The 54,597-nt window shown below is 63.9% G+C and carries 59 protein-coding genes and 1 pseudogene (1 of these 60 only partly in view); 32 read left to right on the top strand and 28 right to left on the bottom strand.

Annotated elements, in window-relative coordinates; all coding sequences use genetic code 11:
- Positions 1–324, top strand: a 324-nt coding sequence (locus AC2FNA_RS19985; protein WP_496829562.1) for an Lrp/AsnC ligand binding domain-containing protein, incomplete at its 5' end; no start/stop codon positions are given.
- A 98-nt stretch (positions 325–422) separates the two neighbouring features.
- Here AC2FNA_RS19985 and AC2FNA_RS19990 read toward each other — a convergent pair.
- From AC2FNA_RS19990 to lgt, 5 genes are all read right to left on the bottom strand, one after another.
- A complete protein-coding gene (locus AC2FNA_RS19990) occupies positions 423–1,208 on the bottom strand; it encodes a Hint domain-containing protein (protein ID WP_496829564.1) in 786 nt (261 codons plus the stop codon).
- 343 nt (positions 1,209–1,551) lie between these two features.
- Entirely contained in the window at positions 1,552–1,692 is a 141-nt protein-coding gene (locus AC2FNA_RS19995; RefSeq protein WP_234143166.1) for a hypothetical protein, read from the bottom strand.
- A gap of 271 nt (positions 1,693–1,963) precedes the next feature.
- A complete protein-coding gene (pgeF, locus tag AC2FNA_RS20000) occupies positions 1,964–2,719 on the bottom strand; it encodes a peptidoglycan editing factor PgeF (protein ID WP_496829566.1) in 756 nt (251 codons plus the stop codon).
- A complete protein-coding gene (locus AC2FNA_RS20005; RefSeq protein ID WP_496829568.1) occupies positions 2,716–3,783 on the bottom strand; it encodes a class I SAM-dependent methyltransferase in 1,068 nt (355 codons plus the stop codon). Before AC2FNA_RS20005 ends, pgeF begins: the two co-directional genes overlap by 4 nt.
- A complete protein-coding gene (gene lgt / locus AC2FNA_RS20010; protein WP_496829570.1) occupies positions 3,780–4,667 on the bottom strand; it encodes a prolipoprotein diacylglyceryl transferase in 888 nt (295 codons plus the stop codon). The genes AC2FNA_RS20005 and lgt overlap by 4 nt, the downstream gene beginning before the upstream one ends.
- A gap of 96 nt (positions 4,668–4,763) precedes the next feature.
- Here lgt and AC2FNA_RS20015 point away from each other — a divergent pair, with 96 nt between their 5' ends.
- The 5 genes from AC2FNA_RS20015 (at position 4,764) to AC2FNA_RS20035 (ending at position 7,973) form a co-directional block, all read left to right on the top strand.
- Positions 4,764–5,012 (top strand): accessory factor UbiK family protein, encoded by a 249-nt coding sequence (locus tag AC2FNA_RS20015; RefSeq protein ID WP_011046658.1) that lies wholly within the window; start codon positions 4,764–4,766, stop codon positions 5,010–5,012.
- A 321-nt stretch (positions 5,013–5,333) separates the two neighbouring features.
- Positions 5,334–5,834 carry a type III secretion system chaperone family protein gene (locus AC2FNA_RS20020; RefSeq protein WP_496829572.1) on the top strand — a complete coding sequence of 167 codons (501 nt, stop codon included), beginning with the start codon at positions 5,334–5,336 and terminating at the stop codon, positions 5,832–5,834.
- A gap of 39 nt (positions 5,835–5,873) precedes the next feature.
- Positions 5,874–6,689, top strand: a complete 816-nt coding sequence (proC, locus tag AC2FNA_RS20025; protein WP_496829574.1) for a pyrroline-5-carboxylate reductase — start codon at positions 5,874–5,876, stop codon at positions 6,687–6,689.
- Positions 6,682–7,020, top strand: a complete 339-nt coding sequence (locus tag AC2FNA_RS20030) for a tRNA-binding protein (protein WP_234139343.1) — start codon at positions 6,682–6,684, stop codon at positions 7,018–7,020. Before proC ends, AC2FNA_RS20030 begins: the two co-directional genes overlap by 8 nt.
- Positions 7,020–7,973, top strand: a complete 954-nt coding sequence (locus AC2FNA_RS20035; RefSeq protein ID WP_496829576.1) for a 2-hydroxyacid dehydrogenase — start codon at positions 7,020–7,022, stop codon at positions 7,971–7,973. The genes AC2FNA_RS20030 and AC2FNA_RS20035 overlap by 1 nt, the downstream gene beginning before the upstream one ends.
- Positions 7,974–8,100: 127 nt before the next feature.
- On the opposite strand, the gene AC2FNA_RS20040 is transcribed toward AC2FNA_RS20035, so the two are convergent.
- Positions 8,101–8,697 carry a thymidine kinase gene (locus AC2FNA_RS20040; RefSeq protein ID WP_496829578.1) on the bottom strand — a complete coding sequence of 199 codons (597 nt, stop codon included), beginning with the start codon at positions 8,695–8,697 and terminating at the stop codon, positions 8,101–8,103.
- A gap of 370 nt (positions 8,698–9,067) precedes the next feature.
- On the opposite strand from AC2FNA_RS20040, the gene AC2FNA_RS20045 reads away from it, so the two are divergent.
- Positions 9,068–9,532, top strand: a complete 465-nt coding sequence (locus AC2FNA_RS20045; protein ID WP_496829580.1) for a hypothetical protein — start codon at positions 9,068–9,070, stop codon at positions 9,530–9,532.
- A 179-nt stretch (positions 9,533–9,711) separates the two neighbouring features.
- On the opposite strand, the gene AC2FNA_RS20050 is transcribed toward AC2FNA_RS20045, so the two are convergent.
- Positions 9,712–10,341, bottom strand: a complete 630-nt coding sequence (locus AC2FNA_RS20050) for an MSMEG_1061 family FMN-dependent PPOX-type flavoprotein (protein WP_496829582.1) — start codon at positions 10,339–10,341, stop codon at positions 9,712–9,714.
- 166 nt (positions 10,342–10,507) lie between these two features.
- Positions 10,508–11,635 (bottom strand): beta-ketoacyl-ACP synthase III, encoded by a 1,128-nt coding sequence (locus AC2FNA_RS20055; RefSeq protein ID WP_496829584.1) that lies wholly within the window; start codon positions 11,633–11,635, stop codon positions 10,508–10,510.
- A gap of 163 nt (positions 11,636–11,798) precedes the next feature.
- Between AC2FNA_RS20055 and AC2FNA_RS20060 the strand changes: the two genes are divergently transcribed.
- From AC2FNA_RS20060 to AC2FNA_RS20070, 3 genes are read left to right on the top strand one after another with little or no spacing between them, the layout of a single operon-like run.
- Positions 11,799–12,272: a MarR family winged helix-turn-helix transcriptional regulator gene (locus tag AC2FNA_RS20060; protein ID WP_496829586.1), complete on the top strand. Its 474-nt coding sequence runs from the start codon at positions 11,799–11,801 to the stop codon at positions 12,270–12,272.
- On the top strand, positions 12,269–13,306 hold the full coding sequence (locus tag AC2FNA_RS20065) for an efflux RND transporter periplasmic adaptor subunit (protein WP_496829588.1): 1,038 nt from the start codon (positions 12,269–12,271) through the stop codon (positions 13,304–13,306). The genes AC2FNA_RS20060 and AC2FNA_RS20065 overlap by 4 nt, the downstream gene beginning before the upstream one ends.
- An 11-nt stretch (positions 13,307–13,317) precedes the next feature.
- Positions 13,318–16,344, top strand: a complete 3,027-nt coding sequence (locus AC2FNA_RS20070; protein ID WP_496829590.1) for an efflux RND transporter permease subunit — start codon at positions 13,318–13,320, stop codon at positions 16,342–16,344.
- 18 nt (positions 16,345–16,362) lie between these two features.
- On the opposite strand, the gene AC2FNA_RS20075 is transcribed toward AC2FNA_RS20070, so the two are convergent.
- Both AC2FNA_RS20075 and carB read right to left on the bottom strand, forming a co-directional pair.
- Positions 16,363–16,773 carry a VOC family protein gene (locus tag AC2FNA_RS20075; protein ID WP_496829592.1) on the bottom strand — a complete coding sequence of 137 codons (411 nt, stop codon included), beginning with the start codon at positions 16,771–16,773 and terminating at the stop codon, positions 16,363–16,365.
- 190 nt (positions 16,774–16,963) lie between these two features.
- Complete coding sequence (carB, locus tag AC2FNA_RS20080; protein ID WP_496829594.1) at positions 16,964–20,317, bottom strand: carbamoyl-phosphate synthase large subunit; 3,354 nt, start codon at positions 20,315–20,317, stop codon at positions 16,964–16,966.
- A gap of 194 nt (positions 20,318–20,511) precedes the next feature.
- Here carB and AC2FNA_RS20085 point away from each other — a divergent pair, with 194 nt between their 5' ends.
- The 3 genes from AC2FNA_RS20085 to aspS all read left to right on the top strand — a co-directional run bounded on the left by AC2FNA_RS20085 (position 20,512) and on the right by aspS (position 24,213).
- Complete coding sequence (locus tag AC2FNA_RS20085) at positions 20,512–21,633, top strand: aminodeoxychorismate synthase component I (protein ID WP_496829596.1); 1,122 nt, start codon at positions 20,512–20,514, stop codon at positions 21,631–21,633.
- Positions 21,588–22,235 (top strand): aminotransferase class IV family protein, encoded by a 648-nt coding sequence (locus AC2FNA_RS20090; protein ID WP_496829598.1) that lies wholly within the window; start codon positions 21,588–21,590, stop codon positions 22,233–22,235. Before AC2FNA_RS20085 ends, AC2FNA_RS20090 begins: the two co-directional genes overlap by 46 nt.
- A 196-nt stretch (positions 22,236–22,431) precedes the next feature.
- Positions 22,432–24,213 (top strand): aspartate--tRNA ligase, encoded by a 1,782-nt coding sequence (aspS, locus tag AC2FNA_RS20095; protein ID WP_496829600.1) that lies wholly within the window; start codon positions 22,432–22,434, stop codon positions 24,211–24,213.
- Between the two features lie 7 nt (positions 24,214–24,220).
- Here the strand turns inward: aspS and AC2FNA_RS20100 are convergent, their stop codons facing one another.
- The 3 genes from AC2FNA_RS20100 to AC2FNA_RS20110 form a co-directional block, all read right to left on the bottom strand.
- Positions 24,221–24,934 carry a BglII/BstYI family type II restriction endonuclease gene (locus tag AC2FNA_RS20100; protein WP_496829602.1) on the bottom strand — a complete coding sequence of 238 codons (714 nt, stop codon included), beginning with the start codon at positions 24,932–24,934 and terminating at the stop codon, positions 24,221–24,223.
- A gap of 1 nt (position 24,935) precedes the next feature.
- On the bottom strand, positions 24,936–25,568 hold the full coding sequence (locus AC2FNA_RS20105; RefSeq protein ID WP_234170268.1) for an MT-A70 family methyltransferase: 633 nt from the start codon (positions 25,566–25,568) through the stop codon (positions 24,936–24,938).
- Between the two features lie 305 nt (positions 25,569–25,873).
- A complete protein-coding gene (locus AC2FNA_RS20110) occupies positions 25,874–26,593 on the bottom strand; it encodes a response regulator (protein ID WP_496829604.1) in 720 nt (239 codons plus the stop codon).
- A 137-nt stretch (positions 26,594–26,730) separates the two neighbouring features.
- Here AC2FNA_RS20110 and mce point away from each other — a divergent pair, with 137 nt between their 5' ends.
- Together mce and AC2FNA_RS20120 are read left to right on the top strand one after the other, a co-directional pair.
- Positions 26,731–27,135 (top strand): methylmalonyl-CoA epimerase, encoded by a 405-nt coding sequence (mce, locus tag AC2FNA_RS20115; protein ID WP_044029028.1) that lies wholly within the window; start codon positions 26,731–26,733, stop codon positions 27,133–27,135.
- A 33-nt stretch (positions 27,136–27,168) separates the two neighbouring features.
- On the top strand, positions 27,169–27,444 hold the full coding sequence (locus tag AC2FNA_RS20120) for a DUF1467 family protein (RefSeq protein ID WP_234139361.1): 276 nt from the start codon (positions 27,169–27,171) through the stop codon (positions 27,442–27,444).
- Positions 27,445–27,476: 32 nt separating this feature from the next.
- Here the strand turns inward: AC2FNA_RS20120 and AC2FNA_RS20125 are convergent, their stop codons facing one another.
- Entirely contained in the window at positions 27,477–28,172 is a 696-nt protein-coding gene (locus AC2FNA_RS20125) for an EI24 domain-containing protein (RefSeq protein WP_496829607.1), read from the bottom strand.
- Positions 28,169–28,747 carry a nitroreductase family protein gene (locus AC2FNA_RS20130; protein WP_496829609.1) on the bottom strand — a complete coding sequence of 193 codons (579 nt, stop codon included), beginning with the start codon at positions 28,745–28,747 and terminating at the stop codon, positions 28,169–28,171. Before AC2FNA_RS20130 ends, AC2FNA_RS20125 begins: the two co-directional genes overlap by 4 nt.
- Before the next feature lie 124 nt (positions 28,748–28,871).
- On the opposite strand from AC2FNA_RS20130, the gene AC2FNA_RS20135 reads away from it, so the two are divergent.
- On the top strand, positions 28,872–29,078 hold the full coding sequence (locus tag AC2FNA_RS20135) for a hypothetical protein (protein ID WP_496829611.1): 207 nt from the start codon (positions 28,872–28,874) through the stop codon (positions 29,076–29,078).
- A gap of 43 nt (positions 29,079–29,121) precedes the next feature.
- On the top strand, positions 29,122–29,400 hold the full coding sequence (locus AC2FNA_RS20140; protein ID WP_496829613.1) for a DUF167 domain-containing protein: 279 nt from the start codon (positions 29,122–29,124) through the stop codon (positions 29,398–29,400).
- A 3-nt stretch (positions 29,401–29,403) separates the two neighbouring features.
- On the opposite strand, the gene AC2FNA_RS20145 is transcribed toward AC2FNA_RS20140, so the two are convergent.
- Positions 29,404–29,643, bottom strand: coding sequence for a DUF8831 family protein (locus AC2FNA_RS20145; RefSeq protein WP_234139366.1), 240 nt, complete (start codon positions 29,641–29,643; stop codon positions 29,404–29,406).
- A 120-nt stretch (positions 29,644–29,763) separates the two neighbouring features.
- Between AC2FNA_RS20145 and AC2FNA_RS20150 the strand changes: the two genes are divergently transcribed.
- From AC2FNA_RS20150 to AC2FNA_RS20165, 4 genes are all read left to right on the top strand, one after another.
- Positions 29,764–30,480, top strand: coding sequence for a M48 family metallopeptidase (locus tag AC2FNA_RS20150; RefSeq protein WP_496829615.1), 717 nt, complete (start codon positions 29,764–29,766; stop codon positions 30,478–30,480).
- Positions 30,477–30,845 (top strand): YigZ family protein, encoded by a 369-nt coding sequence (locus AC2FNA_RS20155; RefSeq protein WP_496829617.1) that lies wholly within the window; start codon positions 30,477–30,479, stop codon positions 30,843–30,845. The genes AC2FNA_RS20150 and AC2FNA_RS20155 overlap by 4 nt, the downstream gene beginning before the upstream one ends.
- 71 nt (positions 30,846–30,916) lie before the next feature.
- On the top strand, positions 30,917–31,168 hold the full coding sequence (locus AC2FNA_RS20160) for a DUF6455 family protein (RefSeq protein WP_234170262.1): 252 nt from the start codon (positions 30,917–30,919) through the stop codon (positions 31,166–31,168).
- 29 nt (positions 31,169–31,197) lie between these two features.
- A complete protein-coding gene (locus tag AC2FNA_RS20165; RefSeq protein WP_496829619.1) occupies positions 31,198–31,455 on the top strand; it encodes a DUF6455 family protein in 258 nt (85 codons plus the stop codon).
- Here the strand turns inward: AC2FNA_RS20165 and AC2FNA_RS20170 are convergent, their stop codons facing one another.
- Positions 31,456–31,698, bottom strand: a complete 243-nt coding sequence (locus AC2FNA_RS20170) for a CDGSH iron-sulfur domain-containing protein (protein WP_496829621.1) — start codon at positions 31,696–31,698, stop codon at positions 31,456–31,458. It abuts the gene before it with no gap.
- Positions 31,699–31,772: 74 nt separating this feature from the next.
- Here AC2FNA_RS20170 and AC2FNA_RS20175 point away from each other — a divergent pair, with 74 nt between their 5' ends.
- Entirely contained in the window at positions 31,773–32,270 is a 498-nt protein-coding gene (locus tag AC2FNA_RS20175) for a diacylglycerol kinase (protein WP_496829623.1), read from the top strand.
- A gap of 61 nt (positions 32,271–32,331) precedes the next feature.
- Here the strand turns inward: AC2FNA_RS20175 and AC2FNA_RS20180 are convergent.
- Together AC2FNA_RS20180 and rimO are read right to left on the bottom strand one after the other, a co-directional pair.
- A pseudogene (locus tag AC2FNA_RS20180) lies at positions 32,332–32,844 on the bottom strand (DUF5677 domain-containing protein); the annotation flags it as partial.
- The gene (gene rimO, locus AC2FNA_RS20185; protein ID WP_496829625.1) at positions 32,823–34,217 is read right to left on the bottom strand and encodes a 30S ribosomal protein S12 methylthiotransferase RimO; all 1,395 of its coding nucleotides are present in this window, start codon (positions 34,215–34,217) and stop codon (positions 32,823–32,825) included. The pseudogene AC2FNA_RS20180 and the gene rimO, both read right to left, overlap by 22 nt.
- 97 nt (positions 34,218–34,314) lie before the next feature.
- On the opposite strand from rimO, the gene AC2FNA_RS20190 reads away from it, so the two are divergent.
- Positions 34,315–36,252 (top strand): AsmA family protein, encoded by a 1,938-nt coding sequence (locus AC2FNA_RS20190; protein WP_496829627.1) that lies wholly within the window; start codon positions 34,315–34,317, stop codon positions 36,250–36,252.
- Positions 36,253–36,476: 224 nt separating this feature from the next.
- On the opposite strand, the gene AC2FNA_RS20195 is transcribed toward AC2FNA_RS20190, so the two are convergent.
- From AC2FNA_RS20195 to AC2FNA_RS20210, 4 genes are read right to left on the bottom strand one after another with little or no spacing between them, the layout of a single operon-like run.
- Entirely contained in the window at positions 36,477–37,973 is a 1,497-nt protein-coding gene (locus AC2FNA_RS20195; protein ID WP_496829628.1) for a phosphomannomutase/phosphoglucomutase, read from the bottom strand.
- Positions 37,974–37,993: 20 nt separating this feature from the next.
- Positions 37,994–38,827 (bottom strand): 3-deoxy-8-phosphooctulonate synthase, encoded by an 834-nt coding sequence (gene kdsA / locus AC2FNA_RS20200; RefSeq protein WP_496829630.1) that lies wholly within the window; start codon positions 38,825–38,827, stop codon positions 37,994–37,996.
- Between the two features lie 4 nt (positions 38,828–38,831).
- On the bottom strand, positions 38,832–40,547 hold the full coding sequence (locus AC2FNA_RS20205) for a KpsE/RkpR family capsule polysaccharide export protein (protein WP_496829632.1): 1,716 nt from the start codon (positions 40,545–40,547) through the stop codon (positions 38,832–38,834).
- Positions 40,525–41,184 carry an ABC transporter ATP-binding protein gene (locus AC2FNA_RS20210; protein ID WP_234143197.1) on the bottom strand — a complete coding sequence of 220 codons (660 nt, stop codon included), beginning with the start codon at positions 41,182–41,184 and terminating at the stop codon, positions 40,525–40,527. The genes AC2FNA_RS20205 and AC2FNA_RS20210 overlap by 23 nt, the downstream gene beginning before the upstream one ends.
- Positions 41,185–41,445: 261 nt before the next feature.
- Here AC2FNA_RS20210 and AC2FNA_RS20215 point away from each other — a divergent pair, with 261 nt between their 5' ends.
- Together AC2FNA_RS20215 and AC2FNA_RS20220 are read left to right on the top strand one after the other, a co-directional pair.
- Positions 41,446–42,072: a uracil-DNA glycosylase family protein gene (locus AC2FNA_RS20215; protein WP_496829634.1), complete on the top strand. Its 627-nt coding sequence runs from the start codon at positions 41,446–41,448 to the stop codon at positions 42,070–42,072.
- On the top strand, positions 42,041–42,838 hold the full coding sequence (locus AC2FNA_RS20220) for an SseB family protein (RefSeq protein ID WP_496829636.1): 798 nt from the start codon (positions 42,041–42,043) through the stop codon (positions 42,836–42,838). Before AC2FNA_RS20215 ends, AC2FNA_RS20220 begins: the two co-directional genes overlap by 32 nt.
- Positions 42,839–42,853: 15 nt before the next feature.
- Here the strand turns inward: AC2FNA_RS20220 and AC2FNA_RS20225 are convergent, their stop codons facing one another.
- Both AC2FNA_RS20225 and yghU read right to left on the bottom strand, forming a co-directional pair.
- Positions 42,854–43,861 (bottom strand): hypothetical protein, encoded by a 1,008-nt coding sequence (locus AC2FNA_RS20225; protein WP_496829638.1) that lies wholly within the window; start codon positions 43,859–43,861, stop codon positions 42,854–42,856.
- A gap of 261 nt (positions 43,862–44,122) precedes the next feature.
- Positions 44,123–45,001 (bottom strand): glutathione-dependent disulfide-bond oxidoreductase, encoded by an 879-nt coding sequence (yghU, locus tag AC2FNA_RS20230; RefSeq protein WP_496829639.1) that lies wholly within the window; start codon positions 44,999–45,001, stop codon positions 44,123–44,125.
- Positions 45,002–45,223: 222 nt separating this feature from the next.
- Between yghU and AC2FNA_RS20235 the strand changes: the two genes are divergently transcribed.
- On the top strand, positions 45,224–45,748 hold the full coding sequence (locus AC2FNA_RS20235; protein WP_496829641.1) for a YHS domain-containing (seleno)protein: 525 nt from the start codon (positions 45,224–45,226) through the stop codon (positions 45,746–45,748).
- 108 nt (positions 45,749–45,856) lie between these two features.
- On the opposite strand, the gene AC2FNA_RS20240 is transcribed toward AC2FNA_RS20235, so the two are convergent.
- Complete coding sequence (locus AC2FNA_RS20240; protein WP_496829643.1) at positions 45,857–46,450, bottom strand: GcrA family cell cycle regulator; 594 nt, start codon at positions 46,448–46,450, stop codon at positions 45,857–45,859.
- Between the two features lie 150 nt (positions 46,451–46,600).
- On the opposite strand from AC2FNA_RS20240, the gene AC2FNA_RS20245 reads away from it, so the two are divergent.
- Complete coding sequence (locus tag AC2FNA_RS20245; protein WP_496829645.1) at positions 46,601–47,392, top strand: ABC transporter permease; 792 nt, start codon at positions 46,601–46,603, stop codon at positions 47,390–47,392.
- A 60-nt stretch (positions 47,393–47,452) separates the two neighbouring features.
- Here the strand turns inward: AC2FNA_RS20245 and AC2FNA_RS20250 are convergent, their stop codons facing one another.
- Together AC2FNA_RS20250 and AC2FNA_RS20255 are read right to left on the bottom strand one after the other, a co-directional pair.
- On the bottom strand, positions 47,453–48,685 hold the full coding sequence (locus tag AC2FNA_RS20250; RefSeq protein WP_496829647.1) for an MFS transporter: 1,233 nt from the start codon (positions 48,683–48,685) through the stop codon (positions 47,453–47,455).
- Between the two features lie 194 nt (positions 48,686–48,879).
- Positions 48,880–49,764, bottom strand: a complete 885-nt coding sequence (locus AC2FNA_RS20255; protein ID WP_496829649.1) for a DMT family transporter — start codon at positions 49,762–49,764, stop codon at positions 48,880–48,882.
- A 386-nt stretch (positions 49,765–50,150) separates the two neighbouring features.
- Here AC2FNA_RS20255 and AC2FNA_RS20260 point away from each other — a divergent pair, with 386 nt between their 5' ends.
- The 5 genes from AC2FNA_RS20260 to AC2FNA_RS20280 all read left to right on the top strand — a co-directional run.
- Positions 50,151–51,326, top strand: a complete 1,176-nt coding sequence (locus AC2FNA_RS20260) for an aspartate aminotransferase family protein (RefSeq protein WP_496829651.1) — start codon at positions 50,151–50,153, stop codon at positions 51,324–51,326.
- Between the two features lie 87 nt (positions 51,327–51,413).
- Positions 51,414–52,340, top strand: coding sequence for an ornithine carbamoyltransferase (argF, locus tag AC2FNA_RS20265; RefSeq protein WP_496829653.1), 927 nt, complete (start codon positions 51,414–51,416; stop codon positions 52,338–52,340).
- 117 nt (positions 52,341–52,457) lie between these two features.
- On the top strand, positions 52,458–53,375 hold the full coding sequence (gene argC / locus AC2FNA_RS20270; RefSeq protein WP_496829655.1) for an N-acetyl-gamma-glutamyl-phosphate reductase: 918 nt from the start codon (positions 52,458–52,460) through the stop codon (positions 53,373–53,375).
- Positions 53,372–54,262 carry a GNAT family N-acetyltransferase gene (locus AC2FNA_RS20275; RefSeq protein WP_496829657.1) on the top strand — a complete coding sequence of 297 codons (891 nt, stop codon included), beginning with the start codon at positions 53,372–53,374 and terminating at the stop codon, positions 54,260–54,262. Before argC ends, AC2FNA_RS20275 begins: the two co-directional genes overlap by 4 nt.
- 57 nt (positions 54,263–54,319) lie before the next feature.
- Positions 54,320–54,597: the start of a 2-dehydropantoate 2-reductase gene (locus AC2FNA_RS20280; protein ID WP_496829658.1), read on the top strand. Its footprint extends 739 nt past the window's final position; only the first 278 of its 1,017 coding nucleotides appear in the window; its start codon is at positions 54,320–54,322; its stop codon lies off the right edge, out of view.

Here is a 54,597-nt window from a genome sequence, read left to right on the forward strand (position 1 = left end):
AATGCCCGCGAACTGGGGTTCGAGGTGCAGGTCTTTGCCATGGTGGGGCTGGAAAGTCAGGCCGAGGTAGAGCTGAGCGCGTTTGAGGCGCGCTGCCGCGAGTGGCCGCTTGTGCGTGAATGCCACATGCTGAACGGCGAGGTCGATTTCATGCTGAAATGCGTGGCCCCCGATCTGAGCAGTTTTCAGAGCTTTCTGACCGGTCAGCTGCTGACCACGCCGAACGTGGCCAGCGTCAAGACCTCGCTGGTCATTCGCGGGGCGAAGGACGAGCCGGGCGTTCCCTTCGACGTGCTCGAAGAGCGGTTGAGCCGGACAGCCTGATCCCATCGGGGGGGTGGTTCAGCCCGGACATCGGCGGCAAAAAAATTGTCGCCACGCAGCACAAACTCCAGAAAATCAATAAGCCCATTGTCCTTTCCTCAGGCTGGGATCGCGTCGATTTCACCTTCACCCGCGCGCGGAAATGCCTGCGGGCCGAAATCGGTCAATTGGTCAATGTGGTGGAACAGGTTCAAATAGAGAGACCGGATCGCCTGGCTAAGCACGCGCACGGCCTGAACGCCGGGATGATAGGTTTCGAACTGCAACCCGTCGACATTGATGACCGCATGGCGTCGCAGGCAGATGTGAAACACCTCGACCGGGGTCGGGGGGGCGGTTTCGATGATCCCCATGCCATCGACGAAATGCTGGGCCGGGGTCAGCATGGGTTGATCACCCGCCAATGCCCGCAGGTGGCCCGGTGTCGCCAGCAGACGGGCCGACGGGCCGGCGATGACGCCGGACATTGGGCGCTGCATGCCAAACGCATCGGCCATGATCCGGGTCAGCCGATAGTCACGACCGGTGGCCGAAACGCGGCCAGGCACGATCACGGTCGAGCCTTTCCAGACCACTTCCTGGGCCGATCCGTCCTGAGTGATGACCCGGTCACCGGGCAACAGGTCTTCGATCGCCATCGGGCCGCAATCGGTGTCGATGAGAGAACCGCGCGAAAAGGCGCAAAAGGCATCCTCGAACAGCGGCAGCGCCGGGGCGATATGGCGCGTCTGCACGACATTGCCGTTTTCAAGAAGGGTACTGACCTCGTAGCGGCGCATCTGTGGGCGCGGCTGCGGGCCGCGCAATGCAGCCGGATCCTGTAATAGCGGGCTGGTATGGACAGCATTTCGCGCCGCCCGGGCGAGCGAATGGGGGATAGACATGGCGATATCGGCCCTTTCCTACTTCGGGTCGCATCTGCGTCGGCCCCCACCGACGACGTCAGACGGACAAGATGTCCTTATCTGAATCGGTAGAAACATGCTGCGAAACGGTTCAAATTGTCAAAAAAAGCGACAGGAAAACCTGGTTTCCGTGACTAATGCAGCGTTCCCCTCAGAACTGTTTCCAAATGGGCGCTCAAACGCCCACACTCATTACTTTGCCCCCAAGTCCCGCCCCGCGATCAGGCGGGGCGGGCTCTTGTGCCGGGTCCGTCAGGGGCAGCATCCGGACCCGGGTCCCCGGAGAGGCAGCAAGAGGCCCTCCGCGACTAATCAAAAACCTTCAGGCCGATTTCACCTTGATATGTGGGGCATTGCGGCGGGCGATCATCGCCGTGCGGCGCGCACCACGCGCCCAGGGCATTTGAACTTCGGTCTTCGCGGCGGTTGCGATCACCGATTTGACAAAGCGGGTCTGGGTCATGGTTCATCTCCTGCTTGGGTGCCGACTTGACGGCGTCACGTTCCTGTTACTGTTTTAATTGCCAGCTGTTTGGGGCAGGTCTGCGGCGGTTCCTTGGAAAATGAGCGACATTCCGACATTGCTTAACCAGCGGTAAATTGCGCCGGGAAATCGCGTAAGCGGCTCACAAATATCGGGAAAAAATCGGGCAAGTTTCGGGTGCAACCAGAGGCTGCGCAGGGTGCGGCCAGAATGTGGCAGAACCGGGCTGTCGTTCGGCTCGTGACCGGTCTCAAAGCCGGATGACAGAGATCAGCCGCCCGTAATCGGCTTCGCCCGCGTGGGTCGCTCGCCGATAGGAATAGAAACGATCTGGATCTGAATAGGTGCAATGACGGGTCCATTCCGCGTGGCCGCAGCCCGCCGCGCGCAACCTGTGCAGCCCGTAGGCGGGCAGGTCGAACAGCATCCGGTCGTCGGCGCCATTGGCGAAGAACCGACTGTTGCCCGGGTCTTCGGCCAGGAAATCTTCCACAAACTCCGGGCCGACTTCATAGGCGCGCTGCGAGATCGACGGGCCAATGACGGCGATGGTTCCGGCGCGGGTGGCCCCCAGCGCCTCCATCGCGTCGAGCGTTGCCTCAAGCACCCCATCGCGGGCGCCGCGCCACCCGGCATGGGCGGCGCCGATCACCCCGGCGTCGGGATCGGCAAACAGCACCGGCTGGCAATCGGCGGTCAGGACCGACAGCGCCAGACCGGGCGTCGCAGTCACGATCGCATCGGCACGGGGCTTGGCCTCCAGCGGCCCGCTGATGGTCACAACGTTAGGGGAATGCACCTGGTGCACACCAATCAGGGCGTCGCTTTCGACCTCCATCGCCTGAGCCACGCGTGTGCGGTTCAATGCGACGATTTCGGTCTGGTCGCTCGATCCGTTGCCGCAGTTCAGCCCGGCGAACACGCCTGAGGACGCGCCGCCCCTGCGGGTAAAGAACCCGTGGCGGACAAAGGACAGATTGTCGGCGGTCAGGATTTCCAGCGTCATGATTCCAATCCGGGTGGCGGGGTGGCGTCGGCGGGATAGAGGCCCAGCACCTTGAACAGGTTTCCCATTTCCTCGGGATGCGTCAACCGGCGATGTGCGGCAATCAACTGATCCAGTATAAACTCGTCCGCTTGCTGCGCCAGCGCCTGCGCTCTTTGAGCGATGCCCAGACGTTCCAGAAACATGCCCTGAGTGCTCAGGCGGCTATGGGCACATCCGGTGGCGCGGGCAGCCACCGCCAGCTGTTCAAAATCCACATGGGCGGTCAGATCGGCCTGACCGGGATCCGCCAGCGGATCGGCAGAGGCATGGCCGCGCAATGCTTGAACGGTATCGCCCAGCGAACGCCAGTCGCCGTAATCCACGATCAGCGCGGCGCCGCCATGGGTGGCGATGCGGCTGGCCAGTTCGCTGAGAATGGGGGCGGCGCCGGGGCAAAGTTCGACCATGTCACCCTCGCGGGTATCCTCCAGCCGATGCGTCAGCGCCGGCTGCGGCGCTTCGGCGCCCAGCCCCCAACACAGGGCGCCATTGCGCGCGCCAACCAGACGCTCGCGCCAGCCCGCGCCCGCGCGCAGGAACTGGCGAATGGGGAGCGCATCGAAAAATTCGTTGGCGATCAGAAACAGCGGCTGTGCGGGCAGGGCGTCGACCGTGTCGCACCAATGCGGGTCGTACCCGGCCAGCGATTTCGCCTGCGCCGCGCGCAGCACCGGTGAGGCCTCGACCAGCCAGACCTGTGCCGCGGCATGGAAACCGGGCAGTGCGCGGGTCGCGCGCAGCGCATCGGCCATAAGCGTGCCGCGCCCGGGCCCAAGCTCGGCCAGGGTAAAGGGTGCGGGCCGCCCCTGATCGATCCAGGCCTGGGCCAGCGCCAGCCCGATCAGCTCGCCAAACATCTGGCTGATCTCGGGGGCGGTGGTGAAATCGCCCGCCGCGCCCAGCGGATCGCGGGTGGTGTAATATCCGTATTCGGGATGCAGGAGACAGTCGGCCATGTAATCAGCCAGGCTGAGCGGACCCTGAAGGGCGATCCGTTCCAGCAGCAGGCCGGTCAGGCTCATGCCGGTACCGCGCGGGCGCGAAGTACGAACCACAGCCCCAGTGCGATCATCGGCAGCGACAGCAGCTGGCCCATGGTCAGCCCGTAGTCACCCAACTGCCAGGCCAGGCCCAGCGGGTTGCCGGGGGTGACGAATTGCGCGTCGGGCTGCCGAAAGAACTCGACCACGAAGCGCGACAGACCATAGCCTGCCAGAAACACACCGGTGATCAGACCCGGCCGTTTCAGCGCCCCGCGCCGCCAGACCAGCCACAACAGCAGCGCGCCTAGCAGCAGCCCTTCGAGCGCAGCCTCGTAAAGCTGCGAAGGGTGACGGGCGCAAAGATCTACGATGCCCGGACAGTCTTGCGCCGCCTGCCCCGGAAAGATCACCGCCCAAGGCAGGTCCGAGGGACGCCCCCACAGCTCGGCATTGATGAAGTTTGCCAGCCGCCCCAGCAGCAGGCCCGGCGGCACCGTATGGGTGATCAGGTCGGCCAGGCTCAGTTTCGGGATGTTGTGGCGCAGCGAATAGAGCCATGCCGCGATCACCACGCCCAGAAGGCCGCCATGAAAGGCCATGCCGCCTTGCCAGACCATCAGTATCTCGGCCGGATTGGCCAGGTAATAGGCGGGTTGATAGAACAGGACAAAACCCAGCCGCCCCCCCAGGATGACGCCAAGAATGATCCAGGTCAGCAGATCCTCGATCTGTGCGGGCGCCATCGGCGGGGTGTTTGTGGGCCAGAGCGTCGCGCGCCGGGTCGCCAACACCGCCAGCCGCCAGGCGATGATGATCCCGGCGATATAGGCAAGTGCATACCAGCGCAGCGCGAGCTCCATCCCGAACAGCGAGATCGAGAACAATTCGGGTGAAAGGTCGGGAAAATTCAGTACTGCCTGCATATGCGCCTCAATGCCCGGGGCCTGCGGCAGAAGTCAACCTTGAGCCTTGCCCCTTTGTTGCCCATATAGGGGGCAACTTCGACACGGAGAAGACAGATGCAGACCCGCAACAAGATACTGGACGACATTTCCCAGCTGATGACCAACGCGATGGGCGTGGCCCAGGGCGCGCGGGACGAGGCCGAGACCGCGATGAAATCGCTGATCGACCGCTGGCTGGCCGACCGCGACTTTGTCACGCGCGAGGAATTCGACGCCGTCCGCGCCATGGCGCAGAAAGCGCGCGAAGAGAACGAGGCGCTGGCCGCGCGGATCGCGGCGCTTGAGGCGCGTCTGAAGGACTGAAGCCCCGTTCCGGGAAAAACAAGGCCGCCAGGGTGGGGTCCACCCTGGCGGCCTTGCGTATTCTGAGCAGGGCCGACCGGATCGCAAGCAGAACCTGTCAGCGGCTGCCAATATTTTGCGCTGCGTGCCGCGTTTCCCACAACTTGTCGGAGCTGTCCCCAAATAATGTGGGTTTATCCCCAAATTTCCGGTTGCCAGATTGGTCGTTAGCCTCCACCATATCTAGTATGGACGCAGGGAAATCACCCGGTCTGTAGAAAAGGCGACTAGCGCTGGGGGCGCTGACAGCCCCTTGCAGCTAGACATCAGTGAGGTGGCAGCATGGCCCTTTCCGAGCAGTTCCTGGAAGACGACATCCATCCTATCGACATTGTCGAACATCTGGCCGAACACCATGATTGGGATTTCGACCGGATTGGCGATGACCAGATCGCCATGGCGGTCGAAGGACAGTGGCGGACCTATTCGCTGACGCTGGCCTGGTCGGGCTATGACGAGACGCTGCGCCTGATCTGTACCTTCGAGATGGAGCCGCCATCGGAGAAGCTGCCGCAGCTTTACGAGTTGATCAACGCGATGAACGATCAGTGCTGGGCCGGGACATTCACCTATTGGGCGGCGCAGAACCTGATGGTCTATCGCTATGGCCTCGTGCTGGCGGGCGGTCAGGTGGCGAGTGCCGAGCAGATCGACACGATGATCGGTGCCGCCGTGTTGAGCGCCGAGCGCTATTACCCGGCGATTCAGCTGATGGTCTGGGGCAACCGCAGCCCCGCCGACGCGATGCAGGTCGCCATTGCAGAGGCTTATGGCCGGGCTTAAACCTGTGCCCCGAACCGGATGACAGGAGAGGGGCATATCGTGGACATGTCTGATATCGCGCGCCGCGGGCTGGTATTGCTGGGCTGTGGCAAGATGGGATCGGCGATGCTCGCCGGTTGGCTCGACGGCGGGCTGCCCGCGGGCTCGGTCTGGGTGATCGACCCCTATCCGTCGGATTGGGTCAAGGCGCAGGGCGTGCATGTGAACGCCGAGCTGCCCGTTGATCCGGCCATCGTCCTGATCGCGGTCAAGCCGCAGATGATGGGCGATGCGCTGCCGCAGATGCAGGCGCTGGGCAACGGCACCACGCTCTTTGTCTCGGTCGCTGCCGGAACCTCGATCGCCACCTACGAAGATATCCTCGGGGGCGACACGCCCATCGTGCGCGCCATGCCCAACACGCCTGCCGCCATCGGGCGCGGGATCACCGCGCTGATCGGCAACGCCCGTGCCTCTGCCGCTGATCTCGACCTGGCCGAGGCGCTGCTCAAGGCGGTGGGCCAGACCGTGCGGCTGGAGCGCGAGGAGCAGATGGATGCCGTCACCGGCGTCAGCGGCTCGGGTCCGGCCTATGTGTTTCACCTGATCGAGACTTTGGCCGCCGCCGGCACCGCCCAGGGCCTACCCGCCGATCTGGCGATGCAGCTGGCCAAGGTCACCGTCGCAGGCGCAGGCGCCCTGGCCGAGGCGGCCGAGGAAGACCCCGCGCAGCTGCGCGTCAACGTGACCTCGCCCAATGGCACCACTCAGGCGGCGCTTGAGGTGCTGATGGAGCCCGAGACTGGCTTCCCAGGCCTGCTCAACCGCGCTGTCGCCGCCGCAACCAACCGATCCAGGGAGCTGTCCCGTGGCTGAGATTTCCTTTGACGACTTCCTCAAGGTCGATATCCGCGTGGGCGAGGTGATCCGCGCCGAAGCCTTCCCCGAGGCGCGCAAGCCCGCCATCAAAATGTGGATCGACTTTGGCCCCGAGATCGGCGAGCGCAAGACCTCGGCCCAGATCACCGCGCATTACGACCCGGCGACATTGGTGGGTAAACAAGTGATGGCGGTGGTGAACTTCCCCCCGCGCCAGATCGGCAAGTTCATGTCCGAGGTTCTGGTGTTGGGCCTGCCTGACGAGCAGGGCGAGATCGTGCTGATCGGCCCTGACGGCAAGGTGCCGCTGGGCGGCAGGATGCACTGATGAAACTCTTGATTGCACGGCCGATGACCGCCGCCGTCGAGGCCCGCGCCCGAGCCGAGTTCGACGTCGAGATCCGCGCCAGTACCACGCCCTTGACCGAGGATGAGATGCTGCGCGCCCTGCGCGAGTTCGACATCGTCATGACCACCTTGGGCGACATGTTCAGCGCAAGCGTCTTTGACCAGGTGCCAGAGCCGCGCTGCCGGCTTCTGGCCAATTTCGGCGTGGGGTACAACCATATCGACGTGGCGGCGGCGCGTGGCGCAGGGGTGGCGGTGACCAACACACCGGGCGCGGTGACCGATGCGACGGCGGATATCGCGATGACGCTGTTGCTGATGACCGCGCGCCGCGCGGGCGAGGGCGAGCGGCTGGTCCGTTCGGGTCGCTGGGAGGGTTGGCACCCGACCCAGATGCTGGGCCATCACGTGACCGGCAAACATGTGGGCATCGTCGGGCTGGGGCGGATCGGACAGGCCATCGCCCGGCGCTGTCATTTCGGGTTCGGTATGCAAGTGTCCTATGTGGCGCGCAGCGCCAAGGACTTGGATTTCCCGGCAACGCGGTTGGTTAGCCTCGCGGCGCTGGCTGGGGCGGTCGATTTCCTGGTGGTGGCGGTGCCCGGCGGGGCCGAGACACGGCACCTGATCGACGCCGATGTGCTGGCCGCGATGAAACCTTCGGGCATTCTGGTCAACATCGCCCGGGGCGAGGTGGTGAACGAGGCGGCGCTGATTGCCGCGCTCTCGATGGGCCAGATTGCGGGGGCAGGGTTCGACGTCTACGAGTTCGAGCCGCAGGTGCCCGAGGCGCTGTGCGCGATGGAGCAGGTGACGCTATTGCCGCATCTGGGCACCGCCACGGAAGAGGTGCGCAGCAGCATGGGGCATATGGCGCTGGACAATGTGGCAGCCTTTGCCGCTGGGCGCGATCTGCCCAACCCGGTGGGCTGAAATTTCGAGGAACGGGTCCGTCCCGCCCGCCGTTGATACGTCCTCGCGGACGGGCCGCCTCTGGTTGGGCCCGGCAGCGCGGCCTGCGGCCGCGCTGCGGTTGCGACAGACGCGCCCCCTGTCCTGATCAAAGGGTGGTGTGGCCGGAGTCTCCGGTTGCCTCGCGCCAATGCTTTCGGCAGAGCGAGATATAGGTCTCGTTGCCGCCGATCTGCACTTGCGCGCCTTCGGTGATCGCCCGGCCCGAAGCGTCCTGGCGGATCACCATTGTCGCCTTGCGGCCGCATTTGCAGATCGTGCGCACCTCGCGCATCTCGTCGGCCAGCGCCAGCAGCGCGGCTGAGCCCGGAAACAACTTGCCCTGGAAATCGACCCGTAAACCATAGGCCAGCACCGGCACGTCCAGATCGTCCACCGCACGCGCCAGTTGCCACACTTGTTCGGGGCTGAGGAATTGCGCCTCGTCGACAAAGACGCAGGCCACCGGTCCATCGGCAAGCCTGTCGCGGATCATTGCGAACACATCGTCCCGGGGGGTAAAGACATCGGCCTCTGCCGCGATACCGATCCGACTGGCGATCCGCCCGGCGCCTGCGCGCCCGTCGATGGCGGCGGTCAGCAGATAGGTCTGCATGCCCCGTTCGCGATAGTTGTGCGACGCCTGCAAGAGTACGGTCGACTTGCCGGCATTCATGGTGGAGTAGTTGAAGTAGAGCTTGGCCATGAGGCCGGTCTAATCACTTGGCGGTGGCGCGGCAAGCAGGCCCGAGCGGTCATTTACGTCGTTGCGGGACTTTGGTTGCACCGCCCCCGGTCCGATCTGTCCGAGGCGAACCTCTGGGGATGGACGTGGATCGTTCCGGTTGCGGTGCCCCTTGCCACGGTTGTGGCAGCGTGGTCGGAGATCGCGAATAATACTCTCCGAAACCTGGTAAAACCGGCAGACCTATTACCGGCAACTCGTTCAAATCCCTGAAAACCTGAGGGATAGCCAAGGTATGACATTTGACTTAGAACGGATTCATGGGAAAAACTCGATCCGTTTCCCCGACAAAAACAATGGGGCGGAAAAAGCGGTTCAGGAAAGGGTGAATATGGCCGACATTGGGGCATATCTGAAAAAACATACCGAGGCTTTGGTCAAGGATGTGGGCATCGAGGCGGCCTGCGCGCTGACTGGAAAGTCCAAGGCGACCTTAGGCCGGTATTATTCGGATAATGCTGAGCATGCCGACCGGTTCATCCCGGTGGATGCGGTCGCGCGGCTTGAGGGCGCGTCCAGCTATCCGCATGTCACCTCTGCGCTGGCGGAACTCAAGAACATCACGCTCAGCTATGACGGGCGCAACAGTGACAGCGAGACGCGCAGCGGCGGCGTCAATGCCGACGTGATCGCGCTGAGCCAGAGATTTGCGATGCTGATGACCGAATACCAGACCGCGATCGAGGATGGGATCATCACCGTAAACGAGGCCAAACGGCTGTTGAAGGAAACGGTGCAGTTGCAGCAGGTGCTGATCGACATGAAACTGCATCTGGAAGAGGAAAGCACTAACTGAGACCGGATGCATTCAGGCGCGCAGTACAGAGCATGATGGCGCGCTGGCCGCGTCATCGGCTGGCCCGGTCCCGCGGTCAATGCCTTGATTGTCTATGATCCATTGTTTCTAGGCCAGAGTTGAAGAGAGCGTACAGGGCCTGCTCGAGGCCAAGCAGGGTCAAGCGATCGAAAAATTGTTCAATAAAGCCGAGTGTTTTCGTCGTTCGTATGAATGGCCTGAACGTCTTCGACCGTTTGTTCCCTATCGATAGTTCCGACCACCCATTCCGCAAGCGTGGGCGCGGTTCCGCGTGCTGGCCAATGATCTGGATGCCAAAGGCGCGAGCGCATAAATGACTTGGAACAATGCATGAAGACTTCTTCCACATCCACGACCATGGCAAGCGTCGGGGGTTTGTCATTGACGGATAGGCGGTCGCTGATCTTCTGATCTTTCACGATACGGGCTTTGCCGGCCACACGCAGAGTGTCGCCATGTCCTGGCACGACAAAGATGAGACCAACATTCGGGTCGGTCAAAACATTCGCAAACCCATCTACGCGATGGTTGCCAAGCCGGTCGGGAATAATCAACGTTTTTTCGTCGAACACTTCTACGAAACCCGCCGGATCCCCCTTTGGAGAGACGTCGATCAATCCCTGGGAAGCTTTGGTCGCGACGACCACAAAAGGGGATAAAGCTATAAATCTCTTTGCGACGGGATTAATACGGTCGGTCACCTTCAGAGCTGAGTTGGAGCCTTTGAACTCGGGAAGAAGCTCGCGAAGTCGTTTGATATCGGTAATTTCTTCGTCGACCTGCAACATCGTCCATTCCTTGAGTTGTATGGATCAAACCATAGAACAGGGTATTGAACCACACAACCGAGGAGCACGCTTTTGGTTGCCAGGCTATACAAGTCGCACAACCACGGTCGGTCGGCGCCGAGGTCCCGTAATTTTTGCAGCTAGCCGCCCAGATAGCGGGCTCAATTCAGGACATATGGCGCCGTAGGATGACCGAGCCCACGGAGTACCCCGCGCCGAAGGAGCAGATCAGGCCCAGATCGCCTTCGGCCAGATCGTCGGAGTTCTGTGAAAAGGCGATGATCGACCCGGCGGATGAGGTGTTGGCATAGTCCTGCAGGATGTTGGGCTGTTCGCCCGGCTCCGGCTCGCGGCCCAGCACCTTCTTGCCGATGAAATCGTTCATCGTTTTGTTGGCTTGATGCAGCCACAGCCGTTTCAGATCGGTATTGGCCACGCCCTCGGCGGCCATGTGATCGGCGATATGCTGGCTGACCATCGGCAGCACTTCCTTGAACACCTTGCGGCCGTTCTGCATGAACTGCATATCGCGGCGGTCTTTCATCCCGTCGGGACGCGAACGGCGCAGGAAACCGTTGTTGTTGCGGATGTTGTTGGAGAACTGGGTGGCGCAGCGGGTCGAGAGGATCTCGAAATGCGGGCCCTTGGCGTCTTCGATCCGTTCGATCAGGGTGGCGGTGGCCACGTCACCAAAGATGAAATGGCAATCGCGGTCGCGCCATTCGAGGTGGGCCGAACAGATCTCGGGATTGACCACCAGTGCCGAGCGGATCGAGCCCGAGCGGATCATGTCGGCGGCGGCTTGGATGCCGAAGGTGGCCGAGGAACAGGCCACGTTCATGTCGAATGCGAACCCTTCGATCCCCAGCGCCTGCTGGATCTCGATCGCAACCGCCGGATAGGCGCGCTCCAGGTTCGAGGCTGCGCAGATCACCGCGTCGACATCGGCGGCGGTCTTGCTCGCCTGGGCCAGCGCCTTTTTCGCCGCATCCACCGCCATTTCGGTCATGATGCCCGGTTCGTCATCACCGCGCTGGCGCAGCAGGGGATGCATCACCGTTGGATCCAGAACGCCGGTCTTGTCCATCACATAGCGGTTCTCGATGCCGCTGGCCTTGACGATGAACTCTTCCGAGGAGTGCTGCATCGGTTCCATCTCGCCCGCGGCGATGGCTGGGGCATTCTCGGCATTCATCCGGTCGGCATAGGCGTTGAAGGCCGTGACCAGTTCGGCATTGGTGATGACATTTGGCGGCGTAAAGACTCCGGTGCCGGTGATGGCGGGTCTGAACATGGCGGATTCCTTGAAATCTGGGATTTGCTCAAAATGCAGGCGATAGCGCGACCGATCAAGAGTGGATGACCCGAGGGAAAGTGGACAATCGGGAGAAATCACTCTTCACATATTGAATGGTTCATATTTTGAAGTATATCGCAGGGCAAACAGGGGCTGTCCGATGTCTGACCACGATTCTCCTCCATCAAAGACCTTTCCGCCCGAGATCGAGGCGATGATGGGGGTCTATGCGCTTTACTGGAAGCTGGAGGAGGTGATTGCCGCCGAGGTTGCCGAAACCGGTCTCAGCCGTTCCGAGGCCCATATGCTGATCAAGCTTGATGCGCCGATGCGCATGGGGGTACTGGCGCGCGAGATGCTGGCGCTGCCCTCGACCATTACCGCCACGGCGGATTCGCTGGAGCGCGCGGGCTATCTGAGCCGCAGCCGCGACCCGGACGACCGCCGCGCCTGGCTGTTGGAGCTGACGCCCAAGGGCCGCGCGCTGCGCGCCGAGTTTGTCGCCGATGCGGGCGCGCTGTTTCACGAGGTGTCGGGGCTGGATGCCTGCGAGACCGAGGAGTTTGCGCGGCTGGCACGCAAGATCCGCCTGACCATCCTGGAAACCGGACTATCCGAAGGGTTCAAGACATGAGATTTCTTTTTGCGCTGGGGGCCCTGCTGAGCCTTGCCGCGGCCCCCTTGGCGGCGGATATGCCCGCCAAGCCGGTCAAGTTGATGGTGGTGAGCGAGGCCGCGCCCGGGTTCTCGCGCCAGTTCTTTGGTCAGGTGGCGGCGCGGCGCACGGTCGATCTGGCCTTTCAGGTGGCGGGGCAGATCGTCGAGTTTCCGGTGAACGAAGGCGGGCTGCTGCCCAAGGGCAGTTTGATCGCGCAGCTGGATCTGGAGCCGTTCGAGCTGCAACTGGACCGCGCCCGTCTGCAAAAGGAGCAGGCTGATCGGACGGTGGCGCGGTTAAGCCGACTCAAGGGGACAACGGTCAGCCAGGTGTCGCTGGACGATGCGGAAACCAATGCGCAGCTTGCGGCCATTGCTCTGCGCGACGCGGAATATGCGCTGGAACATGCGACGCTTACAGCACCCTTCGATGCGCTGATCTCGCGCCGCAACGTGGCGGCCTTTACCACCGTGGCGGCGGGGACGCCGGTGGCGCGCATCCATGACATGTCGGAGTTGAGGATCGAGGTGGACGTGCCCGAGATCCTGTTCCAGCGCGCGGGCGAGCCCGAGGATGTGACCATCACCGCGACATTCCCGGCCTCGGACCGGGTGTTTCCGCTGCAGATCCGCGAGTTCGATGCCGAGACATCCAGTGTGGGCCAGACCTTCCGCATCAATTTCGGCTTTACCCCGCCGCCCGATCTGAACGTCTTTCCCGGCTCGTCGGTGACGGTAAATGTGCGGGTGCGGGATGGCGAGCCGGGCATCGCGGTGCCGCCCTCGGCGATCATCGCCGATGCGGGCGGCGGTCCTGGCGTGATGATCTTTGAGCCCGCAGGCGCCGATGCGGGCACGGTGCGGCGGCAGGCGGTCGAGATCGCGCCGCTGCCGGATGGGTTTGTGCGGGTGCTGTCGGGGCTGGCCCAGGGCGAGGAGATCGTCAGTGTCGGCGGTGCCAGCCTGAACGACGGGCAAGCGGTGCGCCGGTTCACCGGCTTTGGCAACTGAAGGGCCGGGTCATGAACATCGCGCGCCTGTCGATTGAAAAGCCGCTTTACACCTGGCTCATCATCCTGATTTCGCTGGTTGGCGGCATCTGGGGCTTTGCCACGCTGGGCCGGCTGGAAGACCCGGCCTTTACCATCAAACAGGCGGTCATCGCCACGCAGTACCCCGGTGCTACCGCCGAACAGGTAGCGCTGGAGGTCTCCGAGCCGCTGGAATCGGCGATCCAGAAGATGGACGAGGTGGACACCATCACCTCGGTCAACCAGCCGGGCCAATCGCTGATCGAGGTCGAGATTAAATCGACCTATGACGGCGATGAGCTGCCCGCGATCTGGACCAAGCTGCGCGCCCGTGTCAGCGATGCCGCGCGCGCCCTGCCTGACGGGGTCAGCGCGCCTTTTGTCGATGACAGTTTCGGCGATGTCTATGGCCTGTTCTATGCGGTGACCGCGCCCGGATACACCGACGCCGAACAGCACGAACTGGCCACCTGGCTGCGACGCGAACTACTGGCGGTGCCCGGTGTGGCAGGGGTCGAGGTGGCCGGGCTGCCCGACGAGGCGATTTTCGTCGAACCCGATCTGGCGCTGTCGGTCAACCAGAACGTACCGGTACAGGCGATTGCCAATGCCATTGCCACCGCCGATTCCGTGCGCGACGCGGGCACCCTGCGCAACGGGGACGGCAAGACCGCGATCCTGCGGCCCGAAGGCTCGGACAGTGTGGATGCCATCGCAGGGCTGTCGGTGGGCGTCCAGGGCAAGGTCATCAACCTGTTCGACATGGCGCAGGTGCATCGGGGGCGGCAAGCCGACCCGGACCTGATCATCCGCCATAACGGGGGTGAGGCGTTCACGCTGGGCATCGCGGGACTGGCGACCGAGAACATCGTCGAGGTCGGCCAACGGGTCGATGCCCGTCTGGCGGAACTGGACGGCGATATCCCCGCCGGTGTCACGCTGGAGCCGATCTATCAGCAGCATGTGGTGGTCGAGGAGGCAAGCAACGCTTTCCTCGTCAACCTGGCCATGTCGGTGGCCATCGTGGTGGCGGTGCTGGCGCTCTTCATGGGCTGGCGCGCGGCGGTAGTGGTGGGGGCGACCCTGCTCTTGACCGTGGTCGGCACGCTTCTTTTCATGGCGCTGTTTTCCATCGAGATGGAGCGTATCTCGCTTGGTGCGCTGATCATCGCCATGGGGATGCTGGTGGATAATGCCATCGTGGTGGCCGAGGGGATGCAGATCGCCATGCTGCGCGGCAAGCCCTCGCGCGCGGCCGCCGACGAGGCGGCGGGCAAGACGCAGATCCCGCTGTTGGGGGCCACCGTGATCGGGATCATGGCCTTTGCCGGGATCGGGCTCAGCCCCGATGCGACGGGGGAGTTCCTGTTCTCGCTCTTTGCCGTGATCGGCATTTCGCTGCTCTTGAGCTGGGTGCTGGCGCTGACGGTGACGCCGCTTTTGGGGCATTACTTCTTCAAGCAGGGGCATGCGGATGCCGCCGACGCCTATGGCGGGCCGCTGTTTCGCGCCTATGCCGCCACTCTCAGGGCCGCGTTGCGGCTGCGCTGGCTGGTGGTGGTGGGGCTGGTCGCGGTGACGGCGGCCTGTTTCGCGGGCTTTGGCCTGATGAAGCAACAATTCTTTCCCAATTCGAACACGCCGCTGTTCTTCGTGCATTACAAACTGCCGCAGGGCACGCCCATCGAGACCACTGCCGGTGATCTGGCCGAGGTCGAAGCCTGGCTGGCCAAGCGTTCGGACGTGGTGGCCTATACTACATTCGCCGGGCAAGGCGCGACGCGGTTCATGCTGACCTATGCGGCGGAAAAGCCGAACCCGTCTTACGGGCATATGATCGTGCGGACGGCGAGCATCGAGGACATCCCCGCGCTTCAGGCCGATCTGGAGGCGTTTGGCACCGCCACCTTCCCCGAGGGCGAGTTCCGCACCAGGCGGCTGGTCTTTGGCCCCGGAGGCGGCGACCCGATCCAGGTGCGGTTCTCGGGGCCCGATCCGGCGGTGCTGCGGCAACTGGCCGAAACTGCGATGGGCGAGATGCGCGCGGCCTCGGGCGATATCACCGGTGTGCGGTCGAATTGGCACGAGCAGGAACTGGCGCTGCGCCCCATCTATGCCACCGAGCGGGCGCAGATCGCGGGCGTCAGCCGCGACGATATCGCCGACATGCTGCGGTTTTCCACCGATGGCATCACCAGCGGGGTACTGCGCGAGCGTGACCGGCTGATCCCGATTATCGTTCGCCGCCCTGCCGATGGCCCCTATTCCATCGTCGATCAGGTGGTCTATTCACCGCTGTCCGAGAAATTCGTGCCGGCCGAACAGATGGTGGACGGGTTCGAATACGAGGCGGTCAACACGCTGGTGCATCGGCGCGACCGACTGCTGACGGTGACCGTGGGTGCCGACATTCCCGCCGATCTGACCGCCGCACAGGTGCATGCCGAGGTGCGCCCGGTCATCGAGGCGATCGACTTGCTTCCAGGTTACCGGATGGAATGGGGTGGCGAGTTCGAGGATTCGGCCAAGGCGCAGGCGAGCCTGGGCCAGCAACTGCCGCTGAGCCTGTTGATCATGGTGCTGATCTCGATCCTCTTGTTCAACGCGATCCGGCAGCCGGTGATCATCTGGCTCTTGGTGCCGATGTCGGTGAACGGGGTGGTGATCGGCCTGTTGGGGACCGGGCTGCCGTTCACCTTTACCGCGCTTCTGGGTCTGCTCAGCCTGTCGGGGATGCTGATCAAGAACGGTATCGTGCTGGTCGAGGAGATCGACCTGGTCCGGGCCGAGGGCAAGCCGCTGCGCGAGGCGATTGTCGAGGCCTCGGTATCGCGGATCCGGCCCGTCATGCTGGCCGCTATCACCACCATTCTGGGCATGGCGCCGCTGTTGTGGGATGCGTTCTTTGTCTCGATGGCGGTGACGATCATGGGCGGGCTGGCATTCGCCACCGTGCTGACCCTGATCGCGGCGCCGGTGTTCTATGACCTGTTCTTCAGTCGCGAGGCGCGGGCCTGAGAGATGCAGGCGCGGGCGTCAAACGCCCGCGTCCGTCGCCGCGTCGTAGTGATAGTGAAAGCAGGAGATCTTGTTGCCATCCGGATCGCGCAGATAGGCCACGTAAAAATCCGGCCCGTAATAGGGCCGGGTGCCCGGCGCGCCCGCATCGGTGCCGCCATGGGCGAGGCCTGAGGCATGAAAGGCGCGCACCTGCGCCGCGTCGCGGGCGGGGAAACCGACCATGGTGCCATTGCCGGTGCTGGCGGGCGAGCCATCGAACGGCGCGCAGACCCAGAAGCCGGTGCCATTGTCATAATCCTGGCCCCAGCCGGCCCAGCTTTCGGGCCAGTCGGGCAGGCGGGGCTGATCCAGCACGGTAAAGACCGCGTCATAGAACCGGACCGCGCGGGCCAGGTCGTTGGTGCCGAAGGTGGTATAGATGTTCATGGGGTGCCTCGCAGGGATCGGTTGCGCGATCATGCGTGGTCTCTGGCCCGGGCGAAAGCCTGAAAGACTTAGGTCGTACCTGAGAGTGCAAGGCCGGGGGACGCCGTCCCCCGGACCCCCTGGGAGTATTTTCGACCAGAAAGAAGCAGGAGGGACCGGGTTTTTGCCGGTTCCTCCCGGTCTTGGGGTGTCAGCCCTGAAGGCTGCGCACCTCGATATCCCCCTCGGCCTGCGCCTTGATCGCCAAGGCGGCGGCGTTGCTGCCGGCGGCGGTGGTGAAATAGGGGATCTTGTCATACAGCGCGATGGAGCGGATGGCCTTGCTGTCACTGACGGCCTGGGCGCCTTCGGTGGTGTTCATCACCAGATGCACCTGCCCGTCCTTCAGCATGTCGACCACGTCGGGGCGGCCCTCATAGACCTTGTTCACCACCTCGCAGGGCACGCCGTGGCCCTCCAGCCAGCTTTGCGTTCCGCGCGTGGCAACCAGGGTGAAACCCTGATCCACCAGCACCTGCGCGGCCTCGAGCATGGCGGCGCCCTTGTCGGCGTCCTTGATCGAGATGAAGGCACGGCCTTCGCTGGGCAGCACCATGCCCGCGCCCATCTGCGCCTTGAGGAAGGCGCGGGCAAAGGAGCGGTCCCAGCCCATCACCTCGCCAGTGGAGCGCATTTCGGGGCCAAGGATAGTGTCGACGCCGGGGAAGCGGGCGAAGGGCAGCACCGCTTCCTTGACCGAGAACCAGGGCATGTTGGGGTCGGCCAGCGTCATCTGGTCGGCGATCTTGGTATCGTCACCCTCTTTGTAGGGGGGGCGCATCGGGAAGGCGCTGAGCTTTTCGCCCGCCATCACCCGCGCGGCGATGGAAGCGATGGCAGAGTCCGTGGCCTTGGCCACGAAGGGCACGGTGCGGCTGGCGCGAGGGTTGACCTCGATCAGGTAGATCTCGTCGTCCTTGATCGCGAATTGCACGTTCATCAGGCCGACCACGTTCAGGGCACGGGCCAGTTTGTTGGTCTGGTCCTTGATCTGCTCGATGATCTCGGGCGAGAGCGAATAGGGTGGCAGCGAACAGGCGCTGTCGCCGGAGTGTACGCCCGCCTCTTCGATATGCTGCATGATGCCGGCCACATGCACCGCCTCGCCATCGCAGAGCGCGTCCACGTCGAGTTCCACCGCGCCCGACAGGTAGCTGTCGAGCAGCACCGGGCTGTCGCCCGAGACCACCACCGCCTCGGCGATGTAGCGGCGCAGCTGATCCATGTCGCGCACGATCTCCATGGCGCGGCCCCCCAGCACGTAAGAGGGGCGGATCACCAGCGGGAAGCCGATATCCTCGGCGATGGCCAGTGCCTGGGCATCTGTCGAGGCAATGCCGTTCTTGGGCTGTTTCAGGCCCAGCCGGTTGACCAGATCCTGGAAGCGCTCGCGGTCCTCGGCCAGGTCGATGGCGTCGGGCGTGGTGCCCAGGATCGGGATGCCGGCCTGTTCCAGCGCATTGGCCAGTTTCAGCGGGGTCTGGCCGCCGAACTGCACGATGACGCCGTGCAGGGTGCCGTTCTGTTGCTCGACCCGCAGGATTTCCATCACATGTTCAAAGGTCAGCGGTTCGAAATAGAGCCGGTCCGAGGTGTCATAGTCGGTCGACACGGTTTCCGGGTTGCAGTTGACCATGATGGTTTCATAGCCCGCATCGGTCAGCGCGAAACAGGCGTGGCAGCAGCAATAGTCGAACTCGATCCCCTGGCCGATCCGGTTGGGACCGCCGCCCAGGATGACCACCTTTTTGCGGTCACTGGGGCGCGCCTCGCATTCCACCTCGCCCATCATCGGGGCTTCGTAGGTCGAGTACATATAGGGGGTCTGCGCCTCGAATTCGGCGGCGCAGGTGTCGATCCGCTTGAACACGGCGGTAACGCCCAGGTTGTGGCGGGCGCGGCGTACGTTGTCCTCGTCGCGGCCGGTCAGCTGGCCGAGGCGCGCATCGGTGAAGCCCAGCATCTTGAGCGCGCGCAGGCCTTCCTCGTTGGTGGGCAGGCCGGTCTTGCGCAGGGCGCGTTCCTCTTCGACGATCTCGCGGATCCGGGCGAGGAACCAGGGGTCGAATTTGGTGACGCCAAAGATCTCATCATCCGACAGCCCGTGCCGCATCGCCTGGGCGATGGTGCGCAGCCGGTCGGGGGTCTGGCGGCTGATCGCCTTGATCACATGCGCCTTGTCGTCTGCGCCTTCGACCGCATCCCAGAGGCCGACGGAGAGGCCGGGAATGGTGACCTCGTCAAAGCCGGTCAGGCCCGATTCCATCGAGGCCAGAGCCTTTTGCATCGATTCGTGGATGGTGCGGCCGATCGACATCGCCTCGCCCACCGATTTCATCGCGGTGGTCAGATAGGGTTCCGATCCAGGGAATTTCTCGAAGGCGAATTTCGGGATCTTGGTGACGACATAGTCGATGGTCGGCTCAAAGCTGGCCGGTGTCACCTTGGTGATGTCATTGTCCAGTTCGTCGAGCGTATAGCCCACCGCCAGCTTGGCCGCGATCTTGGCAATCGGGAAACCGGTCGCCTTGGAGGCCAGTGCGGACGAGCGCGATACCCGCGGGTTCATCTCGATCACCACCATGCGGCCGTCATCCGGGTTCACCGCCCATTGCACGTTCGAGCCGCCGGTTTCCACCCCGATCTCGCGCAGCACGGCGATGGAGCCGTTGCGCATGATCTGGTATTCCTTGTCGGTCAGCGTCAGCGCCGGGGCCACGGTGATCGAGTCGCCGGTGTGGACGCCCATCGGATCGACGTTTTCGATGGAACAGACGATGATCGCGTTGTCCGCCTTGTCGCGGACAACCTCCATCTCGTATTCCTTCCAGCCCAACAGGCTCTCGTCGATCAGGATCTGCGCCACAGGCGAGGCTTCGAGGCCGGAGCGGCAGAAATGCTCGTAATCGTCGCGGTTATAGGCCACGCCGCCGCCGGTGCCGCCCAGAGTGAAGGCGGGGCGAATGATCGCGGGCAGGCCGATTTCCTCGAGCGCGTCCATCGCTTGGGCCAGGCCCGCGCGGATGTCATACTTGCCCTTGTCGTTCTTGGGGGCCGACACGATGGTCGCCTTGGGGTTTTCCAGTCCGATCCGGTCCATCGCCTCGCGGAACAGCTTGCGATCTTCGGCCATTTCGATGGCATGGCGCTTGGCGCCGATCATCTCGACCCCGAACTTCTCCAGCACGCCCATTTCTTCGAGCGCCAGCGAGGTGTTGAGACCGGTCTGCCCGCCCATGGTGGGCAACAGCGCGTCGGGGCGCTCTTTCTCGATGATCTTGGCGACCACCTCGGGCGTGATTGGTTCGATATAGGTGGCATCGGCCAGGCCCGGATCGGTCATGATCGTCGCCGGGTTCGAGTTCACCAGGATCACCCGATACCCCTCTTCGCGTAGCGCCTTGCAGGCCTGCGCGCCGGAATAGTCGAATTCACAGGCCTGCCCGATGACAATCGGCCCGGCTCCAATGATCATGATCGACTGGATGTCGGTTCTCTTCGGCATGGCTGGCCCCTTTGATTTTTTGCGAGTCACGAGCGCCCGCCCAGCGCCCAAATTGTCGTGCGTTATAGGCGCCTCGGGGAAAGGTGCAAGAGGGATCGGAAAGCGGCGTGAATTTGCCGCTTTCTGCTCTTTCGCCCGTACACGAAATCTCTATACCCCAGCGGCACGCCAATTGGCAGGGGGAGCGGACCCAGATGCAGCTTCGTTTCGATCAGGGGCCTGCCGGGGCCGGAACCGGCTTCGACCGCCCGGTAAGGGTGATCCGGGCCGATACCGCCGCGCAGGTGCCCGCGGCGCTGGCCGATCTGGATGTGGCGCGGGCGGATGGCGCTTGGCTGGCGGGCTATGCCAGTTACGAGCTGGGCTATGCGCTGGAACCGCGCCTGACCCGGCTGATGCCCGAAGGGCGGCGGCTGCCGCTTCTGTGTTTCGGCGTCTATGACGGGCCAAAGGTGCTGCCGCTGCCGACCCCCGGCGGCGGGATCGACGATTTCGCCCCCCGCTGGGACAGCGCGCGCTATGGTGCGGCCTTTGACCATGTGCACCGCGCCATCGGCGCGGGAGAGTTCTATCAGGCCAACCTGACCTTTCCGGTCGATCTGCGTCTTCATGGCGCCGCGCCTGCGCTTTATGCCGCGCTTGCTGCGCGCCAACCGGTCGGACATGGCGTGCTGGTGACGCAGGACGGGCTGCCCGATATCCTCTGTCGCTCACCCGAGCTGTTCTTTCGCATCGACCCCGAAGGCTGGATCGAGACCCGCCCTATGAAGGGCACCCAGCCGCGCAGCGACGATCCGGTCGAGGATGCCCGCCGCCGCGCCTGGCTGGCGCGCGATGCCAAGAACCGCGCCGAGAACCTAATGATCGTCGATCTGTTGCGCAACGATATCAGCCGGGTGGCACTGCCCGGTTCGGTTCATGTGCCCGAACTGTTCCAGATCGAGACCTATGCCACGGTGCATCAGATGGTGTCGCGCGTCGCCGCTCGGTTGCGGGACGATGTGGCACTTTCGGATATCCTGCGGGCGCTGTTTCCCTGCGGCTCGATCACCGGCGCGCCCAAGATCCGCGCGATGGAAACCTTGGCGCGCCTTGAACCCTGGCCGCGCGACATCTATTGCGGCACCATCGGCTGGGCGGCGCCCGATGGCGCCTGCGAATTCAACGTGGCGATCCGCACGTTGCTGGTCGATGGCGCGCGCGCCACGCTCAATGTCGGCGGCGGCGTGGTCTGGGACAGCACCGCCCGCTCGGAATACGAGGAGGCGCTATGGAAGGCCCGCTTTGCCCGCCAGATGATCCCGGCTTTCGCCTGATCGAGACGCTGGGCTGGCACCCGGACGAGGGGCCGCGCCGTGCCGCGCTGCATCTGGCGCGCATGGCCCGGTCCGCCGCCGCCCTCAGGATGCGGTTTGATCAGACCAAGGCGCAGCACCTGCTGGACCAGATCTGCGGCCCGGCGCCGCTCCGCTGCCGCCTGACCCTCGATCCCAAGGGCGTGTTGGCGCTGGAAACCGCCCCGCTTGCCGCGGCCGCGCCGCTCTGGCGTGTCGCGATCCATCCCGAACGGCTCGACGCAGATGATCCCTGGCTCCGCCACAAGACCACAAGGCGCGCGCTGTATGACCGTGCCCGCGCCATGCTGCCTGCTGGCATGGACGAGTGGCTGTTCCTCAATCGGGCGGGACAGCTTTGCGAGGGCACAATCACCACTGTCTTTGCCGCCATCCAGGACGATCTGCTGACACCCCCGCTTGCCGACGGCTTGCTGCCCGGTATCCTGCGCGCGGAGTTGCTTGCCACCGGTCAGGTGCGCGAGGCCACGCTGACCCCGACCGATCTGTGCGATGCCAGCGCACTGTATTGCGGCAACTCCCTGCGCGGGCTGATCCCCGCCCACCTTTGTTCGAACACGTGACAGCCCCCTTCATTTCGCCAAAAATACTCCGGGGGGCCGCCGTCAGGCGGTGGGGGCAGCGCCCCCTCCCGCGCAAAGCCAGAGAAATCAGGGTGATTTGGCCACAAACCCCGGATGCGCGCGGCGTGGCCTTGACTTCCCCGGCCTATCGCGCTGTATCGGCGCGACGCTTTCTCCGCCCGAAGGGATATCACCGATGCACGCCTATCGCAGCCATACCTGCGCCGCCCTGACCGCCGCCAATGTCGGCGAAACCGTTCGCCTGTCCGGCTGGGTCCACCGGGTGCGCGACCATGGCGGGGTGTTGTTCATCGACCTGCGCGACCATTACGGCGTGACCCAGGTGCTGTGCGACGGCGACAGCGCCGCCTTCGCCGCCCTGGAAAAGGTCCGCTCGGAATGGTGCATCCGCATCGACGGCACGGTCAAGGCGCGCGACGCGGACCTGGTCAATCCCAAGCTGCCCACCGGCGAGATCGAGGTCTATGTCCGCGAGCTCGAGGTGTTGGGCCGCGCCGAGGAACTGCCGCTGATGGTGTTCGGCGATCAGGAATACCCCGAGGAAACCCGCCTGCGCTATCGCTATCTCGACCTGCGCCGCGAGGCGATGCAGGCCAACATGACCCTGCGCTCGGACGTGGTGGCCTCGATGCGCCGCCGCATGTGGAGGCAGGGGTTCCGTGAATACCAGACCCCGATCATCACCGCCTCCAGCCCCGAGGGTGCGCGCGACTTCCTGGTGCCCTCGCGCCTGCATCCGGGCCGCTTCTATGCGCTGCCGCAGGCGCCCCAGCAGTTCAAGCAGCTGATCATGGTCTCGGGCTTTGACAAGTATTTCCAGATCGCACCCTGTTTCCGCGACGAGGACCCGCGCGCCGACCGTTCGCCCACCGATTTCTACCAGCTCGACCTGGAAATGAGCTTTGTCACCCAGCAGGATGTGTTCGACACGATCGCGCCGGTGCTGGCGGGCGTGTTCGAGGAATTCGGCGGTGGCCGCAAGGTCGATGCGCCGCAGGACTGGCCGCAGATCGCCTATGCCGATGCCGCCAAATGGTACGGCACCGACAAGCCCGACCTGCGCAACCCGATCAAGATGCAGGACTGTTCCGAGCATTTCCGCGGCTCGGGCTTTGCCATCTTCGCCAAGCTTTTGGAGCAGGAAGGCACCGAGATCCGCGCCATTCCTGCCCCCACCGGCGGCAGCCGCAAGTTCTGTGACCGGATGAACGCCTTTGCCCAGAAAGAGGGCCTGCCGGGCATGGGCTATATCTTCTGGCGCGATCAGGGTGATGGGATGGAAGCCGCCGGACCGCTCGCCAAGAACATCGGGCCCGAGCGCACCGAGGCGATCCGCCAGCAGCTGGGTCTGGGCGTGGGCGACGCCGCCTTCTTCCTGGGCGGCAAGCCCAAGTCGTTCGAAAAGGTCGCGGGCAAGGCGCGCGACGTGATCGGAGCCGAACTGGGTCTGACCGAGACCGACCGCTTTGCCTTTGCCTGGATCGTGGACTTCCCGATCTACGAGCGCGACGAGGAAACCGGCGAGATCGACTTTGAACACAATCCCTTCTCGATGCCGCAAGGTGGGATGGAGGCGCTCAATGGCGACCCGATGGCAGTGCGTGGTTTCCAGTACGACCTCGCCTGCAACGGCTATGAACTGGTGTCGGGTGCGATCCGTAACCACAAGCCCGAGATCATGCTCAAGGCGTTCGAACTGGCCGGATATGGCGCCGACGAGGTCAAGGCCCGCTTTGGCGCGCTCTTCAACGCCTTCCATTACGGCGCGCCGCCGCACGGGGGCTGTGCCGCCGGGATCGACCGCATCGTGATGCTGCTGGCGGACGAGGCCAACATTCGCGAAGTGATGATGTTCCCGATGAACCAGCGCGCCGAGGATCTGATGATGCAGGCGCCGTCCGAGCCCAGCTCGGACCAGCTGATGGAACTGGGCCTGCGGGTGATCCCGCAGGACTGAGCGTGGTTCAGTCCGGTGTGATGTTGCCGGGGCGTATCCCGAAGACCAGCACCGGACAGCCGCCGCTGCGCCCTGCCGCGATGCGGCTGAGCAGCTTGTGGGTGCCGGTGGTGCTGGCGCCGAACTTGGCCGCGACGGTGCTGGCGGTCTCGTTGCCGTCCTTGTCCAGGCAATAGCCCAGCGACTGAAAGAACTCGGGCGGCAGCGCCCGGGTCACGATGACGCCCACGTCGATCACGCCCGCCTCGAAGAAGCTGCGAAAGGCGTAGAGATCGCGGTCATAGGTCTGGTCCTTGCTGTTCCACTCGTAGTCGAACGCCACCCGGCCGCGCCAGAAATCGACCAGGTGGTTGTGGATGTAATCGGCGCGCAGGATGCGGTCGATCTCGGGCGCGTTCTCGCCCTTGCCCTCGCGCAGGCGGACGGTCAGATCGGCCTCGATCCGGACCTCTTGGTGAAACCCCTCGGCCGCCGCCAGATCGGCAAAGCGGGTGGTGGCCGACATCCGGTTGCCGCCGGGCGAGCGGATTTCGGTGCGGCTGATGGTAAAGGTGTCGAGGATGCGCAGGATCGCGGCCAGTTCGGCGGGCGCGCGCTGGGCGATCACGGCGGCGGCACTGCGATAGCTGGCCACCGAATAGCGCGGGCCGAGAGTCCAGCCCAGCTGCGCCTCGACCGCGCCGCCCGGATCGAACACCGCATCGTCGATACTGCGGGCCATGTTACTCGGCCGCGACGCCGGAATTGTAGGAATAGGTCTTCCAGCTGGGCTTGTAATCGGCGTCGGCCTGATTGCCCCAGACGGTCCAGCCATCGCGCACGCCGCGCCCGAACATCTCCAGATAGGGGCCCCAGGAGCAGCTCTCGATCAGTTCGTATTGCTCGTCGGGCTTGCGCGAATGCTCGCGCTTGCGGGTCTGCATCATGTTGACCTGCCGCCGGCCCGGCGCCAGCGTGCGGGCATTCTTGCCCTTGGTGCCGAACAGCAGCAGCTCGGTCACGTTGCGGAAATAGAAACCCACGCCGCGCCCGTCCGAGCCGCCATCCTTGCGCACCTTGTGCCAGACGATGTTGGACTTGTACTCGAACCCCCAGGCGCTGAGCACCTGCAGCCCTTCGGGCAGCAGGGCGTTGGGCACCCAGAGATAGCAATGCGCCCTGTCCTCGAGATAATCGGCCACCGGCAGGGCGCAGATATCCTCCAGCGTCATGGTCGGATAGCGCGCCAGTCGCTTGTGTTCGGGCGCAACCTTGCCGGTGCGGTTGGTGAACCGCCAGGGCGGGTCGGCCATCACGGTGGCAAAACGGTCGTCACCCAGGAAATCCGACAGATCTTGAGAGGCTGATTGAGACATGTCCAACATATTGCGGTCTTCCCCCCCGATTGTCACGCCCCTTTTGCGGGGATGTCCACTCTAGGCGGGTGAGAACGAAAGGTAAACACGTTTTACGGCCCCGAGGCGGTATCGACGCAGCTGGTGACCTCCACCGACTGTGCCGCCGGGTTGCGGCCGCAACTACGTGGCACCCTGCCAGGATGGCGCAAGGATCAGCGCGCCTCGACCCGCCTGCGTCGCGGACCGGGCGTCTCGTACCAGCGCAGGGCATAGATCAGCACGCCAGCGGTCACGATGGCGATCGGCAGCATTCCGGCCATATCTCAGATCGCCTTTCTGTGATTCAGACGCTCCTGCACCAGTCCCGCGATCCGCGCCGTATCCGAGGTAACGGGGGCGCCACTGGCGCGGGTGCGGGCCAGTGCCTGCGCGGCCGAGGCCAGCGCGTGATCCTCGGCGCTGCGCGCCAATCCCAGCAGGAATTGCGCAATATAGTCCAGCGTCTGGGGGTCGGACCTTTCGCTCAGCACATCGGCCACATGGGCCATGTCGTCCTGATAGGCGATCGGGTCGGGGCGGATATGCTCGTCATGCAGGATACGCGGGCCGGTGGGCTGGCGGTCGGCGGGCAGGCGCGACAGGATTTCGGCCTGGAAGGTCGCAAGCGAGGTTACCGGTTTGGCCAGGAACCCGTCGGCGCCGGCCTCCAGCGCCATTTCTTCGGCGCCATCGTCGCCCGAGGTGCCCAAGATCACCACGATCCGGGGCGCGGTATGGGCCATCTCCTCGATCAGGTCGGCGCCCGAGCCATCGGGCAGCCCCATATCGACGATGATCACCGAGGGGCGGTAGATCTGCAAATGCCTGCGTGCCGATTTCAGGCAATCCGCGCGCCTGATGCGAGCGCCGCTGCGCAGGCACAAAAGGCGCATCGCCTCACAGGCAAAGCGGCTGTCCTCGACCACGAGAATGGTCAGCCCCAGCAGCGGGCGGGTAACCGTCGGCAGCCGGTGCGGGGCGGCAAAGGGATCAGAATCATCCATGGCTGGCTCCTTCAGCAGACGCCTCAACGCTAGGTCACGCTGGCTAACAGGACGTTAATGGGCGATTTGGCGCACTTGCCCCGACAGGCCGCACACCGCATAAGACGCGCAACCCGATGAACCATTGGAGGATGATCATGATCGGCCGTTTGAACCATGTCGCCATTGCCGTACCGGATCTCGAGGCCGCGTCCGCGCAATATCGCAGCGCACTGGGCGCCAAGGTGGGCGCGCCGCAGGACGAGCCCGACCACGGCGTGACCGTGGTGTTCATCGAATTGCCGAACACCAAGATCGAACTGCTCTATCCGCTGGGAGAGAATAGCCCGATCCAGGGCTTTCTGGACAAGAACCCCTCGGGCGGCATTCACCACGTCTGCTATGAGGTCGAGGATATCATCGCCGCGCGCGACCACCTGAAATCCACCGGCGCCCGCGTGTTGGGCACCGGCGAACCCAAGATCGGCGCCCATGGCAAACCGGTGCTGTTCCTGCACCCAAAGGATTTCAACGGCTGTCTGGTGGAACTGGAGCAGGTCTGACCCATATCAGGGTGAAACCCAAAGGGGACGAACATGTCGATCACATCCGCATTGGTGCTGTTCTCGGTCATCTGGTTCATGACCTTCCTGATCGTGTTGCCGATCCGCGTGCGCACGCAGGGCGATCTGGGTGATATCGTGCCCGGCACCCATGCCGGTGCCCCCGAGCATCACCATCTGAAAACCAAGGCCTGGATCACCACCGGTCTTACGGTGGTGCTCTGGGCGATCATCGGGGGCATCATCCTGTCCGGGTGGATCAGCGTCGATGACATCAACCTGCTCAAGGTGATGCCGCCGCTGGAGTGAGAACAGGGCACCCCGGTGCCCCTCCACAGCGTTCAGCGGGTCCCATTCACCGCGTGAAAGATATGGGTGAAAGTGGCCGCACCCAGGATCGGGATCAGCAGGTTCACCAGCGGCACCGACAGCGGGATCGCCATCAGGGCGCCGGCAAGCCAGATCGTCATCAGGTGTTTCGAGCGCAGTCGGCGTGCCTCGGCCCGCCCGACCCTGCGCATCGCGGCCAGGGTGAAATACTCCCGGCCCAGCAGGAACCCGTTCAGCCCCCAGAAGATGAACAGCGCAAAGGGCGCGAACATCGCATAGAGGACAAAGGCCGCCAGGTTGGCCGCGATCAGCACGCCCAGAAAGTTGACCGTGTCCTTGAGCGCCTCGCCAAACGGAACCGTGGTCGCGGCGGGCAGGTTCGGGTAATGCCGGTCCTCGACCGCCTGCGCCACTTCGTCCAGGAACATGGATGTGATGGCCGAGGCCACCGGCACCATCAGGAACACCGACAACACCAGCATGAAGATCAGCGATGAGACGCTGAGCAGACCGCCGACCCAAGTCACCTCTCCTAGAACCGGTAACGTGACCTCGGGACCGACCAGCCATTGGATGAGCCACAGAAACAGCGCATAGACCGCCACCAACAGCGCCAGCGTGAGGCCCACCCCCAGGCCCAGCACCTTGCGAAAGCGCGGATCGCCGATCTGGCCCAGCGCGGCGAGGAAAGCGTTGACGATGATCATGCCGAGACCCAGGTGGTGATGGCCTCCAGATCCGGTCGGGGCCGGTCGGGCGGGGCGCTGGATTCGGTGGCGATATGGATCAGGCCGGCCACCCGTTCATGGGCTTCAAGCCCCAGCCCCTCGGCACAGAATGCGCGGTCATGCGAGGGCCAGCCGCTCAGCCAGTTGGCGCCCCAGCCTGCCGCCAGCGCCGCGTTCAGCAACGCCAGGCAGACCGCGCCAGCCGAATAGGTCTGTTCGATCGCGGGGATCTTGGGGCTGTCCTTCTGCACCTCGATCACAGCCACTGCCAGAATGCCCTGATCGAATTGCGACCGGCCCTTGGCGATATCCTCGTCCGGTTTGCCCAGCGCACGCCCCCGCGCCTCGGCCAGATCGGCCAGCCGCGCCATCGCACCCTGTTCCAGAACAATGAATCGCCAGGGTTCCAGTTTTCCATGATCAGGGCTGCGCGCGGCGGCGGTCAGGATCGGCAGCAAAGCCTGACGGTTGGGCGCCGGAGCAGTCAGGGTCTTGGCTGGGCGCGACCGGCGAGTTTGCAGAAACTCCAGGGCGGCATCGTTGCGCGGTGGCATATGTAAATCCCTTTCACATCAATCGCTCTCAGCTATCTCGGCGACCGGGCGTCGAGTTTCAAGGGTAAATCATGCGTGAAGGGTGGCTTTTGCCAGGGCGGGCGGAAGCAGACCGTGCTAGTTTATGTCCGTCCTTGGAGTGTTCTCGATGACCTCGCATGCTTTTCTGATTATGGCGTTGCTGGCGCTGAGCGCTTGCGCCGCGACTGAACCGCAGCCTGTGGCGCAATATCCCGGCAGCTTGCCGCCCCCCACCGCACAACGTGACAGCGAGGCCCGAAAGGCCGCTTCGGCCTATTACCTGGGGCCGCGCGGAGAAGAGTGGTACTGAGCACCATGCTGGGCTTTTGCGTGGAACCCTGTAGAACGGGGGCATGGCGAAGCCCAAGGTCACATCCCTTCCCGATCTGTCTTACCTGGCCCGGCCGGGGCAAGAGATTGCCCTGCGTGTCACACCAAAGGCCGCGCGCGACAGCGTGACCCTAACTGATACCGGGTTGAAGATATCCGTCACCGCCCCACCCGAGGACGGCAAGGCCAATGAGGCGGTGCGCAAGCTGCTGGCGCGCGCCATGGGTGTTGCGCCCAGCCGGCTGGACCTCAGGCGAGGCCAGACCGCGCGTGACAAGACATTTGTCTATCTGGGGGGCTGAGGGTCAACCCGGCACCTCGCGCAGCTGATACACCCCCTCGGGCAGATCCAGCGCCGCCGCCAGATCGCGCAGCTGTTCGGGCGACAGGGTGATCTTTTGCATCGTTTCAGTGCGTGGGTCGTATTGCTCGACCGTCACGCATTCGGCAAAGGAATTGATGACCACATCCTCCTGCAAGGGGGTCTCTCCCTCGTCGACAAGCGTGATCACGGTCGAGTCGAATTCATGTTCGATGGTAAACATATCGCCACAGTGGCGGCGGCGTCCGGCCAATGCAAGCCCGCGCGCGCGGCAGGGGCTGGAAGCCGCCCAGCGCGCAGGCTAAACTCTGACCCGAATGTCGAAAAACGATAAAGGTTTCCCATGCGGCGGTTTCTGTTTCTGACGGTTGCGCTTGGCTTGTTGTCTGCGTGCGAGGTGTCCGATCCCGGACCCGTCGCCCCTCTGCCGTCGGTCCCGGACAGCCCGCCGTTGAGCGCAAGCGCCGCGCAGTCGGCCTTTGCCAGTGTGTCGGCACGAGTGCGGCCGGTGGCGGTTCGCGAATGCCAGCAGCGCACCCAGGGGGCCAATTGCGATTTCAAGATCGAGATCGACCCCAACCCCAAGGCGCCGGTCAACGCCTATCAGACGGTGGACAAGAACGGCCGGCCGCTGATCATCTTTACCCGGTCCATGATTGCCACCGCGCGCAATGCCGACGAGCTTGCCTTTGTCATGGGGCATGAGGCGGCGCATCACATTCGCGGCCATCTGGCGCGTCAGAATGCCAGCGCCGTCGCCGGTGCCATCATCCTCGGCGGTCTGGCAGGACTGGCGGGAGGCGGGTCCTCGACCATCGACGCCGCCACACAGATCGGCGCCAGCGTAGGTGCACTCACCTACTCCAAGGAGTATGAGCTGGAGGCCGATGAGCTGGGTACGGTGATCACCCACAAGGCCGGTTACAATCCGCTGGTGGGGGCGCATTTCTTCTCGCGCATTCCCGATCCGGGCGACCGGTTCCTGGGTTCGCACCCGCCCAATTCGGCCCGCATCCAGACGGTGCAGCGGACCGCCAGCAGCCTGGGCCTGACCCAGTGACCGGGCTGACCCGGCTGGGCGTGGTGTTGTCCGATCGCGGTTCGAAATACGCGGTCAGCGGCGCACCGGCCCGTAGCCGGGAGGAGGTGGACGCGGTTCTTGCCGAACTGAAAGCGGACCGCGCCTATGCCAAGGCAACTCACAATACCTGGGCGGCGCTGCTGCCCACGGGCGCGCTCAAGGCCGATGACGGCGAATCCGGCGCCGCCATGGTGATTCTGCGGATGATGGAGCGCGCCGAACTGGCCGATCATGTCATCGTGGTCACTCGCTGGTATGGCGGCAAGAAGCTGGGTGGCGACCGGTTCCGCCGGGTGGGAGATGCCACCCGCGCCTATCTTGATCACCTGGGCTTGGGTGCTTGACCTGCGTCAAGGGCAGGGCGCGCGCTCTGCGCTAGTCTGATGTTATCGCCGCCGCGACAGTAGAGGACAATATGGCCGACCGAGACACGTTGAGAAAACACGCAGACCTGTTCGACCGAATGGCCACCACGTTGGGACACGATCTGGAGGAATCGGCCTTGAAAGGCCAGTTGCGCATCGACGAGATCAGCGATGCGGTTCTGGCCTGCACCGGGTGCAGCAATCCCGCGCACTGTTCCGAATGGCTCGGCACCCGCGACACCGCGCTTCAGGCGCCGCAATACTGCCGCAACCGCGCATTGCTCGACCGTCTGCACCCCTAGACGGCCCGCACAGGTTCAAGGAGATTTCCATGGCTCAGATTCCACTGGGCGATATCGAGCGGCATTTCTGGCTGACCCGCTCGGTGGCCCGCACCATCGGCGTGTCCTTTACCGAGGCACTGACCGAGAAACGCCTGACCGAGGAAGATTACGCCGAACTCGTCACTCGCTGCCGTGCCGCGGAATGCACGGAACCCTGCCAGCTCTGGCTCGCCTGCCAGCAGGGCCGGGCCGAGGCCGCGCCCGAGTTCTGCACCAATGCCGAGGCGCTCAACCGCCTGCGCTGATCACAGCTTGCTGTGGCTGCCATCGCAGAGCGGCTGTTTGCTCGAATGCTTGCAGCCGCAAAAGAACACCTTCTTGTCCGCTTCGGCGGTGTATTTCACCGGCGAAAACTCGGTCCCCTTGTGCGAGCCGTCGCAAAAGGGCTGTTTCTGCGATTTGCCGCAGGCGCACCAGAAATAGGATTTTCCTTCGGTCACCTCGACCGCAAAGGGGGCTTTCTGGACGATCTCGGGACTGTCGGACATGAGGCTGTTCCTTTGAGTGGCGTATGTCTGTCGACTGCACGATAGCGCGGATCGGGCGCAGGGAAAGGGGTGCCTTGTCGCGCATAGCTGACCCGCCTTATGGACTGCGGGGGCGCCTGCGCACTTTCTTTATACGGCTCGGCGACCGCATCATTTGGAGTTGGGCCGGGCTGGTCTCGGCGGAGCTAGCGCTGTGGCTGCTGCTCGGCACCGGCGAGCGCGCGCTGCTTCTGGTACTGGGCATGTTGGCGCTGGTGGCGGAACTGTTCAATACGGCCATCGAGGGAGCCATCGACTATACTTCGAACGAACAGCACGCATTGGCGGACTGGGCGAAAGACGCAGCTAGCGCCGGGGTGGCGCCTGCGGCTGTGGCCGCCGGGTTGGTGGTGTTGGTTTCCGGGGATATCGATCTTATTCGTCTTCGAATTCGTCGATTTCTTGCTGAAACAGGTCTATTAGCTGAATTTGGGATTCAATTATCTCTAATGTTGTATGAAGGATCGGTTCTTCGCTGGTACGTGAGGATCGAGAGAAAGCCTGAACTTCAAAACTATTACTCTCGTGGTTGATATTGAAGTGTCTCTTGATGATACCGGAGTAAGTCGGGTGTACCTGTTCCGAAGTCGATCGAAATATGCTTTCGTACTCGTGCTTCATTCCAGCGCGATGAAACTTCGTTTGCGAATTCAGCGTCTTGCTTCCTGTCGCCTCGACTTCTGTGATTCTCTGATCAACTATCTCAAGCTCTTCGTCCACGTCGATGTGTTGCGAGATCAAGTTCAGAAAAGGGTTGCCTTCCTTTGCTTCTCTCAAGGTTCCCTTCAACCCAGTAAGAAAGGGTTTTTTGAAGTGGCGGTGATACCCATTATCCTGAATGCAGTTCTTTAACTCTACATAGTGCTCAAGAAGTGACCGAAACAAAATCTCTGAATCGAAGGATTTTCCTTCTTTGAGTAGAAGCAGAACAGCGTGAGACCTTTCGAGTACCGAAAGAGCCAATCCAACGACGACTTGATGTCTGAAGTCTTCTTTGTCGAAACGAAGATTTTCCAGTCGCTCGATGCAATCATGGATGCCATCATCGAGCGACTTAAGCTCATCGGTTGTCAGATGAGAGCAGTTCACTTGGTGGCTCGCCCCCACAAATCGTATTCACCGGCCTCGTCCACTTCGACCGTCACGATATCGCCGGGCTGCAAGCCTTCGAATCCCTCGTCGATGAACAGGTTGCCGTCGATCTCGGGGGCGTCCGACTTGGTGCGGCAGGTGGCGGCCTCGTCGTCGACCTCGTCGACGATCACCTCGATCACCTGTCCCACCCGCGCGGCCAGCTTCGCCTCGGAAATCGCCTGCGCTTTTTCCATGAACCGGTCCCAGCGCTCTTGCTTGACCTCTGCCGGAACATGATCAGGCAGGTCGTTCGATCGGGCACCCGCCACGTTTTCGTATTGGAAGCAGCCCACGCGATCCAGCTGCGCCTCGTCCAGCCAGTCGAGAAGGGTCTGGAACTCGGCCTCGGTCTCGCCCGGATAGCCCACGATGAAGGTCGAGCGCAGGGTAATCTCGGGGCAGATCCCGCGCCAGGCCGCGATCTCGTCCAGGGTGCGCGCCGCCGCCGCCGGGCGGGCCATGCGTTTCAGCGTGTCGGGATGTGCGTGCTGGAAGGGAATATCCAGATAGGGCAACAGGTTGCACCCCGCATCTGCCATCAGCGGGATCAGCTCGCGCACATGCGGATAGGGGTAGACGTAGTGCAGCCGTACCCAGGCGTCGAGCTGTCCCAGCTCGCGCGCCAGATCGGTGATATGGCTGCGGATCTCGCGGTTTTTCCACAGGTTGGTGTCATACTTGCGGTCCAGCCCGTAAGCGCTTGTATCCTGAGAGATGATCAGAAGTTCCTTCACACCGTTATCCACAAGCTTTTCCGCCTCGCGGAGCACCGCATGGGCGGGGCGGCTGGCCAGCTTGCCGCGCATGTCGGGGATGATGCAGAACTTGCACTTGTGGTTGCAGCCCTCTGAAATCTTGAGGTAACTATAATGGCGCGGTGTCAGCTGGACGCCCGAGGCGGGCAGCAGGTCGACAAACGGGTCCGGATCGGGCGGGACCGCGCCATGCACGGCATCCAGCACCTGCTCGTATTGATGCGGGCCGGTGACGGCCAGAATGCGCGGATGATGCTCGCGGATATAGTCGGGTTCGGCCCCCAGGCAGCCCGTCACGATCACCTTGCCGTTTTCCTTGAGTGCTTCTCCGATCGCCTCCAGGCTCTCGGCCTTGGCACTGTCAAGGAAGCCACAGGTGTTGACGATCACCGCATCGGCGCCTGCATAGTCGGGCGAGATGCCATAGCCCTCGGCCCTGAGCCGGGTCAGGATGCGCTCGCTGTCGACCAGCGCCTTGGGACAGCCCAGCGAGACCATGCCGATGGTCGGCTGGCCGGGGCGGGTGGCGGCGGTGCCTAGGCGGGCGGCGGGGGCCAGGTCGGGGCGCAGGTTCGGAGGGTTCGTGCTCATGGCGCGCATATAGAGGGGAAAGCTTCCCCTTGCAAATGTTGCGCAACCGGAGTGGGCTGACCATATCGCAAGAGGCAAACAGGCAGGGAGCGCGCATATGCGGTGGATCGTGCGAATCGGGATCACTCTGGTACTGGCGGCGGTGGTTCTGGTGGCGGTGCTGCTGCTGTTGCCCGGTGACCGGCTGGCGCGACTGGCCATCGAACAGATCCGCAAACAGACGGGGCGCGAGGTCACGGTGGCGGGCGAGGTCAAGCTCAGCTTCTGGCCGGTGCTCGGGGTCGAGACCGGACCGGTGACGGTGGCCAATGCCGAGTGGGCGAGCAGCGCACCGATGTTGCAGGCGCAGGGGCTGGCGATCGGCGTTGCGGCGCCTGCCCTTTTGGGTGGCGAGGTGCGGATCACCCGCATCCTCGCCCAGGATCCGGTGCTGCGGCTGGAAACTGCCAAGGGTCGGGTGAACTGGGAGTTCACACCCTCGCGTGTGACCGGTGGCGCGGCGGCGCCTTCGACATCCGGAGCGGGCGGTCAATTAGTGACGCTCGACGGGCTGGAGTTGAAGAACGCCCGGCTGATCTATATCGAGGAGGGCAAGACCAGCTTCGATTTCGGCGGCGTCGATCTGTCGGCCAGCTGGCCCGCAAAAGATGCGCCGCTCAAGATGCAGGCGCGGCTGGAGCCGGGAACGGGGTCGATCTCGGTAGAACTCACCCTGTCCGATCTGGGTGCCTTTTCGAACGGACAGGTCAGCGCGATGCAAATGACGATGGCGGCGCCCAGGACCAGCATCACCTTTGACGGGCGTGCCAGTATCGACGGTGCGCTGGCTGGAACCGCCACGCTTGATACCAGCGACAGTGCCGCGATGCTGGCGGCCTTTGGCCAGGCTGGTATTAGCCTGCCGCGCGGGCTGGGGCAGCGGGCCGATCTGCGCGCCCAGATCACCTATACCGCCGACGGGCGGCTGGCGCTGCGCGAGCTTGCGGCCGATCTCGACGGCAACCGGCTGAACGGCGCCGCCGATGTGACGGTGGCCGACCCGCCGCAGGTGACCGCGCGCCTGACCGCCGGTGCGCTGGATCTGACCGGGCTTGCCGCCGCTGGCGGGACAGGCTCGGGCGGCAGCGACGCGGCCTCGGGCTGGTCCGAGGCGTCCATCGACGCCTCGGCGCTGGCTCTTGCCAATGGCACGCTGCATCTGAGCGCCGGTTCCATCGCGCTGCCCGGGCTGGAACTGGGTCAAAGCGTACTCAGCCTGTCGCTTGATAACAGCCGCGCGGTGGTCGACATGGCGCCTGTCTCGCTGTTTTCGGGGCAATTGAGCGGTCAGGTCGTGGCCAATAACCGCAACGGCTTGTCGGTTGGCGGCGATCTGCGGGCCGAAGGCATCGAGATGCGCGAGGCGCTGGCGACGCTGGGCGGGATCGAACGGCTTTCGGGCGCGGCCTCGGGCGAGCTGAAGTTCCTGGGGGTTGGCCAGAGCGAGGCGCAGATCATGCGATCGCTCTCGGGCGAGGGTCGGCTTGCGATGGGTCGCGGAGTGATCTCGGGCTTCGACCTCGACAACCTGATGGGGCGCGGGGCCAAGGGCGGCGGCACCACCGTGTTCAACAGCCTCACCGCCAGCTACCGGATGGACAAGGGCAACCTCTTTAACGAGGACCTGCTGATGCTGCTCGACAATTTCAAGGCCAACGGCACCGGGCGCGTCGGTCTGGGCGCGCGGGATATCGACTACCTGTTTACGCCCGTCGCGCTGCGGGCCAATGCGGGGCAGGGAATTGCTGTGCCGGTTCGCATCGTCGGCCCCTGGGCCGACCCGGCGATCCGTCCCGATCTGAGCCAGGTGATCGAAGCGGCGACCGGCCTCGACAAGGAGGCGGTCGAGACCAAGGCCAAGGACGAGTTGCGCCGAAAGCTGGGAGAGGAGCTGGATACCGAGATCACGCCCGATCAGAATGTCGAAGAGTTGATCAAGGACCGGCTGGAACAGGAGGCCACCAAGGGCTTGCTCAAGCTACTTGGTGCCGATTGAGGTAAGGGACAAGGGGGCGCTGCCCCCGTCACCTTCGGTGACTCCCCCGGGATATTTGAAGCAAGAGGAAAGAGCAGGCCCTTGCTCCTTCATTTCGCCGGAAATACTCCGGAGCGCGAGGCAGCGCCTCGCAAAAGACCGCCGCGCGGAACGCGCGGCCCGGCCCAACGCCTCGGGCCTCTCGTCAGAGAGGCCCGAGGGGGCGGGAGCGCCCCCTGCCAGGCTCAGATGGTCTGGTCGTAATCGCCCACAGCCGGTTCGGTGCGGATCACGGCGTCGATCTCGTCAAAGATGACGCGCATCTCCGCTTCGCTTTCGCTGCTTTCACAGACCACCACCAGGTTCGGCGTGTTCGACGAGGCGCGCACCAGCCCCCAGGAGCCGTTGTCGAGGATGACACGGGCGCCGTTCACCGTGACCACCTCCTTGATGGCACGCCCGGCAAAGCTGTCGCCAGCGGCATGTTTGGCCACCAGCTTTTCCACCAGCCGTTCGAGGATCGCGTATTTCTCGGTATCGGCGGCATAGGGCGACATGGTGGGCGTCGACCAGGTGCGCGGCAGGGCCTTGCGCAGGTCCGACATCGACATCTCGGGGTTGCGATCCATCAGCTTGCAGATCTCGACCGCCACCCGCATGCCGCAGTCATAGCCGCGCCCGATGGGTTCGGCCAGAAAGTAGTGACCCGATTTCTCGAACCCCGCGAGCGCGCCAATCTCCTTGACCCGGCGTTTCATGTGGCTGTGGCCTGTCTTCCAGTAATCGGCCTTGGCGCCATGTTTGCGCAACTCTGGGTCGGCAGCAAACAGGCCGGTTGATTTCACATCCGCCACAAAGGTCGAGCCCGGAAAAAGCTTGGAGAGGTCGCGCGCCATGATCACGCCCACCTTGTCGGCAAAGATCTCCTCGCCCTCGTCATCGACCACGCCGCAGCGGTCGCCGTCGCCGTCAAAACCAAGCGCGAAATCGGCGCCGCTGGCTTTGACCGTGTCGGCCATGTCATGCAGCATTTCCATGGCTTCGGGGTTCGGGTTGTAGTTGGGGAAAGTATAGTCCAGCTCGTTGTGGCTCGGCACGATCTCGACCCCCAAGCGGGCAAAGATTTCTGGCGCAAAGGCCGAGGCGGTGCCATTGCCCGTGGCGCAGACCACCTTGAGCGGGCGCGACATGCGGAAATCGCCGACCAGATCGTCTATATAGGCCTCTTTGACGCCATCGACGAATTCGTAAGAACCACCCGGGCGCGCGACGCCTTCGCCGTTCAGAACGATGTCGCGCAGTTCGGCCATCTCGTCGGGGCCATGGGTCAGCGGCCGGTCAAAGCCCATCTTGACCCCGGTCCAGCCATTGGGGTTGTGGCTGGCGGTCACCATCGCCACGGCGGGCACATCCAGATGGAACTGGGCGAAATAGGCCATCGGCGATAGGGCGGGGCCGATATCCTTGACCTGAATCCCGGCCTGCATCAGGCCCAGGATCAGCGCATTCTTGATTGCCAGCGAATAGTCACGATAGTCGTTGCCCACCGCGATCACCGGGGCGATGCCGCGGCGGTGCATCTGGGTGCCCAGACCCAGGCCCAGCGCGGTCATGCCGGGCAGGTTGATTTCCTCGGGATATTTCCAGCGCGCGTCGTATTCGCGAAACCCGGTGGGCCGGATCATCGCGTCGCGCAGAAAACTCCACGTGTTGGGGGTCACCTCGGGCAGGGGTCTGGTCATTTCGAACACTCGAGCCTTTTTCAGATCTGGATCGGATTTGCCTTGGCGAGCGTGTCGAGTCGCATCAGCATGTCAATAAGGCCCGGCATCTGATCGAGATAGATCATGTTCGGGCCGTCACAGGGGGCGTTATCGGGATCCTGGTGCGTTTCCATGAACACGCCCGCCACGCCGACCGCCACCGCAGCCCGCGCCATGACCGGCGCGAATTCGCGCTGCCCGCCGGATGCCCCGCCAAGCCCACCGGGCTGGGCCACCGCATGGGTGGCATCCATGATCACCGGATAGCCGGTGCGCGCCATTTCCGGCAGCGACTGCATGTCGACCACCAGCCGGTTGTAGCCAAAGCTGACCCCGCGCTCGGTCAGCAGAATGTTGCCGTTGCCGGTGCTCTCGATCTTGGCCGCAACATTGGGCATGTCCCAGGGCGCCAGGAACTGGCCTTTCTTGACATTGACGACCGCACCGGTTGCACCGGCGGCTTTCAACAGCGCGGTCTGACGACACAGAAAGGCGGGGATTTGCAAGACATCGCAGACCTCGGCAACCGGGGCGCATTGCTCTTTCTCGTGCACATCGGTCAGAACCGGCACGCCGATCGTGTCCTTGACCGATTGCAGAACCGCCAGCCCCTTGTCGAGTCCAAGCGCGGGCGCGGCATTGACCGAGGTTCTATTGGCCTTGTCGAAGGACCCCTTGAAGACATATTGCGCGCCGACGGCGTCGCAGGCCTCTTTCATCGTGCCGGCGATCATCTGGGCATGATCGGCGCTTTCCAGCTGGCAGGGGCCCGCGATGATGGTGAGCGGGAGGTCGTTGCCGACCGTCAGGTCGGCGATTCGGACATGTTTCATGGGCTTACGAGGATACCTGTTCTCTGAGGATCGATGCGGTGAGCGAGATCATCAGGTAGATACCAGCAAACAGCAGGAATGCCAAAATCGTATTTTCGAAGCTGCGCGGATAGCTCGGTTCCTCGCTGGGCACCGGGTTGACCGAAACCGTCAGATAGCGCACCTGGCGGTTGGCCTCCATCCGGGTGGTTTCCATCTGTTGCAAGGCACCTTGCAGCATCATGTCCCGGCTGGCCAGATCGGCCTGGGCCATCTGGATGCGAACGCTCAGACGGGCCAGCGAGTTTTCTCCACTGGACGTGTCCAGCATCCGGGCATTCAGATCGTCTAGCACATCGTTGAGCCGCGCGATATCGGCGCGGGCGCCATCCACCTTGGCCTTGCTGGGGCGCGGGTTGTCGAGCAATGCCGCCAGTTGCAGCTCTTTTTCCTGCAACTGCACCTCGACGTTGTCGATGCGTCCGCGCAGGCTGGTGATCACGCTTTCGGGATCCAGCAGCGCGCCTTGCTGTTGCAACTCGACCAGTGCCTCTTGTGCCTTGCGGCGTTCTTTCTGGGCATCTTCAAAGCTTTTGCGGGCCTCGCGCATCTGGTCTTCGCGTTTCTGACCGGACAGGTTGTTGACCCGGCTTTCCGCATAGGACAGCAGGCTGTTCGAGAAATCGGTGGCGACCTGCGGATCGGGTGCCGCGACCTCCATCCGGATCACCCCCTCGGTCGGGTCGTAACCGATCGTGACGATCCGCGAATAGACCTTGTAGGCCTCTTCGTTGGTGGCGTCGGGGGACAGCCGCTGGATCGGGTCGATTTCTTCCCTCTGGAAATGCGCCTTGAAGCTCTGGTCGCGGTCCAGCAGCAGCATCGCCTCTTTCGATTCCAGGAACGACTGGACCGAGATCGAATCCTGGCTGGTGGCGAATTGCGTACCGGCAAAGAAGCCGCCGACCCCGCCCAGCGAGCCGTCGGCCTGAAGGATCACGAATTCCGACTTGCTGGCATACATCGGCGTGGCGACCACGTAGAAGTAATAGCCAGCAATCAGGGTGGGCAGGAACACAAAGAAGGCCAGCCGGGTCAGCAGCTGCATCATCTTGCGGCGGCGACGGCGCATGATGTCCTGCTGGATGCGGCCGATTTCCATCTCGCGACGCTGGGTCGGGCTCAGTTCGGTCGAGGGCAGCATCTGGCGCGGCTGCACCGTCTGTGGCAGTTGAACCTTCGGTTGCGCCTCGGCGTCTTCAACATTGGCCGCTTCGGCGGTGCCTCCGCCACGCTGAACCACCAGGTCCAGCATGTTGCCGCGTTCCAGCGGATCGATGCCTCGGGCGCGCAACTGGCGCACCGCGTCATAGTCCGAGGTGACAGGCAGGTTGTGTTTCTGGGCCAGCCGCCGGGCCATTCGCAATTGCCGCCCGGTCAGGCCCTCGCGCTTGATGGCGTCGATCTCGGCCTCGGCACCGGTTTCGGCGGCCGAGGACACCTGTCCCTCCATCGCCGCCGGGGCAGCAGGCGCCGTTTCGGGTGCGGGGCGCTGCGGGCGGGCGGGCGTATTGCCGGGCTGCATCGCAGCCTCGGGGCGCGCTGTTGCCGCTTGTGGGCGCAGTGGCGAGACATTCGTCACCGGCTGGGGGCGGGGGGAAACCGAGGCTGTGCCTTCGGTTCCCGTGGGGGCGCCGGTCCGACGGATGCGGAATTTCTTAGCCTTGGGTTTGGTAGTCATAGAGCTGTTTCGCTTCTTCCAAGGAGTCGAATACATGCAGTTGGCCATTCATCAGAACAGCGGCCTGCCGGGCGAATTTTTCCAATGTCCCGGGCTGGTGCGAGACGATGACGATGGTGGTCGTGCGCAGCCGTTCTTCGAGAATGGCGCCGGCCTTCTTGTTGAACTCGACATCGGTCGAGGCGGGCATGCCTTCGTCGATGAGGTACATGTCGAAATCCAGCGCCAGCATCAAGGCAAACGAGAACCGTGCCCGCATGCCCGACGAATAGGTACCCAGCGGTTGGTCGAAATACTCGCCAAGACCGCAAAGCCACCGGCAATAGGCCTCGATATAGTCAGGATCCATGCCATAAAGGCGGGCGATATAGCGCGCGTTTTCCATTGCCGAGAGTCGGCCCACCACACCGCCCATGAACCCCAGCGGGAACGAAATGTTACAGCCGCGGCGGATCACGCCCTCGTCGGGTTTTTCGAGACCGGCCATCATGTTGATCAAGGTCGTCTTGCCGGTGCCGTTCGGGGCCAGAATACCCATCGACTTGCCCAGTTCCACCCGGAACGAGACACGGTCAAGGATCACCTTGCGCTGTGATCCCGTCCAGAAGGATTTGCTGACATTCTCGAATTCAAGCATCTGCTATCTGCTGCGGCCCAATGTCGTCTGTGTCGCATGACCCCGTGGCCACGCCCGTGCATCCCCCGTCGGGGCGGGAGTTGTCCACCGGCCTACAGGGGGAATTTGGCTACATTATGTCCAAATGTGAAACAAAAACTCAATCGCGGCCGGAACCTTTCAAGCAGGGATGGCGATCACGTGGGCGTGACCCGGCGCGGGGCTGGATTGGCGGGCGGACCCGGCTATCCTCTGGCCCGTCACCTGACAGGAGCCGACCTGATGACCGACCCCGTCGCTGTGCCTCTGACCGAGCGGATTCGCGCCTGCCGCTTGTGCGCCGATCGCTTTGCCGCCACGCATACGGCACATGAACCGCGACCGGTTGTCTGGTTTCGGTCCGGTGCGCGCCTGCTGATCGCAGGGCAGGCGCCGGGGGCCCGGGTGCATGCTTCAGGCCGGCCCTTCACCGACCCCTCGGGAGACCGGCTGCGCGACTGGCTGGGGATTGACGAGGAGACCTTTTATGATCGGTCGCGGGTCGCCGTGGTGCCGATGGCGTTTTGTTTCCCGGGTTACAACAGTCGGGGCGCGGACCTGCCGCCGCCGCCGGTTTGTGGAAAGACCTGGCACAGTCGGGTGATGGCCGAACTGGGAGAGATGCCGCTGACCGTGCTGGTGGGCGGCCATGCACACAAGTATCACCTGGGCGCGCGCAGCCCGGTGACCGAGACAGTGGCCGCCTGGCGGGACCATGCGCCGCGCGTCTTTGCCTTGCCTCACCCGTCCTGGCGCAATACGGCATGGCTCAGGAAAAACCCGTGGTTCGAGGCCGAGTTGCTGCCGGTTCTGCGCGCTCGGGTCAGAGAGGTGCTGAATGAGCCAGACCGGAGCGCAAACCCCGCTTGACCGTGCCCATGCCGCGATGGAGGCCGACGCAGGCGATGATGCCGCGCGGCTGCGTTTCTTTGAACGGCTGGGCGATGCCGAGCTGTTCCTGCTGCTGACCGAAGAGGCGCGCGGCGAGAACCTGTCGCCCGAACTCTTCGACCTGGCCGATGGCCGCTTCGTGCTGGTCTTTGACCGCGAGGAGCGGCTGGCCGCCTTTACCGGCCGTCCCGCCCCCTATGCGGCGCTGTCGGGCCGGGTGCTGGCGGCGATGCTGGCGGGGCAGGGGGTCGGGTTGGGTTTGAACCTCGATGTGGCGCCCTCGGCCATGCTGATCCCGGCCGAGGCGCTGGGCTGGCTGAGCGAGACACTGGGTCACGAACCCGACCAGATCGAGGCCCGGATCACCGAGGTGACCGCGCCGGGCGGCCTACCCGAGGCGCTGCTTTCGGCGCTCGATGCCAAGCTGGTCACTGCCGCCGGTCTGGCGCAAGGGGCCTATCTGGCCGGTGTCGTCTATCAGGATGGCGGACGCGGGCATCTCTTGGGATTTGTCGATGCGCGCGACGGGGCCGAACCCGCGCTGGCCAAGGCCGCGTCCGAGGCACTGACCTTTTCCGGGGTCGAAGCGGGCGCGATGGATGTTGGGTTCTTCGCGGCCTCGGATGCGATGGCCGCCACTCTGTCGCGGGTGGGGCTGCGCTTCGATCTGCCCGAGCCGCCTGAGCCGCCGCGCGGCCCTTCGGCGCCGGGCATGGACCCGGATGCGCCGCCCCGTTTGAAATAGGGCGGCGCGGCCCGGTCAGGCCGGGTATTGCGTGATCACGATCGGGCCGTCATTGGGCCCCAGCGCCTGGGTCAGAAGGGTGCCGTTGGCCTCGTATTGCAGGCACAGCTGCCAGATCTGGAACGTTACCTTGTCCGACCCCGGCGGCGTGATGTTGACGCCATAGCTCGACGTGGTCTGCTGGCTGATCGCCAGGCTATGCGCGGTGGTCGAGGTATGGGTGAACGAGGTCGAGAGTTGCGCGCTGATCCCGAACAGCGCCTTGTCGATGCCGCCGCCGCCGATGCCCACGGTCAGGCCCAGTGTCTCGGCAAAGCTGTCGGTCTCGGTATCGGTGCTGGTATTGCCCGAGGTCACGGCGATCGAGCGGTTATAGGTATTGCCGGGGTTCAACTCTCCCGCGCCGATCTGCTGCCAGAAATAGCTGGCGCTGATCGGCACATCGGCGGTGCTGACGCCCACGGCGGTGATCCAAAGCCCCTGCTGGCCGCTGTCTGAGATCACGATGGTGTTCTCGCCCTGCACCATCTTGGCGGCATCCAGCACAAAGGTCTCGTCATGCCAGTTCTGGTTGGCGACGAACTGGTTCGACGCTACCTGCTGCCCGTTGACCGAGACGCTGATGTAACTCTGGCTGCCGGTGGTGTTGGGGTTGGCGACCCCGGCGCAAGTGACGGTCAGGGTGACATTGGTCGCCTCGGCCAGTTGCAGCGCGAAATTGGCGCTGCCGCCCGATTGCAGGTTCCAGAACCCGGTCGAGGGCGCGAACCCGTTGTAAAGCGGCATGCTGAACAGCGCGGTACGCGAGGGGTTGGCGGTGTTGAAGGCGATCGATTGCGGCGGTACCAGCTGCGAACTGGCGTTCTGGAGCAGTGCCGGTGTGGTCGGGCTCTGGGCAAAGATGCCATCGCCGCTCGGGCTGGGGGGCGGGGTCGTCACGGTCCAGCCAAAGACCGAATACGAGAAATCCGAACCCGCATCGAGCAGCATGCAGGGAAGGTCCTGCGTCATCGCCATGTTCATATGGTATCTCCTGAAACTCTTGACCAGCGACGCATCGTTGCGCCGTGCCACAGGGATGACCGGATCGGCCCCGCCGCTCAACGCCGGGCTGCGCGCGATTTTCGCCGATTTCGAAACGAAAAGATCGGACCGTGACGGGGCACGGTCCGGTCTTGTGATCTGAAACACGGCGGGCGTTCAAAGGGTCGAGCGGCCGCGGGGAAAGATGCTGATTCTGCGCGGCATTTTAGATAGATGCCACGCAATTTCGGATGCGCGCGGTTAGCTGGCGTCCGGTTCCAGCTTGTCCTGGGTGCGGGTGTCGAAATCGCTGGCGTCATGACGCTCGCGCAGCTGGAACTTCGGCTCGCCCGATACACGGTTGACCATGCGGCCACGGCTGACGCCGGGGCGGGCATCCAGCTCGCGCGCCCAGCGCATCACATGGGTATAGCTTTCGGCATCCAGGAATTCGGCGGCGTCATAGGCCCGGCCCAGAACCAGCTGCCCATACCACGGCCAGATCGCCATATCGGCGATGGAATACTCCTCGCCCGCGATAAAGGGGCGATGCGCCAGCTCGCGGTCCAGTACGTCCAGCTGGCGCTTGACCTCCATCGCGAAGCGGTTGATCGGGTATTCGAACTTCTCGGGCGCATAGGCGTAGAAATGGCCAAACCCGCCGCCCAGATAGGGCGCGCTGCCCATCTGCCAGAACAGCCAGTTCATCACCTCGGTCCGGGCCGGGCCCGATGCGGGCAGGAAGGCGCCGAATTTCTCGGCGAGATGGAACAGGATCGAGGCGCTTTCGAACACCCGGACCGGTTCCGGGCCGGAGCGGTCGAGCAGGGCAGGGATCTTGGAGTTGGGGTTCACATCGACAAAGCCCGATCCGAACTGATCACCCTGACTGATATTGATCAGCCAGGCATCGTATTCGGCGTCTGCGTGGCCTGCGGCCAGCAGTTCCTCGAACATTACCGTCACCTTGACCCCATTGGGCGTGCCCAGCGAATAGAGCTGGAACGGGTGCTTGCCCACCGGCAGGTCCTTATCATGGGTGGCACCCGCAATGGGACGGTTGATATTGGCGAACTGGCCGCCGTTTTCCTTGTCCCAGGTCCAGACGCGGGGCGGGGTATAGGGTGTCTGTTCGGTCATGGCTTTCGTCTCGAATGTTACATCAACGGGCGGCGGCACCCGGTTAGGGAGAGCTAGGGGCCGGAAGGGCAAAGTCCAATGCCGGGGCAGGGAATGCAACTGAAACAATAGCCCGGTCCCACTCACAAATCGTCGATGTGGGGTCACAGCCGCGCGAGGTCCGCTGCCAAGGATGGGCAACAAGGATAATCTCGGGTCAACAGCAAACGGAGGAACCTCTTCATGAAACGTCTCGCTCTTGCCCTTGCCACCGCAGCCATTACCGCACTGGCCGCGCCGGTTCTGGCCGGTCCGCAATATCTTGACGGTACCGGTTATGCGGTTTCGGGCTATGATGTGATCGCCTATCGCGCGTTGTCCCAGGCACCGGTGGGCCAGACCCAGCCAGAGGCGGTCAAGGGCCGCGCCGACATCACCGCCGAGTGGAACGGGTCGACCTGGGCCTTTGCCAGTACCGAGAACCGCGACACGTTTCTGGCCAACCCGGCCTATTACGCGCCGCAATATGACGGCCATTGCGCCTATGGTGTATCCAAGGGCGGCAAGGTTCCGGGCAACCCGAACCTGTGGCGCATCGTCGATGACAAGCTTTACCTGAACATCACGAAGAACGTTGTTGGTTTCTGGGAGGAAGACATTGCCGGAAACATCAACAAGGCTCAGGGGAACTGGCCGGGGATCGAGGATAAAGCGGCTTCCACCAACGTAATCCCCGATTTCACATCGGCGGCTCCGGTCAAGAACTGATCTGCGCGCGACAGGTGTCGGTAACGAGTGATGGGTCCGGAACGTCTGTCCCGGACCCTTTTTTGCAGTCTTCGTGCCTGCTGTGGAAGCGTTCGGTAAGCTACCGCCTCAGCGGCGACGATCGCGGCGCGAACTCATCGGCTGGAACGCCACGCCGACATGCGCCTCGCAATAGGGTTTACCCTGCTGGACCGGCAGGCCGCAGAACCAGAAATCCTCGGTCGCGGGGTCGCCCACGGGCCATTTGCAGGTGCGCTCGGTCAGTTCCATCAGGCTCAGCTTCTTGGCCTTTTTCTCGACCTCGTTGACCTTGGCCAGTGCCTCGGGGCTGATTTCGTTCGCCGAAGGCTGTGGCGGCAGCGGTTGGCCGGCCGGGATGATCTGTTTGCGCGCCGGGATCGGCTTGGCTTCGGCCGGTTGCGGTGCCGGTGCAGGCTCGGGGGCCGCGCGAACCGGTTCGGGGCGCGGCGCGGGTTTTGGCTTGGCCTCTGGCCTGGGTGTGGCGGTGGGTTTTTCTTTTGCTTCGGCCTTGGTCGAGGCTGGCGCCGCGCCCGAGCTGCGGTTGGACAGGCCCAGACGGTGCACCTTGCCGATGACCGCGTTGCGGGTGACGCCGCCCAGTTCCTTGGCGATCTGGCTGGCCGACTGGCCCTCGCCCCACATTTTCTTGAGCAGTTCGACGCGCTCGTCGGTCCAGGACATGGTTTGCCTCTCAAAAGCGGGAAAGCGGCCCCAGAGCTGCGGCCGCCTTCGGAAATTGTCTCAGCGCCCTATTCTAGTCACTGCGGGCCGGGTTACAAGGCATTTCGAATCGGGAAAAGACCAGGGCGGTGGCAAGTGGGAGAGAAGGCGATGGAACTGGGTGTGCGGCGGTTCGGACAGGTGAACTGGCTGGGGCTTTATACGCTTGCCGCGCGCGAGGTGATGCGGTTTCTGGTGGTCTGGACCCAGACCCTGCTGGCGCCGCTGGTGACGGCGGGTCTGTTCATGATGATCTTCTCGCTGGCAGTGGGCGCTGGCCGGGGCGCGGTGATGGGGGTGCCGTTCCTGACCTTTCTGGCGCCGGGGATCCTGATGATGACGGTGATCCAGAACGCGTTTGCGAATACCTCCTCCTCGGTGGTGATCTCCAAGGTGCAGGGCAATATCGTGGATACGCTGATGCCGCCGCTGTCGGCGCTGGAGTTGCTCCTGGGTTATCTGGCGGGCGCCGTGGTGCGTGGGTTGCTGGTGGCGCTTGCGATCGCGGTGGCGCTGGTGCTGGTGCTGGGGATCGTGCCGGTGCACCCGCTGCTGGCGCTGGGATTTGTGGTGCTGGGGGCCGGGTTCATGGGCGCGCTCGGGCTGGTGGCGGGGATCTATGCCAACAAGTTCGACCAGATGGCCGCGATCACCAATTTCATCGTGACGCCGCTGGCGTTTCTGTCTGGCACTTTCTATTCGGTCGAGGCCTTGCCGCCGCTTCTGGGGCGACTGACCCACGCCAATCCGGTCTTCTATCTGATCGACGGGCTGCGTTTCGCGATGATCGGTGTCTCGGATAGTTCGCCCGCGCTGGGCCTGGCAGTTTGTCTGGGGGCCACGTTGGCGGTCTGTCTGCTGGCCTGGGCCCTGCTCAATCGGGGGTATCGGCTGAAGGCATGAGACAGCCGGAATTCTGCAAGAATTCCGGCCCGTTTTCCGTGCCGGAAAACGGCGCCCACTTCAGGCATCAGCGAGCGAGCCGGGTTCGAAGCGAACCCGCGGGCGACCTAGGCGCGGGTGCATCCGGGCGGCGATGGTGAAAGCGCCAAACAGGCCTGCACCGCCGGCAACGAAGATGCCCGCCACCGGCGCGGCCAGCAGCACGAGCCACGCCACGCCCGGTGTCAGGATGCCCGACACGTCTCGGTAACTGGAATAGATCGCAGACATCTCGGTGCGCTCTGACGGTTTCACTGCCATCAGGAAGGGCAGGCCCGCGCAGATATCGAGCACGATCAGCCAGAACGATCCCAGCATCAGCAATCCGGCGGCGACCGGCGCCCAGCCCGACATCAGCCCTGCGGTGGCAAAACAGAGCCCGGCCCCGGCAAAGCCGATGCGCACCGCGCTTTTCAAGGATCTTGACTGCACCCAGCGCAGGATCAGCGGGGCCAGAAACAACATGCCGTTGGTAATCGACAAGAGGATACCGCCCAACTGGTCTCCGAGCCCCGCTTCGATCGCGAAGATCGGCAGATAAACCACATAGACCCACCAGCCACAGGATCGGATCATCGCGAAGAGATAGCCCGCGACCAGCCGTGGCTGGGCAAAGAAGCGTGGCAGGAAAGCCAGCGGATTGCGTGCCGGGCGGCGGGCGCGGGCGATCATCTTGCCATTGCCAAGCCTGAGCGCCCAGAAGAGCGCCAGCATCGCCAACGCGGCGACGCCGCTGATCACGAAAGGTGCTGGCGGCCAGACCTCCATCAACAACACCCCGGCCATCGGCCCGGCGGTCCAGCCGAGCGCGCTGTAGAACATCCGGCTGGTTTCGCACCTGCCCAGCTCCACCCGCTCGATGTAATCGAGCACATAGGCGTTGAAACAGATGAAGCAAACCACCGCGGCGACGGTGTTGCAGGCCAACGCGGCGATCGTTGTCAGGGGCGTTCCCTGCACCGCCAGCATCGCCCCGGCCACGAACAACAGCGCCCCTCCCGAATAGGCCCAACGTCGTGGGACATAGCGGATCAGGCTGGGCACCATCAGTCCCGCGCCCAGCGAGAGGAAACCGATCAGGAAATAGGCCATCGACACGCGTTCGGCGTCACCCAGCGCCCGGTACATGATCAGCGGAAAGACCGAGATCAGAATGCCGCGAACCACCGCCTCGAGCCCGGCGAGCAAGCCGAAATCCCGTACCGAAGGGGCGGGGGAATGGCGGACCCATTCAGGAATTCGGCGTTCATGCATAGCGGACCATCCGGAGAGTGCGTAGGCTCAGGATCGGTGGGAAAGCAGGGCGGGTCTTGGCGATTTGCGACGCATCCGTCGCCTCGAGGCAAGTTCGACAGATTATCGCGAAGGTGTCACGACGCCAAGGGGCTCTGCCCCCGGCACCCGAAGGGCGCCTCCCCCGGAGTATTTCTGGCGAAATGAATGGCGGATCAGGTCTTGCGAGCGCGACCTTCGCGCCAGGCCAGGGTCAGGGCTCCGGCGAGGATGATGGCAGCGCCGGCAAGGCTTACCGCGTCGGGCCAGACTTGAAACGCGGCCAGATCGTAGAGTGTTGCAAAAACAAGGGTGGCATAGCTGAAAGGCGCGACAAACGAGGCATCGGCCCGGGCCATTCCGTTGACGAAACAGATCTGCGCACAGGCCATCAGCAGACCGATCCCTGCCAGCGCCGCCCATTGCGCGGGCAAGGGTGTTTGCCAGACCGGCCAGACCGCGACGCTGGCGATGACCAGCCCCATCGCGTTGTTGACAAGCAGGATCTGGATCGGGCGCTCGCGGCCCGAAAGCTTCTTGATGAAGATGAGCTCCATGCCCATCACCGCCGCGGCACCCAGTGCCAGCAGGGCGGCGGGCTGGAAGCTGCCAGACGCTGGCCGCAGCAGTATGAGCGCGCCCAGGAGGGCAACGACCGCAGCACCCCAGCGCCAAGGCCCGACGCGTTCGCCAAGCAAGGGGATCGCCAGCAGCATGGCAAAGACCGGATTCAGAAAGGCGATCGCCGTTGCATCGGCCATCGGGATATAGGCGACGGCAGCAAACATCAGGGTCACCCCCGCCCAGCCAAAACTCGTGCGGCCCAGGTGCAGTCCCCAATGGGGGCGCCCCAACCGGGGTCGGGTCGTGGCCACGATCGACAAGATCACGGCGAAGGCAAAGAGAAACCGTCCGTGGCTGATCTGAAACGCTGGCAGGGCAGGGCCCAGCGTGCCGGTCCCCAGCGCCTTGGCCAGCAGCGTCGTGCCGGCAATGAAACCCGTGGCCGCGAAGATCAGCGCGGCGGCAAGGGCGGGATTCTGCGGTTTGGGTTCGAACATGGCCAAGCGGTGCGCTATCTCGTTGGGATTGGCAAGGTGGCGCCGTAGCGATCTTGCATCCCTCCGTCAGGCGATTAGCCCGAAGTCCTTTTTGACCGGGCAGGCATTCTTGAATTCGATATGAGTACCGCCGGATCAGACGAGGTCTCCATTTTGTTGCATTTCCCCCTTCAGAAGGGGTTTTCTTTGGGCGTTTCCTCCGTTATGGAACACGACATGATCAATCACGCTCATATCCCGTCTCTCCGACGCCGACGCGCAACCGCCTGAGCGGTCGTTTGATCCCTGCGTGCCAGTTTTGCATCGCGCACCCTGCTTTCCAGACATTGACCTGACCGCCCCGCTATGCCCTGCATCGGGGACAACCCTCAGACAAGGATGATCCAATGATTCCGTCCGTCCTGCCGACCTATAACCGCGCGCCGCTTCACTTCGTGAAGGGCGAAGGCGCCTGGCTGACCGAGGCGGATGGCCGACGCTTCCTCGACCTTGGTTCAGGGATTGCGGTGAACGCGCTGGGCCATGCCCATCCCGCGCTGGTCAAGGCGCTGACCGATCAGGCGCAGAACCTGTGGCACGTGTCGAACCTCTACCAGATCCCGCAACAGCAGGCGCTGGCCGACAAGCTGGTGGAGCACACCTTTGCCGATACGGTGTTCTTCACCAATTCGGGGACCGAGGCCTGCGAGCTGGCGGTCAAGATGGCGCGTAAGTATTTTTACGACAAGGGCCAGCCCGAGCGGGTCGAGATCATCACCTTCGACGGTTCCTTCCATGGACGCTCCTCCGCCGGAATCGCTGCCGCGGGGTCTGAGAAGATGGTCAAGGGCTTCGGCCCGTTGCTGCCCGGTTTCGTGCATCTGACCTTTGGCGATCTGGATGGCGTGACCAACGCGATCACGGAAAAAACCGCTGCGATCATGATCGAACCGGTGCAGGGCGAGGGCGGCATTCGCCCGGTTCCCGATGCAGACCTGAAGGCGCTGCGCCAGATCTGCGACGACCACGGTCTTTTGCTGATCCTCGACGAGGTGCAATGCGGCGTGGGCCGGACGGGACGACTCTTTGCCCATGAATGGGCGGGTATTACGCCCGATATCATGATGGTGGCCAAGGGTATTGGCGGCGGCTTCCCGCTGGGCGCGGTGCTGGCCACCGAAGAGGCAGCAAGCGGCATGACCGCGGGCACCCATGGCTCCACCTATGGCGGCAACCCGCTGGGCTGTGCCGTGGGCTGCGCGGTGATGGATCATATCGCCGATCCGGCCTTTCTGGCCGAGGTCAACCGCAAGGCCGCATTGTTGCGCCAGCGGCTCGAAGGATTGGTCGCCGCCCATCCGGAAGTGTTCGAAGAGGTGCGCGGTTCCGGCCTGATGCTGGGGCTGAAATGCAAGGCGTCCAATCTCGACGTGGTCAAGGCGGGTTATGACAACCTGGTCATTACCGTGCCCGCCGCCGACAACGTGATCCGCCTGCTGCCGCCGCTCAACCTGACCGAGGACGACATCGCCGAGGCCTTCACCCGCCTCGATGCCGCCGCCAGCCAGGTCGAAGCTGCCTGATCTTCATTTCGCCCAAAATACTCCGGGCGAGTCGCCGTCAGGCGACGGGGCAGCGCCCCCGCCCCGGCCAGAAGAAAGCCTAAAGACATGAACCATTTTCTCGATATCCACAAAACCGACGCCGCCGACCTGCGGTCCATGATCGACCAGGCCGGCGCCATGAAACAGGCCCGCCTCGGACGGCCCAAGGCCGCGCCTGATGACGAACAGCCGCTCAAGAACCGGATGGTTGCGCTGATTTTTGAGAAACCCTCGACCCGGACCCGCGTGTCCTTTGACGTGGGTGTACGGCAGATGGGCGGGCAGACCATGGTGCTGTCGGGTAATGACATGCAGCTTGGTCATGGCGAGACCATCGCCGACACCGCCCGCGTGCTGTCGCGCTACGTGGACATGATCATGATCCGCACCTTCGACGAGACCGTGCTGACCGAGATGGCCGAATATGCCGATGTGCCGGTGATCAACGGGCTGACCGACCGCAGCCATCCCTGCCAGATCATGGCCGATGTGCTGACATTCGAAGAGCATCGCGGCCCGATCGCGGGCAAGAAGGTGGTCTGGACCGGTGACGGCAACAATGTCTGCTCGTCTTTCCTGCATGCCGCGGGACAATTCGGTTTCGACCTGACCTTCACTGGCCCGGCCCAGTTCGACCCCGAAGAAGAGTACATGGGCTATGCTCGCCAGAAGGGCTCCAAGGTTGTGATCGAGCGTGATCCGTTCAAGGCGGTTGAAGGTGCCGATCTGGTGGTCGCCGATACCTGGGTGTCGATGCATGACGCGCAATCGGCCAAGGAGCGGCGTCACAATCTGCTGCGCCCCTATCAGGTGAATGCCGAGCTGATGCGCCATGCCAAGCCGGATGCGCTGTTCATGCATTGCCTGCCCGCCCATCGCGAGGAGGAGGCCACCTCTGAGGTGATGGACGGCCCGCATTCGGTCATCTTCGACGAGGCCGAAAACCGCCTGCATGCGCAAAAGGCGATCATGCGCTGGTGCCTGGGCGCCTGATCGGCCCTCCGGCTTCTCACTGAACTGAAATATCACCGAAAAGACAGACCGGACCCTGCCTTGGCGGGCAGGTTCCGGTATGCCCGCTTTCCGCCTTGGACACAGGGAAACCCGACCATGACATACAAGGTCTTCATCGATGGCGAGGCCGGCACGACCGGCTTGCAAATCCGCGCTCGGCTGGAGGGGCGTGACGATATCCGGCTGATCACGCTGGGCGACGCCGCGCGCAAGGATGTCGGTGCCCGGCTCGCCGCTTTTGGCGAGGCGGATGTCGGCATTCTCTGCCTGCCCGACGCGGCAGCGGTCGAGATCGTGGCCGCACTTGCGGGCACTGGCACCCGGTTGATCGACGCTAGCACCGCGCATCGGGTGCACCCCGACTGGGCTTTCGGCTTTCCTGAACTGGACGATGCACTTCGCGCCCGGATCGCCAGCGGGCAATTCGTGTCGAACCCCGGCTGCTACTCGACCGGTGCCATTGCTCTCCTTCACCCGCTGGTCCAGCGCGGGCTGATCGCCGCCGATGCGGCGCTCGGCATCAACGCCATCAGCGGCTATTCCGGCGGCGGCAAGGTGATGATCGCCGAGTTCGAGAGCGGTCAGACCGATGGTCCCTTCGTCTATGCCACCGACCAGAAGCACAAGCACTTGCCCGAGATCATCGCGCATGCGGGCCTGTCCCGGCGGCCGATCTTCGTACCCTCGGTCGGCCCCTATGAACAGGGGATGATCGTGCAGGTACCGCTGCCCTTTCTCGAACCGGGGCAGGGCGTCGCAATCGAGGCGGCGCTGGCCGATCACTATGCCGCCAGCCGCTTTGTCTCGGTGGTCTCGCCCGAACACTATGGCCCCCGCATCGACCCGCGCCGCCTGAACGGCAGCAACCGGTTGGAACTGTCGGTGCATGGCAATCACGACAGCGGTGGCGCGGTGCTGATCGCGCTGCTTGACAATCTGGGCAAGGGGGCCTCGGGCGCGGCGGTGCAGAACCTCAACATCATGCTGGGGCTGGACGAAGGGCTGGGTCTGTGAACCCGCCCGACCTGTTGCTGACAAGGCTTGAGGGCACCTATGCCATCACCCGCCGCTCCGCCGGCGCGCCGCTGCCCCGCTGGTATGCAGGCCCTGGCCTGGTCAGCGTCACCCAGGCGCCGGACGAGACCTCGATCCTTTGCCTGTCGGAGCGAGTGCCCGAGGGCGAGACCACCGCGCGCGGCTGGCAGGCGCTCCGGGTCGAGACCCTGGCCGCGCTCGATCAGCCCGACGTTGTGCTGGCGGCGGTGGAACCGGTATCGCGGGCCGGTCTGGGGGTCTTTGTCACCTCGACCCATGACCGCGACTACCTGCTGGTGCGCGCCGGGCAGGTGGCCCGGGCCGAGGCGGCCTGGATCGCCGCCGGGCACAGCGTTTGCGAGGGTGGCATCACCCTGCGCCGCGCCGGACCGCAGGATGCCGAGGCGCTAGCCGCGCTGCACTTTCAGGTCTGGCAGGAAACCTATGCCCGCATCGCTCCGCCCGAAGTGCGGCTGGCCCTGAACAAGGCCCGCCGCACCGCCTATTGGCGCGACCGGCTGGCCAGTGAAGGTGGTGCCGTGATCGCCCTGCGTGACGGGGTGGCGGTCGGGCTTGCAGCTCGGTCGCCCAGCGGGGTGGATGGCTTCGACGGCTGCACCGAGCTTGACCATCTCTATATCGCCGCGTCGACCCGGCGTTCTGGGCTGGGCGCACGCCTGCTGGGGCTGGCGCGCGCGCAGGCGGTCCTGGCGGGTGCGCCGCGCCTGATTCTGGCGGTGGTGCGCGACAATGCCCCAGCGCTGGCGTTTTACCAAGCGCAGGGTGGTACGATCCTTGCCGAGCGGCAGGACAAGGGCCCGCTCTGGCCCTCCGACAATCTGATCCTGGGCTGGCCTTCCGTCTGAGCCGTTGCGCGATCGCCGCCACCCCCGCAATATGGCGCGGACAAGGGGAGAGAAGCGATGCGCATCGTGATTGCCGGGGCGGGCAGTATCGGCTGTTTCTGTGGCGGTCTGTTGGCCGCCGCGGGACATGAGGTCACGCTGCTTGGCCGTGCTCCTCTCCTCGACGAGATAGAACGGTGCGGGCTGACGGTTACGGATTTCTCGGGCCTGACGCTGACCCTCCCTGCGGCCCGCCTGTCCCTTGCCACCGATCCCGGCTGCCTGTCCGGGGCAGACCTGGTGATCGTTGCGGTCAAGACCCCGGCCACTGCCGACATGGCCAGCGCCATCGCCAC

Source organism: Ruegeria sp. YKSD163 (assembly GCF_059612905.1).

Coding starts and splice junctions, on each gene's coding strand:
- mce (WP_044029028.1), top strand. CDS start 26,731: ATGATCGGCCGTTTGAACCATGTCGCCATTGCCGTACCGGATCTCGAG.
- AC2FNA_RS20250 (WP_496829647.1), bottom strand. CDS start 48,685: ATGCATGAACGCCGAATTCCTGAATGGGTCCGCCATTCCCCCGCCCCT.
- AC2FNA_RS20220 (WP_496829636.1), top strand. CDS start 42,041: ATGAGCCAGACCGGAGCGCAAACCCCGCTTGACCGTGCCCATGCCGCG.
- AC2FNA_RS20215 (WP_496829634.1), top strand. CDS start 41,446: ATGACCGACCCCGTCGCTGTGCCTCTGACCGAGCGGATTCGCGCCTGC.
- AC2FNA_RS20125 (WP_496829607.1), bottom strand. CDS start 28,172: ATGATCATCGTCAACGCTTTCCTCGCCGCGCTGGGCCAGATCGGCGAT.
- rimO (WP_496829625.1), bottom strand. CDS start 34,217: ATGAGCACGAACCCTCCGAACCTGCGCCCCGACCTGGCCCCCGCCGCC.
- AC2FNA_RS20160 (WP_234170262.1), top strand. CDS start 30,917: ATGGCCGACCGAGACACGTTGAGAAAACACGCAGACCTGTTCGACCGA.
- yghU (WP_496829639.1), bottom strand. CDS start 45,001: ATGACCGAACAGACACCCTATACCCCGCCCCGCGTCTGGACCTGGGAC.
- AC2FNA_RS20130 (WP_496829609.1), bottom strand. CDS start 28,747: ATGCCACCGCGCAACGATGCCGCCCTGGAGTTTCTGCAAACTCGCCGG.
- AC2FNA_RS20260 (WP_496829651.1), top strand. CDS start 50,151: ATGATTCCGTCCGTCCTGCCGACCTATAACCGCGCGCCGCTTCACTTC.
- AC2FNA_RS20245 (WP_496829645.1), top strand. CDS start 46,601: ATGGAACTGGGTGTGCGGCGGTTCGGACAGGTGAACTGGCTGGGGCTT.
- AC2FNA_RS20005 (WP_496829568.1), bottom strand. CDS start 3,783: ATGAGCCTGACCGGCCTGCTGCTGGAACGGATCGCCCTTCAGGGTCCG.
- AC2FNA_RS20070 (WP_496829590.1), top strand. CDS start 13,318: ATGAACATCGCGCGCCTGTCGATTGAAAAGCCGCTTTACACCTGGCTC.
- AC2FNA_RS20090 (WP_496829598.1), top strand. CDS start 21,588: ATGGAAGGCCCGCTTTGCCCGCCAGATGATCCCGGCTTTCGCCTGATC.
- lgt (WP_496829570.1), bottom strand. CDS start 4,667: ATGCAGGCAGTACTGAATTTTCCCGACCTTTCACCCGAATTGTTCTCG.
- AC2FNA_RS20240 (WP_496829643.1), bottom strand. CDS start 46,450: ATGTCCTGGACCGACGAGCGCGTCGAACTGCTCAAGAAAATGTGGGGC.
- AC2FNA_RS20190 (WP_496829627.1), top strand. CDS start 34,315: ATGCGGTGGATCGTGCGAATCGGGATCACTCTGGTACTGGCGGCGGTG.
- kdsA (WP_496829630.1), bottom strand. CDS start 38,827: ATGAAACATGTCCGAATCGCCGACCTGACGGTCGGCAACGACCTCCCG.
- AC2FNA_RS20145 (WP_234139366.1), bottom strand. CDS start 29,643: ATGTTTACCATCGAACATGAATTCGACTCGACCGTGATCACGCTTGTC.
- AC2FNA_RS20205 (WP_496829632.1), bottom strand. CDS start 40,547: ATGACTACCAAACCCAAGGCTAAGAAATTCCGCATCCGTCGGACCGGC.
- AC2FNA_RS19990 (WP_496829564.1), bottom strand. CDS start 1,208: ATGTCTATCCCCCATTCGCTCGCCCGGGCGGCGCGAAATGCTGTCCAT.
- AC2FNA_RS20140 (WP_496829613.1), top strand. CDS start 29,122: ATGGCGAAGCCCAAGGTCACATCCCTTCCCGATCTGTCTTACCTGGCC.
- AC2FNA_RS20065 (WP_496829588.1), top strand. CDS start 12,269: ATGAGATTTCTTTTTGCGCTGGGGGCCCTGCTGAGCCTTGCCGCGGCC.
- argF (WP_496829653.1), top strand. CDS start 51,414: ATGAACCATTTTCTCGATATCCACAAAACCGACGCCGCCGACCTGCGG.
- AC2FNA_RS20085 (WP_496829596.1), top strand. CDS start 20,512: ATGCAGCTTCGTTTCGATCAGGGGCCTGCCGGGGCCGGAACCGGCTTC.
- AC2FNA_RS20165 (WP_496829619.1), top strand. CDS start 31,198: ATGGCTCAGATTCCACTGGGCGATATCGAGCGGCATTTCTGGCTGACC.
- carB (WP_496829594.1), bottom strand. CDS start 20,317: ATGCCGAAGAGAACCGACATCCAGTCGATCATGATCATTGGAGCCGGG.
- AC2FNA_RS20110 (WP_496829604.1), bottom strand. CDS start 26,593: ATGGATGATTCTGATCCCTTTGCCGCCCCGCACCGGCTGCCGACGGTT.
- pgeF (WP_496829566.1), bottom strand. CDS start 2,719: ATGACGCTGGAAATCCTGACCGCCGACAATCTGTCCTTTGTCCGCCAC.
- AC2FNA_RS20120 (WP_234139361.1), top strand. CDS start 27,169: ATGTCGATCACATCCGCATTGGTGCTGTTCTCGGTCATCTGGTTCATG.
- AC2FNA_RS20045 (WP_496829580.1), top strand. CDS start 9,068: ATGGCCGACATTGGGGCATATCTGAAAAAACATACCGAGGCTTTGGTC.
- AC2FNA_RS20020 (WP_496829572.1), top strand. CDS start 5,334: ATGGCCCTTTCCGAGCAGTTCCTGGAAGACGACATCCATCCTATCGAC.
- AC2FNA_RS20170 (WP_496829621.1), bottom strand. CDS start 31,698: ATGTCCGACAGTCCCGAGATCGTCCAGAAAGCCCCCTTTGCGGTCGAG.
- AC2FNA_RS20255 (WP_496829649.1), bottom strand. CDS start 49,764: ATGTTCGAACCCAAACCGCAGAATCCCGCCCTTGCCGCCGCGCTGATC.
- AC2FNA_RS20075 (WP_496829592.1), bottom strand. CDS start 16,773: ATGAACATCTATACCACCTTCGGCACCAACGACCTGGCCCGCGCGGTC.
- AC2FNA_RS20100 (WP_496829602.1), bottom strand. CDS start 24,934: ATGGCCCGCAGTATCGACGATGCGGTGTTCGATCCGGGCGGCGCGGTC.
- AC2FNA_RS20235 (WP_496829641.1), top strand. CDS start 45,224: ATGAAACGTCTCGCTCTTGCCCTTGCCACCGCAGCCATTACCGCACTG.
- aspS (WP_496829600.1), top strand. CDS start 22,432: ATGCACGCCTATCGCAGCCATACCTGCGCCGCCCTGACCGCCGCCAAT.
- AC2FNA_RS20195 (WP_496829628.1), bottom strand. CDS start 37,973: ATGACCAGACCCCTGCCCGAGGTGACCCCCAACACGTGGAGTTTTCTG.
- AC2FNA_RS20015 (WP_011046658.1), top strand. CDS start 4,764: ATGCAGACCCGCAACAAGATACTGGACGACATTTCCCAGCTGATGACC.
- argC (WP_496829655.1), top strand. CDS start 52,458: ATGACATACAAGGTCTTCATCGATGGCGAGGCCGGCACGACCGGCTTG.
- AC2FNA_RS20040 (WP_496829578.1), bottom strand. CDS start 8,697: ATGGCCAAGCTCTACTTCAACTACTCCACCATGAATGCCGGCAAGTCG.
- AC2FNA_RS20055 (WP_496829584.1), bottom strand. CDS start 11,635: ATGTTCAGACCCGCCATCACCGGCACCGGAGTCTTTACGCCGCCAAAT.
- AC2FNA_RS20050 (WP_496829582.1), bottom strand. CDS start 10,341: ATGTTGCAGGTCGACGAAGAAATTACCGATATCAAACGACTTCGCGAG.
- AC2FNA_RS20105 (WP_234170268.1), bottom strand. CDS start 25,568: ATGTCTCAATCAGCCTCTCAAGATCTGTCGGATTTCCTGGGTGACGAC.
- AC2FNA_RS20060 (WP_496829586.1), top strand. CDS start 11,799: ATGTCTGACCACGATTCTCCTCCATCAAAGACCTTTCCGCCCGAGATC.
- AC2FNA_RS20035 (WP_496829576.1), top strand. CDS start 7,020: ATGAAACTCTTGATTGCACGGCCGATGACCGCCGCCGTCGAGGCCCGC.
- AC2FNA_RS20150 (WP_496829615.1), top strand. CDS start 29,764: ATGCGGCGGTTTCTGTTTCTGACGGTTGCGCTTGGCTTGTTGTCTGCG.
- AC2FNA_RS20210 (WP_234143197.1), bottom strand. CDS start 41,184: ATGCTTGAATTCGAGAATGTCAGCAAATCCTTCTGGACGGGATCACAG.
- AC2FNA_RS20135 (WP_496829611.1), top strand. CDS start 28,872: ATGTCCGTCCTTGGAGTGTTCTCGATGACCTCGCATGCTTTTCTGATT.
- AC2FNA_RS20225 (WP_496829638.1), bottom strand. CDS start 43,861: ATGAACATGGCGATGACGCAGGACCTTCCCTGCATGCTGCTCGATGCG.
- AC2FNA_RS19995 (WP_234143166.1), bottom strand. CDS start 1,692: ATGACCCAGACCCGCTTTGTCAAATCGGTGATCGCAACCGCCGCGAAG.